Here is a 57,671-nt window from a genome sequence, read left to right as displayed (position 1 = left end):
TTGGCAGGGAGCTGTGGCTTGCGTCCTTCCAAGTGTTCGATCATGAATTGCTGCCAATAATGCATATGCTTCACCAACTGATAGATCGTATATGGCATGGCCTCGTGCGTACGAGCAGCAAGTGTGACATCGATATCGGGTAGAGCACGAGCAATACGAATATGTCCGCGTTCCCCAACCAGTGATTTTACCAAGGCTTGTGCAAATAAATGATTTGCGTCCGACATGTCGGGTCATCCTCTCTTATAAACCGGATTGAGTATTTTATCTCATGAACATAGTATACAATTAAATTTTGCAAAATGAAAATGACCTACTGGATACCCGTGTGAATTGTCTGGAACTTTACTTAAACTATGTGAAAGTAATCACGAAAAAATGATTTCTTTTACGTTATAGTGAGTGGTTAGAGGAGGGGGTATGTGGCTATGATCATATCGAATGAAGAATTGGTTTCTGGCATATATGTGATGAAGATAGAGGGTAATTACAAAGGTCGTATGGGGCAGTTCTACATGCTGCGTAGCGGGAGGAATTACCCCCTGTTGCCCAGACCGATTAGCATCTATGATATCGGAGACGGTGGAATCACCTTTTTGTATCGTGTTGTTGGGGAAGGCACACGTCAGTTATCCCTGCTACTGCCCGGTCAGGAGCTTCAACTGGAGGGGCCTTTTGGCAATGGTTTTCCGCAGATTGAAGGAAGTCTAGCACTCATTGGCGGTGGAATGGGAACAGCTCCATTGCTTCTGGCAGCCAAGCATTACCAGGAATCACATGTGTATCTGGGATTTGCCCAGCAAGCCTTCGGAGTTGAGGCATTTGAGGTCGTGGCTTCATCTGTGCAGGTCAAGGTAGGCGGAAGTATTGTGGAGCAGGTTGATCCGGCAGGTTACACGACTATATTTGCCTGCGGTCCGACTCCAATGCTGCAGGCTCTTGCGCTCAAAACGGCGTGCACGTCTGCTCGTTTATATATTTCCACAGAGCGGCATATGGCCTGTGGCATTGGCGCCTGTCTGGGCTGCACAATGCGTACCCACGCAGGCAATCGCAGAGTGTGTAAGGAAGGTCCTGTATTCCCGGTGGAGGAGGTGCAATTTGATGCTCTCCATGGCGTGTAATATTGCTGGTGTGTCTATGAAAAATCCGATCATCATGGCTTCAGGCACGTTTGGATTCGGACGTGAATATGCGGAATATTATGATCCTGCGATATTGGGCGGCATCGCTGGCAAAGGGCTCACTCTGCATCCGAGGGCTGGAAATACAGGCTCACGGATCGATGAGACAGCATCCGGGATGCTCAATAGTGTAGGGCTTGAGAATCCGGGGGTTGCCGCCTTTTTGCAGGAGGAACTGGATGAGATGACCAAGTGGGATACGGCGGTTATTGCTAATGTAGGCGGCTCCAATCTGGATGAATACGTTCAGGCAATCGCTTTAATTACGGAAAATGCACAGAAGCGGCGCACCATGCATTGCCGGGGCGTGGATATGATCGAGTTGAATATCTCCTGTCCCAATGTGAAGCAGGGCGGACTGCAATTCGGCATTCAGACGGAGACTGCTCGAGAGGTCGTGAGGCAGGTGCGGAATGTGACAACACTTCCGCTCGTCGTCAAGCTGTCTCCCAATGCAGAGAATATTACGCAGATGGCTTACATGTGTGAGGAGGAAGGCGCGGATGGCGTCTCGTTGGTTAATACCTTTTCGGCGATGAAAATTGATATTCGTCGCCGTCGCAGCGTTTTTGCGAATACGTATGCCGGTCTTTCCGGCCCAGCCATCAAGCCGATCGCTCTGCGCATGGTGCATCAGGTGGCACAGGCAGTATCGATTCCGGTGATTGGCATGGGAGGTATTTGTTCAGTGGAGGATATTGTGGAATTTATTATGGTTGGAGCATCGGCCGTCCAGGTAGGGACGTATAATTTTGTTCATTTGCGTGCAGGAGCTGAGTTGGTGGAAGGACTTGAACAATGGATGCAGCGGGAAAAGGTATATGCATTGGATGAGATCCGGGGAGTAATATAAGTACAGGGCATATTAAATACATGCAGGCCATATGCTGTTCTCGGTAGGTATACCGGGGACAGCTTCTTTAACGTTGTCTTGAAATGAATTCCTTCTGGCTTGCATGGTGAGTTAATACACGTTGAGGAGAGAGGTGACCCTGCGAGATCGAAACGAAAGGACCGTAACTTCCATGTTATAATTATAGAAATGTACTTTAAGACATTGGGGTTAAGGAGGAAGCTCCTGTGAAAGTGATATTGGTTGACGACGAACGTCTAGCTTTGATAGGCCTTCAAAAATCACTAGAGAAGGAAGTAAGTGGTATCGATATTATCGCTACATATATGAATCCAACAGAGGCTGTGGCAGGTATTGTGGAGCACCGTCCTGATGTTGTATTTCTGGATATTCATATGCCGGAGATGGATGGTATGGATCTGGGAAGACAGATTCAGGCAGTAACACCGGGCACCGAAATTATATTTGTGACCAGTTACGATCAGTATGCAGTGCATGCTTTCGAATTACAGGCTTTGGACTATGTGATGAAGCCCATCCAAAAAGATCGATTGAAGCAGACGATGAGCCGCGTAAGAGAGAAACTGAGCGTTAAACGTGAGCAGCGGTCGAAGGATACAAACGTACCTATAATTTGCTGTTTTAATCAGATTCAGTTTAAGCTTCCAGAAAAGGATATCCAGGTTGCCAAATGGCGTACAAGCAAGGCGCAGGAGCTGTTTGCATACTTGCTTCACCACCGGAACCAGGTCATTCATCGCAGTGTTCTGCTGGAGCTTCTGTGGCCGGGAATGGAAGAGGAGAAGACGGCACACCAACTCTACACTGCGATTTATCATGTCCGCCAAACCCTGAAAACTTGCAATATGGATATGATCACGATCCAGAGTGGACACTTGGAGGCAGGCTATCGACTCGAATTGGGTGAGGCTCAGTTGGATAGTGAGCAGTGGGAACGGGAAATCAGGCAATGGAAAGTCGTAGACGCAAGTACCGTTCATGCCTATGAGCAAGCGCTTCATCTATATAAAGGTACCTACCTTGGCAATTATGAATACATGTGGGCTGAACCTGAGCGGGAAAGACTACGCTATCTGTGGCTGTATCATATGAGACAACTAAGTCTGTATTACCAGCAGCATGGGCTTGCGGAGAAAGTGATTGAGAGTACACAACGTATCCAGCATATGCTTCCGGATGAAGAAGAAAGTTATTTTATGCTAATGAAGTTATATGATGAAATGCACAACGATCTCGGTGTGGAGGAGCAGTATCGTCTCTTAACCACCAGAATGGAGCAAGATTTGGAGATACCGATCAGTGAGGACATTACCGAATGGTATCAGGACTGGAAGCTCGGTTTAACCAAAGTCATGAAAAAATAATTAATGAAATTAATTCAAACGAAACGTATGGATCGTTACAAATATTTGTTCATTATAATAATCATTTTTGGAGTGTTAATTGGCATGCGCTCGGTATGGTCTGAGCTATTCCACACAGTAGATGAGCATCGCGCCGTTAACGGGGTGCTGGATTTAAGGGGCGTGGATCTGGAACAATCTCCAGTCATGTACTTGAATGGGGAATGGGAACTTTACTCGGATGAGTTGCTGACCCAGCGAGATATTGCGAAGAGGGGTGGCGGCGCGAAGACTGTTCAGGTTCCTGGGGACTGGAGGAGTGAACAGAGTCAGGAACAGGAGGATTCGTTCGGATACGGAACGTATCGATTGCGCATTTTGACAGATCCGCTTCAGACTCCTGTTACCTTCTGGTTCAAGGGAATTCGAAGTTCATCCGAGATTGAGATGAATGGAGTCGCCGACGGGGGGATGGGTGAGGTCTCCGCGGATAGCAGTACATATATACCCAGAAGTACTTCATATACAGCGACCTACGATCAGGAAGGAACGACCTCCATTGAATTAGTGGTCCGTGTAGCCAATTACGACAGCCCGTATATGGGCGGAATTAGCAAACCTGTTCGCTTTGGTTCACAGGCAGCTGTTGATTTCTCGCGTTGGTACTCCATTGGTTTTCAGATGCTCACCTTTCTGGTTATGCTCCTCCACGGCATGTATGCCTGTATTCTTTACGCATTTAATCGACAGGAACGTTCCTTGCTGGTTGGAGCTGCATTAACTTTATCTGTTGGTATCACGGTTACGATGGGTCATGACAATATATTGATGTTATGGCTTCCAATTAATTATACCTGGGGCATTAAAATTCGATTGATCTCATTGTTGCTGCAAAATGCTTGTATCCTTCTGTTATTCCAGAGATTAACGATGGTTCATGTACGAAGGGCATGGCTACAGTGGCATGTTGTCATGACCTTGATCTATACGGCCGTGATTGTGGCGGTGCCCATTCATGTTACATATGCCATGATCCATTACAACGTCATTAACGTATTCTTTCTTGTATCCATGATCTGGTTTCTATATATCGTCGGAACGATGATCTTCAGGAAACAGGCGGACCGGGATATTGTTTTTCTGCTGCTTACTGCAGGAGGCATTACATCCAACCTGTTATGGAGTGTAGCCGAGACAGCTAAAGATGTGACAACAGTCTATTACCCTATTGACATCATCTTTGCCATTACCGGCTTCTCCGCCTATTGGTTCAAGAAATACTTCAGGAATGCCAAAGAGAATATGAAGCTGAATACAGAACTGCAGAAGGGCGACAAAATTAAAGATCAGTTCTTGGCAAATACATCACATGAACTGCGGACCCCGCTGCACGGGATCATTAATATCGCTCACAACGTGATCACCCGAGAGAAAAACCGGTTGGATGAACGGAGCCTGGAGGATATGGAGTTGCTGATTACGATCGGTCGACGGATGTCGCATCTCCTTGGTGATCTACTGGATGTAGTCCGGCTGAAGGAGCACCGCATTGTGTTACGACAGGGACCTCTTTCCATACAGTCGGTTGTGCCTGGCATTATCGCCATGCTGCAATTCATGGCAGAGCGCAAACCGGTCCGACTTCATATGGAGATACCGGAATCATTCCCATTGGTCATGGCTGATGAAGAAAGGCTCGTTCAGATTTTGTACAATCTGCTCCATAATGCACTTAAACACACAGAGGAAGGGACAATATCTGTGAGTGCCGACATTCATGAAGGACATGCTCTGATTCATGTGACCGATACAGGCATAGGCATGGATGAGGACACACGGATGCGTATTTTCCTTCCTTATGAACAAGGGACGTATGGAATAAGTGATGGACAAGGCATCGGGCTTGGACTGAACATCTGCAAAGAGCTCGTAGAACTGCACGGCGGGACACTTACGGTTCGCTCGGAACTCGGAAAGGGCTCGGTGTTCAGTTTCGATCTGCCGCTCGCGAATGAAACCACCCATCAGGCTCATTCACAGATTCCCCTGATCTGGGAACAGGCCGCGGAGATGATGGAAGATGCACCTGGCGGATTCCTGTTACCTCGTCCAGGCATGGGGGACGCGGAAGCCCTGGCGACAGCAGAGATGGCTCCGTTGTTAAAAGAGGGGAGAGCTACCATTCTGGCTGTGGATGATGATCCGGTGAATCTGGATGTGTTGGTCAGCATTCTTTCGACGGAACCATATGATATAACTACAGCAGGTTCGGGACAGGAAGCGATGGAATTGCTCGGCACACGTCAGTGGGATCTGCTCATTACGGATGTGATGATGCCCAATATGTCCGGATATGAATTAACCCAGAAGGTGCGGGAACAATTCTCCATGTCAGAGCTTCCGGTGTTATTGTTGACGGCACGAAGTCAGCCGCCAGATATCTACACGGGGTTTGCATCGGGGGCAAATGATTATGTCACGAAGCCTGTAGATGCGGTGGAACTGAAATACCGAATTCGGGCATTAACCATGTTAAATCAGTCTATCCAAGAGAGCCTGCGCATGGAGGCCGCCTATTTACAGGCTCAGATTCAGCCCCATTTTCTGTTCAATACGCTGAATTCACTTATGGTTTTAAGTGATATTGATACAGAACATATGCGGAAGCTTGGTGAAGCTTTTTCATCCTATTTACGGATCAGCTTCAACTATCTCAATACAGGGGAACTGGTGAAATTATCACACGAGCTGGAACTCGTGGAAGCCTATCTTTTCATTGAAAAAACAAGATTCGAAGATCGATTGTCGGTGGTATTAAACGTAGAGCCGGATCTTCCGTTACTTCTCCCACCGTTATCGATTCAACCCTTGATCGAAAATGCCGTAAGACACGGGTTATTAAGCCGTAATGTGGGTGGGACCGTATGCCTGTCCATCACTCGCCATGAGGGTTATACCCGTATTGAGGTGAAGGATAATGGCAAAGGCATGGAACCGGAGAAGGTTGCAGAGCTGCTACATGCTACGCCAGGTGGAAAAGGTGGAATAGGCATTGTGAATACTAACCGCAGATTGTTGCAACGGTATGGTCAGGGATTATCAATTGTAAGTGAGCCGGGTGAGGGCACGATGGTATCATTTGATATTCCGGACGAGGTATAGGGAAAAGGCCGCAGAAGTGAAGACTTCCGGCCTTTTTGTGTTGCCTGGATGTTCATTCCCTAATTTTAATTATTTCTAATGCTTCTTTCATATGTTAGTATATTTAACATTAGAAGCGCGGGTTCCGGCATTGAGCGCTAAACGTTGTTAGAGTGGGTGAAGAGATCGATGCGCAATTGGGTCAAAAATGAGAATGTGCAGATGACGGCCATTGCCTTTGCCACTGCGGTAGGGGCGCAATTCAAGATAAATCCGTTCCGGGAAGATTACTTCCGAATCGGGCTGGGGGTTAGCATCCTTTTATTTCTGCTGATGATCATGCCACACTTGTCTTATGTGAAGACAGGAATTCTGACAGGCATCGCAAGTTTTCTGTTTCAGTCGGCAGATCTCATCAATCATGTACAGACCGTGTCCATTCTGGAAAGCATGCGGGACAACCTGGGGGCAGGCGTGTATTATGTGTTCTTTGCCTATGGGCTTAGCAAATTCAAGCATCGATTCCATGAGTTGCAACCCCTTCTGCTCGGCGGGTTAATTACATGTATCGATTTTTCCTCTAATCTTGTTGAGCTGCTGCTTCGCGGAATGTTAAGCGGGACCAATATCTTTTATATGAAGGAATGGTTGTATCTGCTTGTGGTAGGCGGTCTGCGAAGTTACTTTGTGATTGGGCTCTACAACAGCTTTGCCGTGAGGCAGATGCGGCTTTTGCATGCAGAGCAGGAGAAGCGGATGGAGCAGATGTTGAGTGTGAACTCAGGTCTGTATGGCGAGGTTTTTTACTTGAAGAAAGCAATGAATACAATCGAAGGTATTACGGCAGACAGCTATGATCTATATCGAGATCTCCGGGAGCAGGACATGAATCAATACAGTCAGCGCACGCTGGGCATCGCTCAGCAGATTCATGAAGTGAAGAAGGATTCACAACGCATTCTGGCGGGTCTGCTGAAGCTGTATGATAACGAAAAAGCGGTCAACATGAGCTTGTCCGAAGTGCTGAACTTTGCGAGCAAAGCAAACCGAAAATATAGTGAAATGCTGCATAAGCAGGTCGAGATTGACATCGAGCAACAGTATGATTGTGAGTCTCCGTATTACATCCCTCTTCTAACGGTAATGAATAACCTGATTGCCAATGCGGTAGAGGCGATTGAGCATGACGGGACGATCCGAATTCGTGTGTATGAGCAGGAAGATGACGTGCATTTGGTCGTGATGGATACTGGAAAAGGTGTACCTGAAGCCAAACGGGATGTTATCTTCGAACCGGGCTATACAACGAAGTTTAATGAAGTCGGCATTGCCGCGACGGGCATAGGACTGTCCCATGTACGTGATATCGTTCAGTCATTGGCGGGACAAATTAAGGTAGAGTCGGCGCCTCCAGGAGAGACAGGGACAATATTCGCTATAGCTATTCCAAAAATGAATCTAATCAAGGGGGCCGATGTCGATGACACTTTCTATCATGATCGTGGATGATGATGTGGTGAGCCGGAGTATGCTGCATGATATCATTGAATCCTGTGGAATCGGCGAGCTTGCGGGCATGGCTGATGGCGGCATAGAAGGAGCGCGGATGATCATGGATCTGCGTCCTGATGTGGTGCTGATTGATCTGCTGATGCCGGATCAGGACGGAATTGAGACGGTGGCCAAGCTGAGGCACAACGGTTATACCGGGAAATTCATTATGATCTCTCAAGTGGAGAACAAGGAGATGGTAGGAGCGGCCTACCAGAACGGAATTGAATTTTTCATTCATAAACCAATTAATCGGGTGGAAGTGGAGCATGTGCTCAGCAAAGTGAATGAACAGTGGAAGTATGAACGCTACGTCCTGGAGATCAAGCAGTCGATGGCTCGATTGAATCTGGTGGAAGCGCCAGCTGCCCTAGGTCGTACGGTGCGAGATGCAGCACGAAGCATTCTGATGGATCTGGGGATCATCGGAGAAAGTGGAAGCAAGGATATTGTGGCTCTTATGGAGTATGCGATTGACCAGAAGCGTGGCGGGGAGTGGCCACCGCTGAAGGAGTCGTATGAAGCGGTAGCTCAGACGTACAAGTCTACGCCCAAGGACGTGGAGAAAGAGAGCAAGGCGATGGAACAACGCATCCGTAGAACGGTAATTGCCGCGTTAACAAACATGGCCTCGATTGGACTCAACGACTATAGCAACCACAAGTTTGAACATTATGCTCCCCTCTACTTCGACTTCCAGGATGTTCGAATGAAGATGAGAGCGATGGAAGAAGATCAGGCAGGCGACAAAGGCAAGGTTAATATCAAAAAGTTTCTGCATGTGTTCTATATGGAGACGATCGAAAAGATGAATAACTGAATAACTGAGATATTGTATCTCTTAACCAAAAGCCGAATTCCCGGAAGCAACAGTTCATGGGTGTTCGGTTTTTTGTGTTTCCACACTATTATTTGTCATATAACCTTACATAAATTAATCGAAACGGATGTTTTATTAGCATTTCATGCCCTTTTATCGATCGAAAATCATTATATGTTAATTTAATTTTCATCAGTTGTAATTATTTTGTGTAGGATCATGTAAGTTTACGTAGGGAGCGAACTACAATACGTACATAAATACAAATGGTCGATTCGGTCGATCCCAATCTAATTCGGAAAAGGGGTTTTTCTATGAAAAAGGTAGCATCCATTGTAATGGCGTCCGTTCTTGCTCTAACACTTAGTGCCTGCGGTGCAGCGAAATCGGGTGAAGAGAATAGTGCCCAGTCGGCAAGTGGTTCAGCTGTTGAGAAATACACATTTGGTACCGATGCAACGTATCCCCCTTTTGAGTTCCAGAAGGACGGCAAATATGTAGGGATCGATATTGACCTCATGAACGCGATTGCGGAAGAAGAGGGCTTTGAAGTAGAGATCAAACCGATGGACTTCAAAGGCATCATTCCTGCCATTACAGCGAATCAGCTGGACGGAGCCATTGCAGGCATTAGCATTACAGACGAACGTAAAAAAGTTGTGGACTTCTCGGACCCGTATTATCAGGCCGGTCTGTCCTTGATTGTACATGAAGATAACGCGGACATCCAAAGTCCTCAAGATTTAAAAGGAAAAACGATTGCAATTAAAAAAGGAACCTCAGGTGCCAATCTTGCAGATGAATATGCAAAAACCTATGGGGCAACCGTGAAATATTTTGATGACAGCCCATCGATGTATCAGGAAGTCGCGAACAAAAACGCAGATGCTACGCTGGAGGATTTCCCGGTCATCTCCTATAAGATCGCCATCGACCCGAACGCCAAGCTCCAAATCGTTGGAGATCGATTGAACGGTGACTTCTATGGTATTGCTGTTGCCAAAGGTGATGCCGAGTTGCAGAAGAAGATTAATGATGGATTGAAGAAATTGCAGGGAAACGGAAAGTACGACGAGATTGTCAGCAAGTACCTGGGTGAAGCGGCTAAATAGAAGGGAATGTGGTACGGATGGACTCCTCCTTGCAAGTCATAATAGACGCACTGCCTCTTCTGTTAGAGGGAACAGCGGTTACGTTGAAACTAGTCGTGATCTCACTCATCATTGCGATGGTGATCGGATTGATCTCGGGTCTGATGAGTACTTCCTTGAATCGATTGTTGCGGCTGGTAGCTACCCTTTACGTGGATATCATCCGTGGTACACCCCTTCTGGTGCAGGTATATTTCATTTACTTCGGGCTGCCTGTGTTCCTGGATATGCGCATTCCGGCGATGACCGCGGGTATTATTGCAATTAGTCTGAATGCTGGAGCCTACATCTCGGAGATCTTCCGAGCGGGTATCAATTCGATTAGCAACGGGCAGCATGAAGCAGCGCGATCCCTGGGCTTAACTCGTTTTCAGACGATGCGACTGGTCGTGTTGCCTCAAGCAACCCGGCGCATGATCCCTACCTTTGTGAACCAGTTCATTATTACGATTAAGGATACATCGCTGTTGTCGGCGATCGGTATCGCAGAATTAACGCAGAGCGGGGAGATTATTATTTCCTCCAACTTCCGGGCATTCGAAATCTGGGGTGTGGTGGGCATATTCTATCTGATCATTATTGTGTTATTGTCCCGGGCTTCCCGGTTCATTGAGAGGAGGTATGCGATCCGATGATTATCGTAGAGAATCTGAAAAAGAAATTTGGTACCAATGAGGTATTGAAGGATATCTCCACAACGATTCAGGAGAAAGAAGTCGTATGTGTCATCGGACCTTCCGGGTCAGGTAAAAGTACGTTTTTACGCTGTCTCAATCTGCTGGAGGGTGTGACATCTGGCAAGGTGACGATCGGCGGTGTCGAGGTGACTTCGCCCAAGACGGATATCGATCAGCTGCGAACCAATGTGGGCATGGTGTTCCAGCAGTTCAACCTGTTCCCGCATCTGACTGTGTTGGAGAATATCATGCTCGCGCCGAAGCGTATCAAGAAACTGAATAAGGCCGAGAATGAGAAAAAGTCAATGGAACTGCTCGGTAAGGTCGGGCTGTCTCAGAAGAGGGATGCTTATCCCGAGCAGTTGTCAGGTGGCCAACAACAGCGTGTAGCCATCGCACGTGCACTCGCCATGAACCCCAGTGTGATGTTGTTCGATGAACCTACGTCTGCATTGGACCCGGAGATGGTTGGAGAAGTACTGCAAGTCATGAAGGACCTCGCTCATGAGGGGATTACGATGATTGTGGTTACGCATGAGATGGGCTTCGCCCGTGAAGTGGCGGACAGAGTGATCTTTATGGACGGCGGATATATTGTAGAAGAAGGCACGCCTGAAGAACTCTTTCAGAATACCCGGCATGAGCGGACCAAGGCGTTTCTGGGTAAGGTTTTATAACGTTGCAAAGACGAAATCCCTTACGGCAGACCGTGCATATAGGACATCGGTTATGATGGACTTATGTGTGGCTAGCCGTGGGGGATTTTTTTATATTTCTCAATGATTTTTGCGGTAGGTCCAACCTTCGATAATATGGAGGCGTCTTGATAAGCAGGAATGAAAGAAAAATTAGACAGAAATAATAATTTGATACAATTTTTTTGATATAATAATATGAGAACTGTCCCTATCTTTACTGATGATAGGGACAATTTTCATTATGTTAAACATTGACTAAAAGGGGAGTGGAATATTGAAGAATTTAATGTTTATTGCCTTATGTCTAACGCTGTCCATTTTATTTACTGCTTGTAGTGGTGATGACAAACTCACAACTAACGCCATTGCCAATTCAAAGGAAATTGAAATGAAGGCGAACAATAAAGAAATTACTCCTACTGTTATAATGAAAAAATTGAAGGAAACGGATTACGGAGATATGGATTCTTTCCAATCTATTATGGGAAATCCGGATTCAAATGTTCCCTATGTCAAAATAGGAGAGACCATTTCGGTAAAGTTTAATGATCAGGAATCCGCGCCAGATTCATATGAGTTGGTTGATTATGTTTTGTCAGAGGAAGGGACAATGAAATATAAGCAGTCAGATATAACGAAGATGAATATAGACTTCGATAATGAGACGGCCTCTTTTGTTCTTACAGAGAATGTGCTGACTTATGCGAGTTCCGACAGTAAGGATTACGAGTCAGGTGCTGTTTTGAGAGGAATGAGGTTGCTATGCAAGTGGAAAGATACTACTCAAGAAATGGCTTTTGTTATCAGAACGGATGCCACTCAAAATGAAGGATGAGCCGAATAAACTTCCTATCACGAAATATTAAATGCTCCTATTTAGTAGTAGGTCTTTTTGGTTAAGGTTTTATAACGTTGTAAGACGAAATCCCTTACGGCAGACCAGGCATATAGGACATCGGTAGGTCCACAAAGTATAGCCAACTTATATTCCGAATTATAATCTGAGCCAAACGTAGGAGGTTTGCATCGTGATAACTAATGAGAGTTTAAAGTTATATGGTCTGTCTGAGATCGACCATCTCAAAGTGCATGGCAGAACAACTGGAGAGCGATCGCCGTTGACGTTATTTTGGACGGGGAGTGCAGTCGAACTCAATGTACGGGGCTCCGAACTATGGGTTGAGGTAGAGTCCCAATATGATATCTATGAGTCATGGATCAGTATTCTGATCAATGATGTTCCGGTGAGCAGACAGATGTTAACGGCGGGAAGATACTGGGTCTGTGTATTTCGGGGGATGAACGCGGATGTGGTGAAGAATGTTCGGATCGTTAAGGATGTTCAAGCGATGAGTGGTGACGCGGGTTGCTCTTTGCAGATTCATGCGGTGAAATCGGATGGAGCGTTCATGCCTGTGCAGGAAAAACCGTACAAGATCGAGTTCATCGGTGACAGCATTACATCTGGTGAAGGTGCAATTGGGGCTAAAACGGAGGAAGATTGGATTCCGATGTGGTTCAGCGCCATACATAATTATACGTATATGACAGCAGAAACACTGAATGCAGAATACCGGGTCATCTCGCAAAGTGGCTGGGGTGTGCTGACAAGCTGGGATAACAATCCGAAAGGGAATATCCCCGATGTGTACGAACAGGTCTGCGGTCTGCTTGCCAGTGAACGTAACGAAGCGCTAGGCGCAGGAGATGAGCATGATTTTAGTTCGTGGCAGCCGGATGTGGTCGTTGTGAACCTGGGCAGCAATGATGGGGGTGCATTTCAGTCACCTGAGTGGAAAGATTCCGACACGGGCAAGGTGTACAAGCAGCGATTGAACGAAGATGGTACGTATCATGAAGAGGATTTGGCTGCTTTTGAGAAAGCGGTGGAGCAATTCCTGTTCAAACTTCGAAAAAACAATCCGGCGGCACATCTCATATGGGCGTATGGCATGCTTGGTTTTCCCATGATGCCTGCCATCTACCGTGCGGTTGATGCGTATACAAAGGGGACAGGAGATCGCAAGGTTACGATTATCCAGCTTCCCGATACAACCGAAGAGACGGTAGGGGCGCGCACCCATCCAGGTGAGTTATCTCACCGTAGGACGGCAGAGGTGTTGGCGGAATATGTACGAGGCATGCTAGGATAGCCTGAAATAGGGTCATGGAAAGAACACTCTTTTATGAACGGTACCCCAATGGTTAGATATGTGATGTGTCTCACTGTATGGGGGCAGTTCATCCTAAGAGTGGTCTGTTCCTTTTCCGCATGATCTAGATATTCAAGGGTGTGTCCTCTGTATCATTGTTCTGTACCTTATAACGAATCGAGATAATCTGTCCGAGCGTCTGAGTTCGGATCATTTTGAATTGACTTGGCACAGTGCCTGTTGGGAATAAGGGGATGCCTTCACCAAGAACTTTCGGAATGATGGCGACTTCAATCTCATCCAGTAATTTTTGGGCTAACACAGCTTCAACCAGTATGCCGCCACCCACAATCCACACATCTCCATCAGAATTCTGCTTTAATCGGGGGATGAGTGTATCTAACGTCTCGGTTGTAAATTGTACATGTGGAGCGGGCGGTTGTTCCGAGCGGGACAGCACATACGTTGGCCGATCCGCATAAAGGAACTCCTCAGAAAGTGTGAGCACCTCCTCATACGTATAACGTCCCATAACGACGCTACCAATCGTCTGATAAAAGTCAGCATACCCGTTATCTCCACCGTCACCCTCCACATCAAATAACCAATCCACCGAACCGTCCAGCCTAGCAATATATCCATCCAAACTCATTGCAATGTACAAAATGGTTTTGTTATTCTTCATGTTCATCGCTCCCTTCTACAATGTATGATACACTTTAACTATGACAAAAGTTGACGTAGTTAGGGTGTTGAATTCATGAATAATCGGAAGCTGGCGATCATGCGCCTGATGGATTCCAGACAGAAGTTCACCGCCCGGGAACTGGCAGAACGATTTGACGTATCGGTACGTACGATCCAGCGAGATCTGGATGCATTGCAGGCAATGGGTTTTCCCTTGTACACCGAAGTTGGTGTGAACGGGGGATATCGGGTGTTGCCCAATCGGATTCTGCCACCTCTTCAACTGACACAGCAGGAGGCATTAGGGCTATTTATGATGCTGGAATATCTACAGCAAGTCCCGGATTTTCCGTACGGTTCCATGCGTGAACATCTGGCTGAACAGTATTTCTCCACTTTGCCTTCGGATGTACAGGACCTGATTATGCGAATGAGAGAGCATATCACCTTTGTCCAGCACCCCGGTGAGCATGCCGAACCTTTAACAACCGAGATATTGGGTGCAGCGGTAGAAAAGAGAGAAATCCAGTTTGAGTATCATGCCCGTAGTGGTCGTAAAAAAGTCCGGGTGTTCCCATATGGCATTTACTATGAGCAGGGGCATTGGTACATGCCAGCACGGCATAAGGATCGCGTATTGTTGTACCGTGTGGATCGCATGCGGCGGTTGGTTGTTATGGATTCAACGGATGAATCTATTCCGAGTCTGAAGGCATGGCTAGATGCCAAAGAAGACAGAGAAAGCGTAGAAGCGGTGCTGCATTTCACGGAATTTGGAGCGAGGATTGCTGCGTCAGATGTGTTGTTCAAGTCGGTTCAAGGCCATGAGTGGCGCGGACTTGTTCCGCCGGAGGAGTTTTCTTTTACAGCGCGAAAATTACTCTCCTATGGTCCGGAAGTGAAAGTGATCTCGCCCCCTGAATTAATGCAACAGGTTAGAGAGTTGCTGGAACGGAGTTTAAGCCAATATATCGACGAGTAGAAGGATATACGGTTCTGGCATGGAAGATATAGGAGTACCATCTAAAGTAACCTGATCTTCATTACTGAATGGGGGGCTACCATGATTCGATCCATAAGAAGTTTCACGATCCGCTCTATGCAGAGTCCATGTGATGAACAACGGCGGTTGTTTGCATAGAGCCTGAAATCCACTTCCGCCTAACCATTATATCGAATATCCATGCGTTCATCGTACGACTCTGCTGCCTTAAAGATTTTAACTTTTAAGGAGTGGAGCCACATGAAATATATTAATGCGGATACAATCTTCCCGGAAGAATTGCTTCGAGAAATACAGCGTCATATCCCTGGTGGCTTAATCTATATTCCGAGGCCCAAGGATGCCCATAAGAAGTGGGGCGAGAACTCGGGTGGCAGAAGGCTTGTGCAGGAACGGAACAACGAGATTCGCCAGCTGTTCACCGCAGGTAGGACCATTGATCAGCTTGCAGAGCAATACTGTTTATCCATGGATAGCATCAAGAAAATTGTATATGGCAAAAAGGGATGAAACTATAAGCTGCGTTCGAGCAATCGAATGTGGCTTTTTCCTGTAAGAATAAAGAATGGTTATTAAAGGTTTTTTACATATTCGAGGTTGTTAACTACGCGTACAATTAAATTGACGGTATTAGGATGCGCGTTGAGAGTTGTTGAAATACGTCTTCAAATCATCTGGTGAGGTTGGTGTATATGCATATAGAAGTGAAATTAACGAATAAGGACGAGGCGTATGTGATTAAAAATATGTACCCGCTATATCTTCATGATCTATCCGGTCATTACGGTCTGGGTGGAGAGCATACCCCGAATGAACACGGCATTTTCGAACCAAGTCCTGATTATAAAACGTTACAGGATCAGTATGATGTGCAGAACATCTGGTGGGAACAACCAGAGTGTCTTTATCCATTACTGATGATTGTAGATGGCATTCCAGCTGGGTTTGCATTCGTAGCCACGCCACCTCATTGCTCACAAGGAATAGATTTCTTCGTACATGAATTCTTTCTGATGCAGCCGTTTCGAGGTGTAGGCGTGGCTGAACATGCGGCATCAACGATCTTCGGGATGTTTAGAGGAAACTGGGAGTTGTTCACCAATCCATCGGAGAACAATAAGATTGGCCAATCTTTTTGGCGGAAAACAGTGGCTAATTATACCGAAGGTAACTATCGGGAAATGTACGGGCATACGTTCGATGGCTATAAATTGATTTTCCAATTCTCCAATATATAAAGAGAGAGAGACTGTCTCCTTTTGAGGAAAATGATCTCTCCACTGCCTTCTATAGATTGCCGCTGAAATAGTGATACTCGGAATTCACTTCAAAACCAACACTGCGGTACAGATTCAAAGCACGTTCGTTCTCGGTAACAACGGATAGGCGAATATCTGTATAGTGCTGTTTTCTTAGGAGATTCACCAGGCTACTAAGTGTAGCTCGGCCCAGTTTCCGTCCCTGATAAGCAGGCAGGATGCAGAAATTATGAATAAATGCGGTTGTTGCATTGACGGCGTTAACTCGTACCATCCCGACAGGCTGTTGCTCCTGCCATGTAATATAGGTGACTCGGCTGGGTTCGTTCGTTTGCATGAAGTATTCCCGTGTCCAATCCTCTGACTCTCCAAAGGCCTGGGATGAACAAGTGATCATAAACTCCATATCCTTAATTTCTGCCACGGACAACGTTAGTTCGGGCAGTTCAACCATTGGAAGAACTTCATTCACAAGTTGCATGGAGTACTCCGCACGATCATAACTGGCTCCAAGGGAAACGGCAGTATGAACACCCGGAGATAAGCCCTGTGGAACGCGATAACTGAGCTGGTTAATCCCCTGTGGTTTCATGTCCAGGATGGCCCGTTTCAGTAGGCTGCGGAACACACCTTGGCGACGATAATGCGGATGTACGATGGCATTAATATTCCCGGTTACGCCGTCGGATGGATACCAACTGAGGAGTCCTGCCAAATCACCGTCGCGATAACAGAGGAGCGCATGGTCGCCGTCTTTTTTGCTAATATGATCAAGGTCTGCCTTCAGATGCACGGAATCGAGTTGTTTACATTGTTGTTCGAGTAAAATAATAGCTTCAATCTGTTCCTTGGAATCATAGATCATAGGAACGACTTGATATGTTGACATAGCTTTCACACCTTCATTGTTGAAGGAAACACGCAGTTATTGGACCCACAGGCGCTATCCTTCGAGATTCGGTCCACTTCCCGATGACTATAACATAATCTATTACGAAGATGACACCCATTGGATGTAATTCACTGTCTGTTCAGGTGCGCCCATAAACTGGACAGAGTTCAAGTCCATTCCGCTATCGGGCGATATCACCTTTTTGCAGGATAAGGGAGAATGGCGCATTCAGGATGATACGTACAACAGGGATCTTATCTCCAATTATTTTGCTTAGAAATTAGTCCGCCCAAAAGTGGCATCACCCTTCACTGTCACACTGCTGGCTGCGTTTACCGCATCCAACTGCAATACATAGTCATAATGGCGGATGTAATATCCGGGCTGACTATACGATTGAAGGGATACTTTGGTACTGTCCGCCCAACCGGGGCTACTTAGGAACGTGGCATCTCCCTTGTAGACGGAAGTGTTTGCATAGGCTTCTAATACAATTTTGTTGCTGGCATTACGTTTCAGGAAGTAACCCGGGAAATTGATGGACTCCAAGGATATGCCTGTGGAACTCGCTAGACCCGGTACAACGCGGAACTGGGAGTCCAGAGCAGGAGAGACATTGGAATCAATGCGTGCGATGTAGTTGGCATGACGGATGAATCGATCCGGAACGTTGTGTGAACTGAAACGGCTGTAACCTGTGGCTTCCGGTGTGGCAGGACCCAACATTTTGATCTCATGCAGGGTTGGGGTGTACCAGTTCCCCGGATTATTCCACAAGACGGCGTTCACCATATTGATCCGTACATAACGGGCAGTGAAATGCACGGCATCCGTGGTGAAACCATAGGTGAGATTGTTGGTACGATCCAACGTGGAGTAATTGACACCATCGTTGCTAATCTCGATTTTGTATTTGTAATAGCCCTCAGAACCTTTATACATAAACCAGGACGTGTCGATCTCGGTGATGGTCTTTGGTGCACCGAAGTCCACTTGCCACCACGCGGGCCAACTATTGGATGAAGCCACCCACGACGACTGGTAGTTGCCATCATTGACGTTGGATGCAGACGAGCCAGAGGCTGTGGAGCTGGCGATGGCTGTTTTGCCCTGTGCATGGTTGACGAGAGCAGGAGGTGTTACCGTACCTGTTACTGCATCGATATTCCACGTGGTATGCCACTCCAGTGATGCTGTTCCGTTCGAATCATTCAAGGTTAGCGGCAGCCAGATATGTTTATGCTCTCCAATGCTCATCGGATTCCAGCGATCCCCCATGTAGATGTAGGATGTGGTGTTGCTGCCTGTAATCGTGGCAATATCATGAATTTGCGAACCGAAGGCAGATGGATTGCCATATGGCGTAAGCGCAGTCCATGGGCCCGTCATGGAAGTTGCTGTAGCGTATGCACCCTGATTCGGATACCAGCCAGCGGCTTGGGAGGTGAAGAGGTAGTAGCGGTTTCCTTTTTTCACAACCGCAGGTGCCTCACGATAGGCGTTCTCGAACAGCCAGCCCTCGAAGGATTGTACTCCGGTGTAACTTGCATTCATTTTGAAAATAGCCATCGTATCATTGGCGCCGCCATTCTTGCGTGAAGCAGTAACCAGATAACCGGTGCCATCTGTATCAACAAAGACAGTCATGTCACGGGATTCATAATTCATTGGGCGGAAGCTGCCCTCATAGGTGAATTTGCCATTCGGGGTATTGCTTGTTGCAACCGCTACACGGCCGAGGTTGTAGTCCGTACCGTTCTCATAGTGTGCCCAGAGCACATACTGGTTGGTTGATGCATTAAAGATGACTTTGGGGCGTTCGATCTTGCTGGAGGCCAGCTCGGTTGCGGAATCTTTCGTCAGGATGGCGTTGCTGAAAGTCCAGTTCTTCAGATCGGTGGAGGTGTAGACGTTCACACTGTCGAACTTGCCGCCCACCGTATGTTCACCGTACAGATAATACGTTGAGCCGACCTGCAGAATGTTGCCGCTGTTCGCATGGATGGGATTGCCCGCGGTGTCGAGCCAGTCGGTGCCATTGGTTATCGTGACACTTGCTGCGCTTGTTCGTTCAGAATGAAGTCCAAACAGGGTGAACGTGAGTGCAAAGACCAGAAACCAGACGGCTTTCCTGTTACCCATTACATACACCTCCACAGAGAATAGAAATATAATAGCGATTTCATTTTTATTGTAGTTGATTTACAATCTTTCGCAAGTGAACATTTCAATGAGAGATGAAATTAGCAGCAGGTAGAGGACAAGAGCAGCAAGAGCGAGGGCACAAATGCAGAATGAAAATGAAACTGCCTAGTGTCATTAGGAGGTCCAGCCAACGAACCTGCTGGAGCTTCGGCCCGACTCGGAGGGTATACGGATATGATCTTTATCGCTGAACGGAGTGTCCGTGCCGGAATAGGAGAGCAATATTTTGTATGTCGTCTCGTGATATAACTGTCATGTGCCCGTGACGGGTGCTACTTATTCAGTAGGGGGATAACGTTATGAACGAGATATGCAGAAGACTTGAAGGGCAGATGGCCTTGGTAACAGGAGCAAGCAGAGGCATCGGTCTCAGTATTGCTATGCGTCTAGCACAGGAGGGTGCATATGTGCTTGTGCACTTCGGGAAACGACAAGACGAAGCGGAGCAGGTTGTGCGGCATATTACAGAACATGGTGGACGGGCGCAATCCATTGGAGCGGATTTGCGCACGCTGGATGGAATTCATGCATTATTTGCACAGGTCGATGATGCTGTTCGGAAGCATGGACGAGATGGCAGGCTGGATATTTTGGTAAATAATGCAGGCATCGGGCAGATTCTTGGTCTGGAGGAGACGACAGAAGCTTCCTTCGACGAAGTGATGAACATAAATGTCAAAGCCCCCCTGTTTGTAAGCCAGCAGGCCGTTCCGCGTCTGCGGGATGGCGGGCGAATCATTAATATTTCTTCTTTTGTTACACGAGTGGCTTCCCCGGGCGTGTTCGCCTATAGCATGACGAAGGGGGCGGTGGATACCTTCACCAAGCTACTGGCGAAAGAGCTGGGAAGTCGCCAGATTACGGTCAACGCGATCCAGCCGGGCATTATTAATACCGAGATGAATGCAGGCACACTCACGAACCCGCAAGGACAGGCATATGCAGCAGGTTTGTCTGTTCTTAATCGATGGGGAGAGCCGGAGGATGTCGCAGATGTAGCTGCATTTCTTGCGTCAGCAGACAGCCGCTGGGTTACCGGACAATGTCTCGATGCCAGTGGGGGATCGCATCTATAACATGTGAAGTGTATACAAGGATTGGGGAAGAACGGATTTATGAATCACTTTGTAATCGAGGGGAATGCTCAGATGTTCTTCTGGAGGAGGGGGGGATTCAGCATAGTCAGCTCAATGAATGTGCTTGATTATGGGTATGACGGGTGCAGACGCTAAGTTAGGTGCGCTAGGTGCGAATGCCCTGTTCCAACGTTGTTCGTGGCTGTTGATCCGCCAGAGCTTGCAGTGTGATGGGCTCCATGTAACGCTGCTCCATATAATGTATCACTTGAACTGACAGGATCAGGGATAATAATTCTCAACGTAAAGAGCAAACAAGGGATAACGACCTGCTATTGGCCTGTTATCCCTTGTTTTGTAACCGGATGAGGTAGATCTGTTGCCTGGTATGATTTTTCTATCTTTTTGTTGCGTTTGCGTAGTTCTCTTTGAATGGTAGCTGCACGGTCCAGCTACCATTGAATCGAATTTTCGATGTGATCCTGCTATTTATGACCTTTGCGAACCTTGAGCTGCATCTTTTTGATCGTTGTGTTTTGCATGAGCTCCAGTACGAGTGGGCCTTTGCCGTTCAGGATCTCCACATCGGTCACATTGTCCTGAATGGTAATGATCCCGATGTCATCAGCCGTAACGCCTTCAAGCTTGGCGATGGTACCGACAAAGTCTACGGCACGAAGTTTCTTCTTCTTGCCTCCGTTGAAGTTCAGCTTCATGATCTGTTGGTTCAGCTGTTCACGTTTGTCCTTTTTACGTTCAGGCACGATCTTCAATCGCTTCTCGAAATCTTCTCTGCGGCGATCCACAGCTTCTTCGGAAGGTGCTTTAACGACAGGGATTTCGAATCCAATATAGGATTCAATCTCCGCCAGACGTCTGCCATCTTTCGGTGTAATCAACGTAATGGCTTTACCTGTTTTGCCTGCGCGCCCCGTACGGCCTGTGCGGTGCACATATCCCTCTTTTTCCAAAGGAATATCGTAGTTGATGACATGAGTAATATTGGTGATATCGATACCACGTGCAGCTACATCCGTCGCGATCAGATAACGGAATTGTCCCCGTCGGAATGCGTTCATTACTTCGATCCGCTCATCCTGCTCCATACCACCATGGATACGATCTGCTGGATAGTCAAGGTCAGCCATGACCCGGAACAGCTTATCTACATTCTCTTGCGTACGGCAGAACACGATACAACTGTCTGGATTCTCTACAATGAACAGGTCCTGAAGCAACGCGGTTTTGTTCACCTCTGGCACGTGAATCACAGCATGTTCGATGGTGGCAGTTGTCAGTCCACTGGCCTTGATCTCGATCTCTACCGGGTTGTTCATGTATTTGCGTGACAGCTTGGCTACATCTTCAGGGAACGTAGCGGAGAACAACATCGTTACTCGCTCCTGCGGCAGCTTCTGAATGATGGACTGTACCGTCTCGATAAAGCCCATATTCAACATCTCATCGGCCTCGTCAATAACGAGATAGGCGATCCGTTCGAGTGGCAGCGTGCCACGTTCGATATGATCCAGTACCCGACCAGGTGTACCTACAGCGACATGTGTTCTTTGTTTTAACTCTGCTTTTTGGATATGAAAAGGGGACTGTCCGTATAGTGCGGTTGCTTTAATACGCTTAAAGCGACCGATATTCGTAATATCTTCGTTAACCTGCAAAGCCAGTTCCCGGGTTGGGGTAAGAATCAAAGCCTGCGGCTTATTCTCATTCCAATCCACCAGCTCGCAGAGCGGAATGCCGTATGCGGCGGTTTTACCACTGCCAGTCTGTGATTTGACCACCAGATCCTGATTCTCCAGTGCTACCGGAATAACTTTGGTTTGAACCTCGGTTGGTGTCTCATAGCCCAGACTATCCAGTGCTTTTACGATCTCTTCACCAAGTCCATAATCTTTAAATTGTTGCTCGCTCATCATTTACCTCTTTTGCGTTAGTTTTGAATACTCTACATACAAGCATTGCACCGTACATTTTTCGTATACCTCTTCATTATACTCTATATGCAGGCAGGCTAACGGAGTAAATGCTTCAAGTGTGTAAATTGTTTTCATGATTTCTGATTTGAGGGAGCAACCACCCGTTGCTGCTCGGAGGGGAATGTGTATCATAACGTTCCACGTGAAACGAAATGTATCGGCGTATTTTGCTTGGTGTTAATGAATGATCATCTTCACAGCCTTGGTTTGGGGAGGGTAAGATTGAGCGATTATTCCATTGATCCACACTTCTGCACTTCGACCAACGAGTGTCTCATCCAAAGAGACGGTGACAATCTCTTCTTCGATGATGAGTTTGGCGTTAAGAATCAAAATCATTCGATTCAGTCTGGCACTGAAATTTGGAATATGTTAGCATATGGGTAACTTACTGAACGGAGGGATACGTGTGCAAAATTTTTCCCGATTGAGATAGTGTGGCGAAAAACGTCTGTTTACGCTTGCTGTTTACTGCCTGTGTGCAGTTCATCGGGATCGGTTTGCCATTTTACACGTATGCCGCTAGTCGTCGTGAAAGAATCACTCTTTGGAGTGGTTCTTTGATGTACTACTATTTTTTGTGAGCATTCAGGTATGCCAACATCCGAAATGAACTGCACAGGCGAACATGTCTGTGTTTTTTATTTTATTCAGGAAAAGGGGAATACCTGATATGACAAAACCGAACTTGAATGAGAGTTTGGCAATTCATAAGGAACTATTATCTTTAGCAAAACAGAACGGACTTCTTATTGTTGAGAAATCCTTGGAGATCAACGAGTCGGGTATGGATTTTCGAGTAGCATTTGCCACGGATGAAGAAGGCCGCAGATGGGTTTTGCGCCAGCCGCGACGGAAAGACGTGTGGGAGCGAGCCGAGAATGAGCGCAAGGTGCTGGATGTGGTCCGAGGAAATATACCCGCACAAGTACCGGATTGGAGGATCTTCATGCCAGAGTTGATAGCTTATCCTTTACTTGATGGTGATCCGATCGCAGTTGTGGATCCCGCAGGGGGAGGGTATGTATGGCGATTCCCTCAGGAGAGCTTATCGGATACATTCCTGGATTCACTGGCTACGACTCTCGCCACGCTGCATAACATCGATCCCGACAAGGCGAAGAAAGGTGGAGTGCGGATCAAGACGCCAATGGAAGCTCGCAAAGAATTTGCAGCCAATATAGAGGAGGTTAAGCAGAACTTTACGGTGCCAACCAAGCTAGTTGAACGGTGGACGGTATGGCTTTCTGTAGGTAGTTATTGGCCTCAGCACTCGGCGTTCATCCATGGTGATCTGCATCCCCCGCATATTATTGTCGATGATGCCCAGCGAGTAACTGGACTTATTGATTGGACGGAAGCGGAGATTGCAGATCCGGGTAAGGACTTTGTCATCTACTATGCACTCTTTCAGGAGGATGGGCTGCGTGAGCTTTTGAGTCGTTATGAGAAGGCAGGGGGAAGAACATGGCCCCAGATGCTGGAGCATATTCGGGAGCAGTGGGCAGCCTATCCTGCAATTGTTGCCAAGTTTGCACTAATTACGGGGAAGGAGTCCGACATGGAGATGGCGAGAGGCATGCTTGCGAACTGGGATGTAAAGAGAGGTTGAGCTTAACATAACAAAGGGCGATTCTCACCATGAGTTTCATGGGAGAGTCGCCCTTCCTTTTCGTTAAGGGTGGTGCGTCACGATTGTGCTTATTTCAAAATACTCACATATTTCCCGTATACAAATGCTACACGTCCATCCAGCTTCACTTTTACCCAGCCGTACTTGTCTGTACTGATCACCTCAAGCAGGGTGCCTTTTGGTACGGCAGCAACAACCTTGGCTTTGGATGAAGCGCCAGCGCGTACGTTCAGGTAAGACGCTGTAACCTTGGCTTGGTTGCCTTTGTTGACGGTACCCGGTTTACCAGTGCTTGGTGTTGATGGTTTACCAGGTTTCGACGTGCCTGATGTTGGTTTTGGTACTGTTGGTGTCGTAGGCTTCTCAGGTGTAGGACTAGTTGCTCCCTCGCCACTGCCTGCCGCTTTGCGAGCTTTGTTCAGCTGTTGATAGAATGCTCCTTTGGTTTTCACGCCTGCGAATTGTGCCGTACTCACATTTGCTTTGGCAGATAGTGAATCAATCTCTTCTTGAGTCACCGCATCCAAAATGTTAATGGAGGCAATGTTGGTGTACTTGCCATCCTCCGTTGTTGGCACAGACATAATGCCATCGTTAATTAACTCCACTACATCTGCACGCTCCGGTGCAGTCAGGTCTACGCCGGTGATTTTCCAGTTGTGCTGAATCTTCGGTTCGTAGACACCTTTCATGACATCTTTCAGATAGGCGATGGACAGGTTGCGAATTGTGCCTTGAATCTCCCCAAATGCCGAAGCATCCTTGGAGGACCAGAGCTGTTTGAACTTACGTCCTTCCATGGCGCCGCCTTTGGCAATCAGCGCTTCCATCCGGTAGGCATTCATGCCAAGCTTCAGCGAATCGTCTTCTTTGACGACCGATCCATTGCTGTACTTGAGGTTCGTAATCCGACTGCCGTATGGCTTGGTCAGGTCAATCTCATACGTTACGCCGCCAAAGAAATCATCGGTGCTGTATTTGGAAGCACGTCGTTTTGGATCAAAACTGATCGTCACATCACCCTGGCGTGTGGAGTTGAAGTACCCCGCAGACCACTCCATATAATCCATCAGATCACGTCCGGTTACTTCATATACGCTCACTTCACCAAAGGTGTATTGGTAGTTGAATGCAATATCCTTTTTCTTGATCGGGCCTACATCCAGCTTGGCCTTGTCGTTATCAATCTGGTGCGCGACCACATCGGCTTCACTGTAATGCAACATCACTTCGGTGAAAAAGTCAGACAAAGGGGTTTCCTGGATCTGAACCGCAGGAATGCCTTTAATTTCGTCTGCTGGTACCAGGTTCGTTCCTTTCAGTTCAGCCACTTCAATATTGGCATCTGCACGAGCGAACTCGTGGAATGGATGCAATGTCTCTTCCAGCGCAGGATCGGAGACTTCATATGTTCCGTCTGCTGCTTTCACAGCGAGAGCTTGAGCTTCCTTGCTTTTCAGCACAACTTTGTCGCCGTCTTTTTCAAATGTCAGATCAATTCGTGAAATATGCGAGCCATATTTATTCGGTTCGGAGATTAATACACCGTTAACCGTTTGGGATTCAATTAGTGTATGCATGTGTCCGGCAAAAATGGCAGCCAGCTCCGGGTTGGCATTGGCGATATCCGTAACCCCGGTTCCCGGGTTGCCGTTCTCGTTATCCAATCCCATATGCATGAGTCCAACCATGACATCAACTTTGCCTTTCAGCTCGGCAATGGCCTTCTTGGTCTCTTCCACAGGATCTTTAACGATGATGCCATCCAGGTGATCCGTCCCTTTCTCAAACTCGGTAATCATGGGTGTGTTCATTCCGATAACACCTACTTTGATTCCGTCTTTCTCGATAATCGTATAGGCAGGCATGTAGCGGTCGCCGTTTTCCTTGAAAATGTTACCCACGAGAGGCTGTCCATTGAATTGGGAAGATATCTTCTTCAGTACGTCCAGCCCAAAGTTAAACTCATGGTTACCCATAACCCATGCGTCATACTTCATTTCATTCATTGCAACCATCATGGGAGATTGAGGTTGATCATTGAACAACTCAGCCGAGTTATCCTGAATCATGTCTCCTGCATCCAGCAGGATCGTATTCGGATTCTCCGCACGGACTTTTTTCACAATGGTGTAGAGCTGTGTCATGCTACCGGTTGGGTTTGGACCGTCCAGTGCATAGTCCCAAGGCATGAATCGACCATGAATATCCGATGTACCCAGCAACGTGATCTTGGTTTCCTTGTCTGCCTCAGCAGCCTGAACTGGAGTAGAAGCAAAAGGGGCAAACAAAATGGAGGCACATAAGAGGAATGATAAGGGCCATCCGGCGAAACGTTTCGTTGAAATTTTGCGCATGTTGTAATCTCCCTTGTTATCTAGTGTATGTAAAGATATGTATCATTTCATACTAGATAAACATGTGATGAATGTAAACTCCAATGTAAGAGTTATGTTGGATTTAAGAGAGTGAATCTATAAATAGCTTCAGAAAAATCACTAAATTCTATTTTTTTACAATAAAATACTATAATTTGACAGGTGTTAAAAACCAAAATTATCCAGTAAAATGATGTTTGTAAGCGCTTAACAAAAAATGAATACTAAGGAGGAAAATCATTGATTAAGTCTAAGTGGTTCAAAACAGTCGGCTCATTGGCATTGGTAGGGATTCTCGCTGCTTCTGTTGCGGTTGGTAGTGTGAGTGCTGGTTTGGCGAAAGGTAGCAAATTTCTGGGCAATATTATTGCCAACCAGGTTCCTTCGAATTTTAGCCCATATTGGAATCAGGTAACTCCGGAGAACTCAACCAAGTGGGATGCTATCGAAGGTACACGCAACGTAATGAATTGGGGCCAGGCGGACATGGCGTACAACTATGCTAACAACAATGGATTTCCGTTCAAATTCCATACGCTCGTATGGGGAAATCAACAGCCGAATTGGATTAACAGTCTCTCAGCCGCAGATCAGAAGGCTGAAGTGACCCAATGGATTAAAGCCGCAGGACAGCGGTATTCGAAGTCTGCCTTCGTTGATGTGGTGAATGAACCTCTGCATGCAAAACCATCCTACCGCAATGCCATTGGTGGAGATGGCGCAACGGGTTGGGACTGGGTCATCTGGTCATTCCAACAGGCGAGACAAGCCTTCCCTAACTCCAAATTGTTAATCAACGAATATGGAATTATCGGTGATCCGGCCAAAGCGGACCAATATATCCAGATTATCAACCTTCTGAAGAACAGAGGTCTAGTCGATGGTATTGGAATTCAAGCGCATTACTTCAATATGGACAATGTCTCTGTAAGTACGATGAACACGGTATTGAACAAGCTTGCAGCGACTGGATTGCCAATCTATGTATCCGAGCTGGATATGACAGGTGATGACAATACGCAGTTGCAACGTTATCAGCAGAAATTCCCTGTGCTGTGGAAACACTCTGCGGTTAAAGGTGTGACGCTGTGGGGTTACAACCAGAATCAAACCTGGCAGGCTGGCTCGCACTTGGTCAACAGCAATGGAACAGAACGTCCGGCTATGCAATGGCTGAGAAATTACTTGGCGAACAATCCTTAAGCACGCGTTTGGACGAGTCTGTGCTTCCATGTAAATCGGTTGACTATATAACACAATAGCGCCTGTTCCACATGTTAAGCATGGGAACAAGGCGCTATTTGTGTTAATGCTTTGACTCAACAGTGTTCGGCAATTCATGGTGCAGGAAAGCATTTAATTCGTTTTTAACGATGTGTTGGATTAGTTATTTCGGTTGAATAACCATGCTGTTGAATGAATCGGCTTCCAGCTCCATGTGCAGGGTCTGTCCTTCTTCAATAGTTAGATACAGGTCCCGACGGTCCTGGAATGGATTGTTGATGACAATGACGAGACTGTTATCGGGGTTGCGGAAAGCGACGGATTTACCGCTCCACGTGCCAGACAGGCCGACTCTTCTAGCACCAGGGACAATATGATGTGCGAAATGTTTCATCACATAATACTCGGGGTTCCGAGTAACTACTCTCGTGTCTGGATCTAACGTGATCATGGAGTTCTGTTCCCAGCCCCATGTGCTGCGGCCTTTGGGTTCCAGAACCATGTTCCAGTAGATGTAGGCGTTCACGCCGTTGCTGAAGTAATGCTGGTAGAGATTATATACATATTTGGCATAGTTCCATGAGTTGTTGCCGTCACCGCATTCGTTCTCAGTCTGCATATACCGAAGCTCCGGATAACTTGCCGCGGTACGTTGAATGGCATTTTTGCCAGCCCATTGATACCCAACACCCTTGATATAGGAATAGGCCTTCGGGTCACTCAGGACAAGCCCCGCGTATTCGTCAAAGTCATTTGTTTTTTTCTTAGTCAATTCTTCCCATGGATCAGGAGCGTTGATTGTCCCCAGCCAGATTTCCGTATCCAGACCATGCTTATCAAAAGCCGGGCCCAGATAATCGGCGATAAACTCACGAAGCTGCTCGCCTGTCCACAGGCAAGAAGGGAATTTCTGGTCCGCAATCACTTCGTTCTGCACATGCACCTGATGAATCGTAATGCCTGCTTCGCGATAAGCCTGTACAAATTTTACGAAATACAGGGCGTAAGCCTCCAGAATATCTTTCTCCCAACGAAGCGTGCCATAGTTATAGGCTTTGGGTGATTTCATCCACGTTGGCGGACTCCAAGGGGAGGCGAAGAATTGCAGGTTCGGGTTATACGTCAGAGCTTCCTTGATGTAAGGAATCAGATATTTGAAATCACGTTCGATCGAAAAATGTTCCATGGCCACGTCACCGTCCACCTCGTTGTGGCTGTACCACTGCTCTGCATAATCACTTGCGCCGATCGGCAGGCGGCAGATGTTAAATTTGTGCTCACCCTCCGGATGGAAGAGAGAGTGCAATACCTCATGGCGCTGCTCCTCATTCAAGTGGGACAGAGCCATATAACCAAGCTCGTTGAAACATCCGCCAAACCCTTCGACAAGTTGGTGCTGTTCACCCGTGAGTTTTAAGTTAGCGTTTTCATTAGTCGGCGCAAAAGCTAGCTCTTTCCACGGGCTGTCTTGGGTTGTGGAATAACCAGTGAACGTGAATGTCATGTGAATTTCCTCCTCGCTTGAACTTTAGCTGTCATATATTAGGTTCAGTATAACAACTCCCGCGGCAAAAGAAGATGTACTAAACCATGTGAAATTTACCCTAATCCAAGATGGGGCATCACGAGTTTGTTTTCGCACAAATAGATCGTATACGGTATTTGCTTTTGATCGGTGTTATCCATATACCATTATCCTATGTTATAACACAGCTGTGATAACACAACAAAATCCCCGCTGATTGTTCAGACGGGGACTTTAGCCGTGTTTCTCCTATGGCTGAAAATGAACGTGAGACACAACTTAAGGCTTCACACTCTCACCAAGCTGTTTATTTTCAAAAATCAGAATCGTTTTACTGCTCCCGATGTAACCAACAGAGGTATTGAATTGCTCTGAAATGAAGCGTACCGGTACAAAAGCTTTACCATTTTTCATCAGAAGAGGAGCATCATTGATCGCAAGGGCATCATTCACGATAACTTGTTTGTTGCCCACGCTCCAACGGATGGTCTTGTCATTCTGTGTGATCAAGGCTTCCCGCGTATCGCTGTTCCAGTTCACACTGGCGTTCAAATGCTCCGAGACAAAACGCAGAGGCACATAGGTCCGCCCTTCATCGATAAAAGGTGCAGCATCCAGTGCGTAAGCACGATCCCCGACATAGGCAGTGGTGGACCCTTCAATTAGACGCTGGAAACTACCCTGCGGCGTTCGTTTCTGCTCCCGCACATTCATCCGGTTCAGAAGCTGCATCGTATGACTGCCACTTGCAACATCCAGATAGTTGTTCTGCACCGTGAGTCCAGCAGGCTCAACCTCTGAGACAGAAGTCTGGATACCGGAGGATAACGAGGTGGACGCCGAGATATCTTGTATAGCATTTGTCGCTGACTGATCACGGGTAAACGTAAAACCTGCGATTGGTGTCAGATCCCACACCCGGTTGTTGGATAATTTTAACACGTCCAGGCTGGAAAGCTGCCGTAAAGGTTCCAGATCATAGATCTGATTGGATTCTGTATTCAGTTCCTTCAGCCCAGTCAGTCCCTCAAGCCCCTTGAGGTGTTGTACTTGGTTATTAGAGATATCGAGTGTCCGAAGGCGTGTCATGTGCTCCAGTGGCGTCAGATCTGCAATTTGGTTGCCTGCTACATTCAGATTTCGCAGTGTATTTGGCAGTTCAGCGAGTACGTCCAGCGTCTGAATCTTGTTGTTTGCTACATTGAGTTGTTGAAGCCGGGTTTTACCCATGAGCGGAGTCAGATCGCTAATGGTATTGTTAGAAATCTCAAGCCACTTCAGTGCATCCGCATCCGAGAGGGCTGCAAGACTGTCAATCTGGTTACCGCTGGCGTGGAACGTATGTAATCGGTTGAACCCACGTACAACCTCTATGGATGAAATGGAATTGTTGCTGATATACAGCCGTCCCAAGTCTTTCAATTCAGCAAGTGCGTCTAAGGATGTAATGTAATTATTGCGAACATCGATCTCGCGAAGCCGGGTTAGGTGCTCCAGCGATGTGAGATCCTCAATTTCATTTCCATATAATCGGAGGTGTGTCAGGTTGGTTGCATATTCGAGACCGGACAGGCTGTGAATACCTGCATTGCTTAGATCTACCACCTCAAGCTGCTCCAGATCAGATGAAGTTAGTGGAACATCCAGAGGTTTGTTTAGGATTAGCTTCAGTCCGTCCTCCAAAGCGGGATCTTCAATGATTCCTTCGCCCAAGTCCGTAGTTGTGTAAGCCATGGCTTGCCCCGATGCTCCGAAACTCAGGATGAATACTAGAAATAGTAGCGTCATTCTTCTCATTACATGTATTCCCTCCGATTTTTAGAATTATAAAATAATCCGAACAGATTGAGTTATATAAGTATAGTATTTACACGATACCAGCGATCGGAAGGTTGTTCTACCCACGGCGTGTTCAGTGTGAATTGAAAAGTTTATCATATCCAGTTTCGGCTAAAAGCACATCTATAGTTATTAACCCGTCAACAGGGAAAAGGAACAAGAAATTTCGTAAGGGTATTCCTATACTTCTATTCTATATGAAACAAACCCTGCTCTGCACTCTTCAGAGACAAGTTTATCAAAAATAATTAAACATCTCCCACAGATCCTATTCAACCCGCCCTTGAAACGGGTATAGATGAAGTAAAGATGCCAATTTGGAGGGGAAGATGTGAGTATGCGCCAAGCCATGATCATTAGCAATCCGTCGTCAGGTAAGGAAGAGGCAGAGCAGTATGTGTCCCAAGTCAGAGAAATTCTGGAGTCACAGCAGTATGAGGTGGCGGTTAACGAAACGGCCGGGGAAGGTGATGCGACGGACTATTGTCTGAACGCCTGCAAGGACGGCTGTGATCTGGTCATTTCCATCGGAGGCGACGGGACACTGCATGAGACGATTAATGGCATGATGGATCAGAAACATCGTCCCCGATTGGGCGTTGTACCGCTTGGTACGGTGAATGATTTCGCGCGTGCGATGAATATCTCGCTTGACCCGGAGGAGGCCATTCGGCAGTTACGTTCGGATCAGACCCATATCGTGGATATCGGGAGAATCAATGATCGCCTGTTTGCCAACGTTGTGGCTGCAGGTTCTTTGGCAGAAGCTCTGTTCTCCGTATCCTCGGAAGAGAAGTCGAAGTTGGGATCATTCGCATATCTGAAGGAGGGCTTGAAAGACCTGGTGAATACACCAGTCAATCATCTAACCATCGAGTATGACGGACAGATCTGGGAGGGGGAATCGCCACTTTTTCTGGCGGCGCTGACTAACTCGGTAGGAGGATTCGAGAGGTTGTCCCCGGATGCAGAGGTGGACGATGGTCTGATACATTGTTTTGTTGTTCGTAATATCAGTGTGTTCAACAGTCTGACCTTGGGCACTTCCCTGTTATTTGGCAATCTGAAGGACCATAAGGATGTGGACTATTTTACAGCCAAAGAAGTTCATGTTCGCTCAGAAGAAGCCATTCGCACGAACGTGGATGGTGAGGAAGGTCCTGCCTTGCCTATTAACATCCGTGTCCTGCCAAGGCATATTGAGGTTATCGTACCGGAAGAAGTATAACTTCTTCTTTTGATAATAAGTATAGGCTGGAATCAAGAACCTATCATTTCTCCATATGAATGTAGGATAAATCTATTGAAACCGATTGCAGATGTGTGTCACAATCAAAGGTAAGATACACGATAATATTCGAATATGGAGGGAAAACATCTTGAGAACCATTAAATTGGGCAGCAGCACACTGGAAGTACCCGTAGTCGCTGTCGGTTGCATGCGGATTAATTCACTGGACGGTAAGGAAGCTGAACATTTTGTTCGTTCTGCAATGGAGGTCGGCGCAAATTTCTTTGACCATGCCGATATTTATGGTACAGGAACATGTGAGGAGATCTTTGTCGAAGCAGTACAGATGAATCCCCAAGTTCGTGAAAATATGATTCTTCAATCCAAATGTGGTATCCGCAAAGGCATGTTTGATTTCTCCAAAGAGCACATCCTGAATTCAGTCGATGGCATCCTGCAACGTCTGAAAACGGAATATCTTGACGTTCTGCTGCTGCACCGTCCGGATGCATTGGTTGAGCCGGAGGAAGTGGCTGAAGCCTTTGATCAACTGGAGCGCGAAGGTAAAGTGCGTCACTTCGGGGTATCCAACCAGAATCCGAACCAGATCGAATTGTTGAAAAAGTACGTGAAACAGCCACTGGTAGCCAACCAGTTGCAGATGAGTATTACCAATACGACGATGATTGACAGTGGCATCAATGTGAACATGGAGAACGACGCTGCGGTTAACCGTGACGGCAGTATCTTGGATTATTGTCGTCTGCATGATATCACCATTCAGCCGTGGTCCCCGTTCCAGTATGGATTCTTCGAAGGCGTATTCCTGGGTAGCGACAAGTTCCCGGAATTGAATGCTAAGATCGACGAGATTGCTGCGAAGTATGACGTGAGCAATACAACGATTGCAATCGCATGGTTGCTTCGTCACCCTGCACAGATGCAACCCGTGACAGGCACGATGAATATTGAACGTCTGCAAGACTGTGTAAAAGCAGGAGATGTTCATCTCACTCGTCCAGAGTGGTATGAAATTTATCGTGCGGCAGGTAATATACTGCCTTAAATCCAAGTTATAGTGAGCATACTGACTGCTGAGTCAGTTGAGAGCGCGAGCCGATAGATGGCTCGTGTTTTTTGTCTATTTTCAGGTTTGATGCCAGGCGCCTTTCCGATATAAAATAAGGATAGGATTGTCCGTTTTAAAAAAAAGGATTAAAATGGTTTTAATACAAATTAGTTGAAATTATTATATTGACCGATACTTTTTAATTACATATAATTACTTTTGCATACCGATAATCCTGTTTATGTTTTTTATTTTGGAGGGTGGTGTTCGTTTGGAGTCGACAACCACGATACGCGATCACTTGGAAAGTTATCTGAAGCGTGAACAGATGTCCATTAGTCATTTTTCGGAAACGTCAGGGATTAATTCGGGTACGCTCAGCAATATTTTGAATAAAAATCGGCCTATTGCCATGCAGCAGTTGGATCGCATTACTTCCGCCATGAGGCTGGAAGAAGGTTACTTCTATGAGTTATACATAGATGAGTGTTTTGTACACGCGACCCCGGACTGGCGAAGACTGGGACCCTTCCTTCATCGCTGTGCCGAGTTGGACAAGTTGGACTGTATTGAAGAGGTTATTCGTCTGATGATGGATAATCTATCCTATATTCCTTTGTTATTTGATGTGGCTGAAGAATTCTACCAAGGGGGTAAATTCAAACCGGCCATCCTTCTATATGAGAACATTGCTGAAAGCGAGAAAATGCAACATTCCGAGCGGCTTGCACTCTGTCAGTATCGACTATTCCGGTTGGGACTGACCAATGATCAGCAGCGGAATCTGATTATCGCAGCCCGGTTCGAATACTATGTGGATCGGCTGGATGAGCGCTATCAATTGGATGCGCTTAACGAACTAATTAATGCATTTGCATCACTTCACAGATGGAGCAAAGTTCAGGAACTATCTGAAAAGCTGAAGGTGAAAGCAGCCATCCATTATGAGATGAATGGCCGAAGGAAACAAGAAGAGACCAAACGACCTATCGTTTTTTATATTATGTATGCGTATTTAGCCTGTGGAAGTGCCCACTTCCACTTGAACAACTATGAAATGGCATTGAAGTATGTTGCATTATACTCCGATTACAGTTGGGTGAAAGAGCCTGAACCTGAAGAAAAAGTGGTTATTCATCAGTTTCAGGAATGGGCTGAGGGTAATCGTTATATATATCAATTAATGGCTGGGCAGTTTGAAGTATTACCTGACTACCTCGCGTATATCTCAACGAAGGAAAATGAGATATTTCCAGCGCTTTGTGATATTGTAACGGCTGCGAACCGTTATGATATGAACATAGATCATGTACTCAATCAATATGAGTCATACTTCACTTATCATGAACAGAGAAATCGGATAGGGAAAGTAAGTAAGCAGGTAACCGATGATCGCTACGTTCGTCTTTTAGCTGGATTAGGCACATATTGTCTTAAAAAAGACAGGTTTGCGGAAGGATTAGATTTTGTACTGAACAGCTTGAGATTTTCTATTGAAATTAGAGATGGACGAGGTATGCTTAGAGGTGTCGGACTGTTTGAGCAATACAGGGAATATGCGTCTGACACAGCTATACAGCAGTACAAAATCTTGATTGGTGAGGTGCAGAAACTCAATGAAGAGAAAGCTGGCTTTGCTGATAGTTACATGTAGTATAATGGTGAGCATTGTAGCTCCTGTTACTGGACCTGTCCCGACTGTGGAGAATCCAGACCCTTCAATTTACCGAACAAATGATCACGGTTTAGGGACATAAGCCTGAGCCAATGGACGCTTCTGAATTCATTTCAGGAGCGTTCTTTTTTTTGTGTATCAAAGTGGAAAAATAAGTATGTCGTATCTCACATGCGCTTATGATTGGCATAATACACTAAAATATGACAAAAAGGAGGGATACTATGGATCGGCTGGATTTGATATCACGGATCGAAGATGCAAGACAGTTGTTATATCGCATGCATATGGAATACGGCAGTCTGCTTCATCCGGAAGTGATCCAGCAATCCGTAGTCCTGGACGGTCTTATTAATCAATACAACAGAGCCAAGGTAGGAAAAGCGATGAATTAAGTTCGCCTATTTACATTTGCGTTTTTGTATAATATAGTTAGTTACATGAGTAACTAACCGACTAACTGACTAATGAATACGTATGAAAGTTGGAAGCACATGAAATCGACTTTGGATGAATCTCAGCCTATTTTTCATCAGATTGCCACGATGATTATGGACGATATTGTGGAGGGCAGATTGAAGGTGGAAGAACAGGTTCCCTCAACCAATGAACTGTCACGCTTCTACAATATCAATCCGGCTACAGCCCGCAAAGGATTGCAGGAACTCGTGGACAAGGGGATTATATACAAACAGCGAGGTGTTGGAATGTTTGTTGCAAAGGGAGCAAGAGAAGCATTGCTCGTTGAACGGAAGCAAGATTTTTATGAAGAATACATCAAGCCTTTACTTGAAGAAGCCAGACGGATTCACATGAATGAAGACATGATCATTGATCTGATTCGCGGCAAGAAGGATAAGGAGAGTGAGTTATGATTCATATGGAGCAGGTCAACTACAGCTACCAGAAGACACCCGTTCTGAATCAGGTTACACTGCATGAGAGTGAGCCAATCATTAGTGCAATCTGGGGAAGAAATGGAGCGGGTAAAACAACCATGATGAGTTTACTGGCAGGTCATAACCGCCCCGACAGTGGAACCGTTCAGATCATGGGTCAAGACCCCTATAATAATCTGACTGCCCAAGAGCATCTGTGCTACATCCAGGAGAATCATCCCCTGGGTAAAAACTGGACGGTTAGTGACATGGTTCAAATGGGGCAATATTTTCATCCGCATTGGAATCAGGATTTGGCGGAACGTTTAATCAATGTGTTCGAACTACCGACGAAGAAGAAGATCATTAAATTTTCGAAAGGCATGAAGACTGCCACTCAGATTATATTAGGTCTCGCCAGTAATGCAAAGATAACCATTCTGGATGAACCCACCAATGGGCTCGATGCTGAGAAGCGTAAGTTCTTCTACAATGCGCTACTGGAAAGTTATGAAGATAACCCGCGTCTGATTCTGATATCCAGCCATCATATTGAGGAGATTCAGCCTTTATGTGAGTCCCTTATCGTTTTGCAAGCCGGAGAGGTGTTATTGAATCAGCCTATGGAAGAGATGCGCGAAAAAGGAGTTCTTCTAACAGGGAGAATTGAAGATGTTAATCGAGTCATAGCAGATGTTAAAGTTATAGAGTCTTCCCAGATGGGATCGACTGTGAAAGTGATGATTGATGAGCCCTACTCGAAAATGTGGAAGGACATCGCTCATGTGCAGGGTCTTTCCATAGAGAAAGCGACATTACAGGATTATTTGGTGAACAGGACCCGTAATCAAGAGGGGGTTAAACCATGAACGCAGTAAAAGGTACGAACCGACTGATTCGCGATGATATGCGTTTGTATCTGAGCATATTTTCATCCATCGCTCTAATGCTCACCGTCGTATATCTGGCCATTGGCTTCATATTTGATGTCTCGTATGCTACGCAACTGTTTGGTCCCATGTACGGAGGGATATGTACGTTTGCAATCGGGGGAATTATTACACTGTTTCCGGTTGCGATCGGTATGGGTAGTACACGAATTCAATTCATGAAATCCTTCTATATGAACTCGATATGGATGGTTGCAGGCACCATGATCATTCTGCATGTGGCGTATTTCCTCATACACCTGCTTCAGGAAAAAGGAGTTTTTGACGTAACCCTTTATCAACCAGGCATGTTGTATTCAAGTGAATATCACTTCTTATCCTACCTGTGGATCGATCTGATGTGCGGCTTTCTCGTACTGGGAATCTCTGTCTTCCCAACGGTTTGTTGGATGCGTTTGGGGATGCGTAACTTCTTCATTATGTTCTTTGGGGTAGGTCTAATTATCACCCTGATCGTTGTCTTTGCAGATTTTGGGGAGTGGATGAAGTGGTTTGCGAGTGTGAATATGATGACATTGTTCACCGTTCTGGGGTGCATTGGTGGTGCACTACTTCTGTCCACGTACCCGATGATGAAGAATGCGCCGCTTACCATAAAATCCAAAAAAGACTGACAGGAAACGGCTATATAAAGGAACTGTACAAGGAAGCTAAGCGAAACTTCCTGTAACCAAAAAACACGAGTGCGAACACGCCTCGTGTTTTTGCTATCATCCTAAATCACTGAATATACCTAATCTTACTCAACAATCTTTCTGCAATCCAAAATGAATCTGTTTGCGCTAAGCCTGAGCCTGCGGTTTGAATCCTTCGTCTTTGAGGTACTCGCCGGCTTCACTACGCGTTTCAAAAGCCATATCCAGATTAACACCGGAATACACATACCACATGTCATCTTCGTATTTTAAAGTCAGCGTATGTCCATCTTCATCGATCCATGTTCCACCACCCGTAGAGGTTGTAGACAAGGCAGGAGCAACAGCTTTTACTTGTTCTGGTTCTTTCGATTCAACTGCGTTGGGATTGTGAGACATCGCTTGGATCGTTTGATCTAACAAGGTGCGCAGATCTGCTTCGGAGTAATCGCGAATATTGACGAATCCTTTAGCATCGGTCTCATAGTTAGGCAGTAGTCCTGCATAGATATAACCGTTACCGTTAGGGTGAATATGGAGAGCAATAATTTTTTTATCATACGCACTATCCTCGTAGTGGAAATTAACACGACCGAGAGAAACATCTTTGCGTTGCAGTTGGGGATACGATTGTAGCACTTCAAGCTTTTGGTCCACGTTAAGCATAATTGCCTCCTAGATATTGTTGGGTAGGGGTGATTATACCATAGGTGTTCGCTTATGACGATTCGGAACTACTCATCAAAATGCTTCGCCCCAGTTCTTTCAGGTGTTCCATAACTTGCAGATAGGGATAAGGTCCATAGCTTACACGTGCTACACCCAGTGCGGCAAGCTGTTTGGGTGAAGGCTCAGGAGATGTAACCATAACGTTAATTGGCAGCGGTGAACGCTCACACAATTCCTGAATCAGTTGGTGATCCTGCAAACCGGGTACAAACAGACCACTTTTGCTTCACTTCTGACACAGACCTCCCATACCCTCCCTCTATATCGATCGTTACAGGCAGGTCTACGCTCGCTGTAATCCGTGCGAGATTGGCAAGCACCAGATGGAAAGGCATGGCTTCACCATCTTGCTCACCATGGGCCGCAGCAACGGACCAGCTTCCGGTTGCAATGGCCGCTGCTCCAGCGGAGTGCATGGCTTGTGCGCTTCCGGCATCCCATACATTAACGAGAACAAGTGGTTTTCCTTTCACATGGTATTGTTGGAATAACGCTGCTTTTTCCTCTAAGGTACTCATATTATGTTGACTCTCCTTTGTTATATCCATGCATTCATTGAACATTTCTTGTGCAATTTAATTCTGATTTTCAGCTACCCTGTTTTTGTTTCTCGTGAGTCAAAAGCCAATTTTTGCGAGTTAATCCTCCGCCGTATCCGCCCAGCTCACCACTGGCATTGATTACACGGTGACATGGAATCACAATTGCAAGCTGATTGGCCCCATTTGCCTGTGCCACAGCTCGGCAAGCTGTCGGTTTTCCCAGTGCATTTGCGATATCCTGATATGACCTCGTTTCACCAGCCGGAATGGCTATGAGCACATCCCATACCTGTTTTTGAAATGGTGTTCCTAAACAGAACAACGGTGTGTCGAATGCTGTCCGAATACCTTGAAAGTACTCGTTTAGTTCACGCTCAATGGACTGGATGGGAGCTGTAGTGCCGGGTACAATCGCTGATTTGGTTCGTTTGCGCAGGCGCTCAACCTCGCGTTCCAGACCTCTACGGTCCACAAATTCCAGTAAATATAGCGACACCTCATCTGCAATGGCCATCATCGGGCCGAGGCGGGTGTCAATCCAGGACGCTTTTAGGATATGACCTTCATCGACTTGTGTAGGGGCGGCACCCATGATCCGTGAAAAGGCATCGCGGAAGCCGCTGCTTGATTCATATCCCGTAGATAATTGGCTATCAATCACGGTGCGGCCCGAGCGAATATTTTTCAGGGCAAGTCCCATGCGTCGGGCGCGGGCATATTCGACAAAGGTCATGCCGAACCGCTTCTTGAACTGACGGCGCGCCGTGGATTCGTCGATGGATAGGGCCTTGAAATCTTGTCCTTTCCAGCGTTTCTCCGGATTTTTCTCCACAGCCTCCACTAATATGCGAACGACATCGGATACTTGGTTGGGGTGAGAGAGCGGGCGACATCGCTGGCAAGGACGATAAGAGGCCAGAAGTGCCTGCTGAGCCGTCTCATAGAATTCGCAGTTTTCGAATTTGGGTTTTCGGGCAGGGCATGTTGGACGACAGAACACACCTGTGGTTCGGACTCCAACATAGAATAAACCCTCGTATTCCGAATCCTTGGCCACAAGCGCCTCGTAATATTGTTCCTTCAGATCAGCAGAAATCATGGGGGCACGTCCTTACTCATTAGAATCTTTATCTATAACCTATTATAGAAAAACGTTGCAGCAAGCATCGCCGAAAATCAGGCATGAATATTGGATAGAATAAATTGGATTGGAGATGGAATCCGTTTATACCAAAACGTTCGAGTCTCGCACCATGTATGTTAAAAAGCTATTCTTACAGCGTGTGAAGACGCCAACCTGGCTATTGAAGATCGTCACCATAACTCTAATTATAATCATAGGGTGTAGTCGTGTATTCACTGCATTTGCCGGGGATGAAGCAGTCTCATACTGAATTTATTAATCATTTACATATAATGGAGCTTCATGAGGGACGATATGGTGTAGTGATTAATAAGTGGTGTGCTATATAAGTTGAACTAAAGAATATTTACACTGACACTACGATGACAGAATAATCTTCCAATCGCTGTTATCCCCGGATTTTCCCTTTTCTTAAAGGGAAAATCCGGGGATAGCGTAGCTTCCGATGCAGCTTTCTTTCAGAGAGCTTTTAGGCGAAGTGTATGCTTTCGAAGTAGCTTTCTTGCAGAAAGCTTGTAGCTTCGCTTTTTCAGGTTTTTTCTGTCCTCTCCGTTATCGTGTAAATGATTAGTTCAACTGATATAGATATATGTGCTGTAGATAGATGAAGGGAGAATGAGATGATGAAAATAAATATAAAGAAATCTGCACTTTGCATGTCTGTGCTATGTATTTCGTTATTAGTCACTGCCTGTGGCACTAGTGGAGAATCCGTTCAGGAGCATGCCTATCCGCAATCGAAGCAACCCGTAGAGGAAGCTGGAGAAAACTCTGTTCCGAATGCGGATGCGAAGAATAACAATAGCCAAGGCAGTGCCAGTGGTGATGAGGGCAAGCCTACGGCTCAATCGGAATCAACGGAACTGTCTGAGCAGATTGATATCGTCATTGACCAGTCGGAGAAACCGAGCGAGGTTAACAGCTTTGATTTTGGAATTAAACAGGTTCCGAAAGGGTATACACTTACGGAGATGCGATGGACATCTAACACGGTGACGATTGTAAATTCGCTACAGGAAGCCATTGAACATGGTGCCAATGGTGATGAGGGGTTTTACTTTAGCGGCAATGGACAATTCTCTGGCTTTATCTATTCGGATGAGATGAAGGGTGAGCGCGGTAAAGCTACGTTTGTGTTCACGAATGATGAGGGGAACGAAATCATGTCCGAGAAAGAAATTACGTTGAAGTAGCAGGCATATCATGAAGGCTCCGTCTGGAGCCTGTTGAACAGGAAAAGCAGCCACTGGGGCTGCTTTTTTTGACATACCTAATTACAAAATCGCCGATCTATCTGTTGCGACATCTATAAAGATTGAACTGAAGATTTACACGAGAACGTAGAGGGCAGAAATAACCAGAAGAAGCAAAGCGTTCGCCTTTATACCCTGATTTTCACCTTTATAAAATTAATTAAAAAATCGGGGGATAACAGCGATCTGAAGGTTGTTCTGTCATCGGAGTGGCAAGTGTAAAAATTACTTTTTAGTTCAATTTATATAGTTGCTACATAAAGTCAAAGAAATAACGGACCACGTGGAACATTACCGGAGAGGTGTAGGTCAGGCTGTCGACCCGGCTCAGGTAGCTTTTTTTGAGCGAATCCAACTTGTTGTCATCCCCAATTAACAGATCACGCTTCAGTACAGACACCGTCAGACTGCCGAAGAATCCGGCCAAACTGATCAGCGCTCCGATGAATAGCGAGAATTTCCAATCAAATGGTGTCAGGTAGGGATGGATGAAATAAGATGTTGCTGTCGTTACAATAAATGCACAGGCGAACCCTTCCCAGGTGACAAACGGATTGGCGGTAGGCACCACTTTTCGTCTGCCCAGATAGAGAGAGACGAGATAGTGCACCACATCGTTAAGCTGTGTTAACACAACCAGGAACAGTACCAGCTTGGACCCGTACTCCGGTGTAGCGAACGGGAAATAGGCCAGGTGGCTCAGTCCGAACACCATCAGCATCAGTCCCCATTGTGTGGAGCTGACACTGCGCAGGAAACCGACCGTACCTTTGTTGATCAGGCGTGGCAAGGGCAGCACCAGGAACACATATAGTGGAATAAACACGATAAACATGCCATACCATCCAATGTAGATCCAGTAGAACTGAACCGGAATCGCCAGATACGCCCATAGGAACAGCCTGCGGTCGGCTTTGCGTGTGCTGCGAATCATGGAGAAGTATTCTTTGAGTGAGAAGAATGCAAGCACCATGAGAGAAATCAGCGATACAATGGGGTTGAATAAGGTAGCGAGGCAGAAAATCACGAACATGCCCCACCAGGTTTTGATTTTTTGGCCGATGCCTGAATAGTCTTTGCTTGGCTGAAGCTTTGCTATAATTTTGTACACGATATGTATCACCAGTAAAGCTGTGAAGATTAACGTTAGTGTAAAGAGTGAACTGCTCACGAACCGATCACCTGCTTATTCAAAGTAAGATTCCATTATAGGGCACCTATGTTATTATGAAGGAATAGTGACAACTTGATAAGGGGAAATTTTGCTATGACGGATGAACGCTCCATTTATATTCTGCTTACAAATACAGGAACGTTGTTTACCAAGGTTATTCAGAGTTATACCCGAGCGCCATATAATCACGCATCGATCTCATTTGACCGGGAGTTAACCGAGCTGTACAGCTTCGGCCGCAAGCATCCGAGTAATCCGCTGAATGGCGGGTTTGTGAAGGAAGATATTCAGACAGGTACATACAGCAAGTATCCCAATACCACATGTGTCATATACGAGCTTCAGGTGACGGATCGTGAAGTGGAAAAGATGAAACGCGTGCTGCACATCTTCATCCGCAGCCGCCAGAAATATATGTACAATCTGCTCGGCGTGATTGGCATTACACTCAAGGAACCGGTGGAGTTCAGCAACTCCTACTTCTGCTCCCAATTTGTAGCTGAGATTCTACAGCGTTCGGGAATCAAATTGTGGAATAAGCTGCCTGCGCTGGTGACACCGGATGATTTTCGCCAGAGTGAACGATTGCAATTGGTCTATGAAGGAAAGTTAAGCGAGTATACGCTGGGGAATGCAGAGCAAGAGTAGGTGCGTGTGCTGATGCTTGCCAAGGAAGTCCAATCATGAAATAGCCTGCTGCCACGGATGACGAGGCAACAGGCTGTTTGTGTACTTCATATGGATAATGGTGAGGATGAGGATCGGTCGAAATCAACCTCTTCCAGGAATTCGATCACTTCACCATTTGGACTGTGGACAAGCGCATTTCTAACCCGAAGAGCAGGTTCGCCAAGCGATATCCAATCCGGTTCAACATAGGCCTTCAAATACCTTAATACAGGTGTGCTGATCGGGAGAGATCAGCATACATGCGCGATAGTCTGATAGTAGGTCTTAGATGACATGTTTAACGAAAAGAATGTTGAATTATGACGAAAAAAAAATGAAATAAACCCCCATTTTTCATATACATTATGGAAATAAGACCTTTTATTTCCTTCAATGTTCAGAATCCGTTCAGAGTTGTGCACTACAATAGGCCTATCTTTTGAAAGCGAGATTAGGGGGATAAGAAATATGCAGTACAGAAAAATAGTGAAGATATTGCTCATTTTGCTATTGGTAGCACCATGGTTGGCACCAGTAGGAAAGGTTAGCGCAGAAGTATCGTATCCGGTACCGGGGAAAGATGGTCTAATTACAGTAAAGAACATCGGTGATGACTCGGTTGAACTAAGTTGGGAGTATGCCAAGTCAGTTACAACGTCTTCACCTGATCTGAATTATCAAGTATTCGTCTCCCAGGCACCTAATATCAAAGATATGGAGGAAATCAGCGGATTTCCACAATACGCCTATGGTAATTGGGTTGGTGGTAGCGATTCCGAAACAGGTACATTCACCAAAGTGATCACGGATTTAGTCGAAGGGGAAACGTACTATTTTAATGTAATCGTTCAGGATAGAAATAATATGGAAATTGCATACCAGATGCAATCCATAACATTTACATCGAATACCTTGCTAAGCGAATTCAACAATGTTATTGGGGCAAATTTTGATGCCTCAAGAATAAGTGAGCTACTTCAAAATACGAGCTTCATCACCATGGTTCCAGCATTTGAATCCCTCCCTTCTGATGAACAGAATGCACTCATATCGTTAGTGGGACATTCCCATCTACCAGATGGTAAGTATCTGAACACGGATCAAATTCAATTTACGGTTGATCTGGCATTCCAAGGTCTATTAGTTATGCGTGAACATCAATTGCCTGTTATGCAAGCTAAGCTAACCTCTTATTTTGAGAAACTAGCTAGTGCGAACAATGTGTTCAGCCCAGCGTATTTAAGTGCGATTCAGCCACAACTGTATCAGTATCTATTGGGGCCCGATCTGGATAAAAACATATTATCATATTCAGTTAATCTAGATAGAATTGGAAATGATTTATCACTAGAACAGTCTGTGACAAATCTCAACATGATGCTTAGTCAAAGTTTCTATTTCACCAAAGCATCCACGACTAACGAAATGAATGAAGCTTTAACAGGGCTATATAAAATTCAACAAAAAGCGGAGCAATATAAGGGAACTCCTAAGGAGAGCCTCATAGGGATATTCCCGCTTGATTTCCATAAAATGCAGATTATTTCTTCTAATGTTGCGGAAATGGAACGGTTGTCAAAGTGGATGTTGGATAGAAAGCCAAATGGGGGTTACACCAATTACAGTGAGATACAAATAGCTTTCAATAACTTCTTCTTCCCGATGATTCCACCACTACCGACATTCCCACCATTCCCACCAATTCAGCCAATACCGGTAGCACCAGCAGTAAGCGTAGATGACAATGCAAATGTCATTGTTGATGCCGATGAGACTATGGAATACACTCAGAACAATGGCGAAAATTGGTTTGATTACAGCTCCACGAACCCACCCCAATTTGAAGGGAATACAACGGTATGGGTTCGTGTTAAGGCAAACGGAAGTAATACTGCAAGCCTCTATAAGATCTTGGTCTTTACTTCGGATCCTTTGAGAGTTATCAACGAAGCGAGAGCTACGAAGAATACTGATGCTGTCCTGGGAGCCATTACTCAACCGGAATGGTTGGATCTTCCGGCTGGCTTTGACACTCTCCAACCTGAGGAGAAGAAAGCCATAGCTAATGTGGTAATGACCTTTTTACCGAGTGACTATGCCTATAATCTTAAGAAACAAGTAGAATATGCTGTGGAAATCGGATATAAAGGCATCCAAACGATCAAACAAACAGACAGGATTCTTTTCCAACAGCATTTGAATGAGTTCTATTCCCTTTTTGTTGAGTCAACAGAGTACTTTGAATATCCAGGGATGGAAATGTTTAAAGAGTTAGGTCAAAAATATTTAAATGCATCCAATGTGGATAAAGAGTTGCTTGCTTATACCGCGAAACGTCTGTTTCAGGGTTCGGATCTTTCAATTGAACAGGTTTACGGTGCTTCTTTAATGTTAGTCATGAATTATTCCTACATTAATGATGCTCTGGACGTTAGCGAGATGCAGAATGCCATGCTAATGCTATACAGCTTACAGCAATCTACTGAGGCGATGGAACCTTACGAACCTTTCCTGCTTAAGTTGAATGCTATGAAGGATCTAGTAGAAGATGAGAATCGAATGGGAAAACTGGCTAAATGGATGCTGGACCGTAAGCCTGCTAACGGATACAGCAGTATTAGCGAAGTGCAGATAGCATTTGATCGTTTCTTCGATCAGGTCATTATTATTAATCCAACACCAACACCAACACCAACACCAACACCAACACCAACACCAACACCAACACCAACACCAACACCAACACCAATACCATCAACTGGCGGTGGAAGTGGAGGAGGATCTTCACCTGTAACGTCTACACCTGCACCAACAACGAAACAAGAACAGATCGTGGTAGATGTCAACGGGACTAACGGCACTAATCTGACCAAAACACCGATCACACGTACAACCGAAACCAACGGCACGATTAAAGATCAGGTGAAAATGACCGAACCGATTGCCAAGGAATCGGTGGAAAAAGCGAAGCAATTGAACATGAACACCGCACGCATTGTCATCCCAGATACCAAAGATTCCGTGTCCGAGACACGTATTGAACTGCCTAAAGCAGCGGTAAAAGAACTGAATGATGGTTCACTCAAGCTGGAGATTTCCACTGGAAATGTAGTGATTTCCGTTCCAACGAATTCCATCGCTGGATTTGATCAAGACTTGTACTTCCGCGTTGTACCTTTGAAAAAGGAATCGGAGCGCAAAGAAGTCGAAGAACGTGCGAAGAAAGAGCAATTGATCCAACAGGTTGCTCCAAACACGAATGTGCGCGTATTGGCTCGTCCGGTAGAGATCGACACGAATATGCAGAGCCGCGAAGTGACACTTACGTTGCCACTGCGTGACAGTCTGCCAACTGATCCGGCTGCTCGTCAGCAAGTATTGGACAACTTGGCAATCTACATCGAACACAGTGACGGCACAAAAGAATTGATTCAAGGCAAATTGGTGCAACTCGCGAATAACAGCGAAGGCATTGAGTTTACTGTAACAAAATTCAGTACGTTCACCCTCGTTGTTGTGGATGGACTGAAAGCTTCACAAAGTACAAATCAACCGTACATCCAAGGTTTTGGTGAAGATTTCCGCCCAGATGCATTCGTAACACGTGCACAGATGGCAGCCATGCTGGCTCGAAATCTTTCAATTGAAGCAGCAAGTTCCGCGAATAGCGTGAGCTACAAGGATGTATCTGCGATACACTGGGCAACAAATGAAATTCAAAAAGCACAATCCGTAGGTATCATGAACGGCATGAGCAACACTCAATTTGCACCGGAAAGTTCGATCACCCGTGCACAGATGGCGACGATTGCGTATCGCTGGATGCAGCAACAAGCGAGTGCAACAACCGTGAATGGAACAGCAGTTTCCTTCACAGACGTATCCGCAGACCTGTGGGCAGCAGAAGCCATTGCTTACGTGCAATCTGCGGGCCTGATGGTCGGATATAATGATGGTACATTCAAACCAGACAGCAAGCTGACGCGTGCTGAAGCGGTGAAAGTGTTGAACGTACTGTTCAACCGCACACCACTAACTGGCGCAGGTACGTCAACGTTCAGTGATGTACCAGCAACACATTGGGCATATGCAGATATTGAAGCTGCAGCGCAAAAGTAATATTTTCAAAAGAAAAAAAGGGGTCATTAACGCAGTAGCATATGGAAAAGAGAACCCCTAATGACGGATAGGATATGACAATACAATAGATAGAATAGAAAAAGGAGCTGTTCCAAAAGCCATACATTGGCTAGGAACAGCTCCTTTTTGCGGTTTAGTGTGACTCAACAATCGTACGTCAGATCGTCTAGATTCATTAGCGTGTGGGTCACCCATTAGTTATTCTGTTTACACAGTTGTACTACTCTTTATCGGGCGTGTGTGCAGCATTCTCGTAAAATTTACCGTCCCGCAATTGATTCACGAATCCTTGGAGCCACACATAATACTGCTCTGCGTGTTGGAGTTTGTGCAGATCACGCAGTGCATCATCCCGATCTTCGGAAGAGGTATGCTCCGAAAGAATCATTGCGGACAGGTCCGGAATGACCTCACGAATGCCTTCTAACATGACATCCACTTCCCGTTGGAGCTTCGACCCAAAGAAATTTTGAAATGTACGATAGAAGTCGGTCTCAGCCAGATACTGATCCTGACGGTCCTTCTTCTCCTCCAGTTTATAGATCATCTGTGACTCCGTAAGTGACCGAACCGCATAGCTCATGTTGCTCTTGCTCATATTCATCGAGTTTTTCATTTCTTCAAGTGTCATCGGTCGATCCTCAAAATACATGATGCCGTATAATTTGCCAAACGTATGATTAACTCCATACAGATCCATCGTATTGGCGATGGCCTCAATGACTCTCTCCCTCAGCGCATGCCGATCAGGTAACGAAGAATGATTCGGGTTCCCGGCAAGTTCTTTTCCCACAATGTCACCTCTGGTTTATGATAGCGTTCCCACTAGCTGCCTCATATTTTACATGACTTGCTTCAATTTTAACATAAGCCGGAATTAGAATTTTCAATACAAGTGTACAATTAATTTTGTACAGAAGAAATATAAAGCTGATTATACTCAAAAATTCCCAATCATTAAAGAAAAATTGGACAGTAAGGAGTGGGGGATTTGCGTTTAAAACTATGGAGGGAGTCTGAGGCGGTCCTATTCACGCTGCCAGCTCTAATCCCATTGCTGATCTTCTGGCTGGGACCTCTGGGATATATCGTTTATCTCAGTTTCACCGATTGGGATTTCATGAGCCCGGACAAGCTGTTCGTTGGGTTGGACAATTACAGTTATCTGCTGACAAACTCTGAATTCTATCGATCACTGAAAGTAACCTTGTTATTCGGACTGGGCAGTGTAATCCCAACCATTGTGGGCGGATTGGCGCTTGCGATGCTCATGAATAGCAAAATCAAATCATCCGGCATCTTCCGGACATTACTCTTCTCACCTTGGGTTACCCCAACAGTTGCGGTGTCCATTGCGTGGTCCTGGATCTTCGAGCCCGAAGTGGGGCTGGCTAATCTCATGCTGGGCTGGGTAGGCGTATCTCCCATCGGTTGGTTGCGTGACGCGGACTGGGCACTGGTTGCCGTTCTGATCGTCACCCTTTGGAAGTCGATTGGATGGGCGATGGTATTTTATCTCGTTGCGCTACGAAATCTACCGTCCGATCTGCTCGAAGCAGCTTCAATCGATGGAGCCAACGGTTGGGACAAGTTCAGAAGTATCACATTGCCGCTGATCTCACCAACAACATTCTTTCTATCGATTATTCTTACCATCCAGTCCTTGCAAGCCTATGACCAGATTAACGTCATGACGCAGGGTGGACCGGCGGGATCAACGAGAACGTTGCTGTACATGTATTACCAGTCTGCATTCGAATCCTTTAATGTAGGTGAGGCTTCGTCCATCGCCGTTGTGATTATTCTGATCTGCGTGTTGCTGTCGGGAGTATCGTTCCTGCTTGGCAGACGTCTGGTGCACTACTAATGACAATGACATTGCCCAACAAAAAGTCTAAACGGATGAAGCGCAAGGAGTTGCAGAACGTGTCACAACCGAATTTTAAAATAACTAAAATGATCCGCTACCTCCTGTTAGCCGTTATCGCGCTGGGTACAGCCTTTCCCTTCTATTGGATGGTCATTAGCGGATTCAAAACCAATGATGAGATCTGGCAGTTTCCGCCGACCTTCTGGCCGGAGACGTTCCTGTGGAGCAACTATGTGGATGCCTGGAATGCGGCACCATTTGCCCGTTACATCCTGAACAGTACTGGGGTTGCCTTAGCCATCTGTCTATTTCAGATCGTCAACTCCAGTATGATGGCGTACGCCCTGACACATATGAAATTCCGTCTCAAAGGTGTACTGACATCCCTGATTCTCGTGGGTTATATGATACCGAGTACGGCCGTGTATCTGCCTAGTTACCTGGTACTTAGCGAACTTAACCTGCTGGATTCCTACACAGGCTTGATTGTATCCAACTGTGTCAGCGTGTTCTCGATCTTCCTGATCCGGCAGGCGTTCATGCAGGTATCTCATGAATTGGTGGAAGCCGGACAGCTGGACGGTGCATCTCACTTCCGGATTCTCTGGACGATTATCACGCCGCTTGTTCGCTCAAGCTTCGCTGTGATGGTTCTAATTACGTTTATTGAACAGTACAACAACTATTTCTGGCCTATGCTCATCACCAAAGACCCTGATTTACAGCTGGTATCGGCTGGTCTGCGCAGCTTCTTTGTAGAAGGCGGAGCATATGGACTGGCTTGGCCACAGATTATGGCTGCGAGTGCCTTCACCATCGCACCCCTACTTATTCTCTTCCTGTTCACCCAGAAGACGATCATGCAGAGCGTGAATATTACGGCTGGTGTGAACAAGAACTGAGATTAACTACCTTACTATATAAATTGAAATAAACATTTACACAAAACGGAGAGGACAGAAATAATCTGAAGAAGCGAAGCGCTCGCCTTTATCCCCGGATTTTACCTTTATAAAAAGGAATCAAAAAAATCTGGGGATAACAGCGATCAGAAGGTTGTTCTGTCATTGGAGTGGCTAGTGTAAATATTGTTTAGTTCAATTTATGCAAACTACCATTTCACCTAAAACGGGAGGAACAACAATGAATTGGAGTCAGGCAAGCATGACATGGAAAAAGAGATTGAGGTTGAACTGGAAGGGGGGCATGTCGCTGGTACTCGCGACCAGCTTTGCACTGCTAACCGCTTGTGGAACACAAGCACCCGTAGAATCAGGCACGACGGCTACTGCCAGTGGAACCGAAACTCAGGCGAAAGATCCGGTGGAGATTGAGTTCTGGTATGGTCTGGGTGGTAATCTGGGCGATAACATGAAAAAGACGATTGATGCGTTCAACGCCTCCCAGAACGAAGTCGTTGTAAAAGGGATTGTACAAGCAGATTACACGGAAACGGAACAGAAGCTGCAAGCAGCAATTGCTTCCAAGAAGGTTCCAGCCGCTGTACTCAGCTCCAATATAGACTGGGCACGCAAAGGATATTACGCACCCATGGATGAGATGATTGCCGCTGATCCGAATTTTAACAAAGACGATTTCATTCAAACATTCCTGAACCAGGGACAGGTGGATGGAAAGCAATACTTTTTGCCAATGTACGGTACAACCCAGATCATGTATTACCGCATGGATACGTTCAAGGAGAACGGAATCGACCCAGCGAGTCTGACGACATGGGAGAAGCTGGCTGAGGCAGCTGCGAAGATGAGCAAGCAAGAGAATGGCAAGACCACCTTCTACGGTTGGGAACCGATGTGGGGTAGAGACAATATGATTGATGCCGTGCTGGGTAAGGGCGGACAGATTCTTAGCGACGATGGCAAAACCGTCATGATCGATTCCCCGGAATGGATCGAGACATGGGACATGTTCCGTAAATGGATCAACGAAGACAAGATTATGGGCATTCACTATGGAGGTCAGGGCTGGGAGTACTGGTACAAAACGATTGATGATGTGATGAAAAATAAAGCAGCGGGTTACACCGGATCTAGTGGTGACCAAGGTGACTTGGACTTTAGCGTAGTCGCTGCGATGCAACAACCAGGCTGGGAAGGTATTGGTGAAGGAAAACCGGTAGCAAGTGCCATTTCAGCAGGTATTCCGTCAGCAGCGAGTCCAGAGCAACAACAGGCAGCTTACAAGTGGCTTACGTTTTTCTCCGAAACTTCGAACACAGCTTCATGGTCCATGAACACCGGATATATCGCAGTTCGTCAATCAGCTCAACAAGATCCAGAGTTCATGAAATTCAGTGAGGAAAATCCACAGATCACCGTACCACTGCAACAGGCAGCTCACGCTTCGGCTCCATTCCAGGATCCAACGGGTGGCAAGATCAATGATGCATTGAAGGATGCAGCTGATCAGGTACAGATCAATAATATGCCAGCAGAACAAGCGCTGAAGGAAGCAAAAGAGAAAGCGCAGAAGGAACTGGATCGTGTAACAAAATAATAAACTTATTCAGGCACGTGAATGAAGCGAGTAGGGGCGGTACATGCTGTACCGTCCCTTCCGTTCATACAAGATTGCAGACAAGGAGTTTAACCAATGCAAGATGAAACGCATGTAGACGGATTACCGAATCCGATTGAAGCTGTTTTGTTTGACAAGGACGGGACATTACTTGATTTTACAGGCATGTGGGGGTTCTGGACCGATTGTGTGTTAAACGACTTCAGAGAACAGTTAGCGACTAGAGGACTCCGTATCAACACAGATGAACTTCCACAGATCTGGGGGACTTTCCACGATGACCAAGGCCGTATGAATGGGTATGATGTGCGGGGGCCGCTTGCCATGGGCACGATGGATGAAGTGTATGCCGTGCTGACGTGGCATGGATATCGTGCGGGTCTCAGCTGGGCGGAAGCTAAGATCATGGTTCGGGAATGTTTGGCGCGGGCGGAGGAAGAGATGGAACAGCATCGTCCGGCACGTCCCTTACCGGGAGTTCAAGAATTCCTTGAACAGTGCCGTAGCGAAGGTGTCGTTATGGGCGTCGTGACGGCAGATGATACACCAAGTGCGATTAAACATTTGCAGTGGATGGGGCTGGATTCCTTTTTTGACGTGGTGATTGGTACCGATCTGGTGGAGCGGGGGAAACCATATCCCGATATGCTTCTGCTTGCCTGTGAAAGGTTGGGAGTATCTGTACAGCATACTGTGGTTATTGGAGATACGGACGGAGACATGGAGATGGCACGAGCCGCTGGTGCGGGGTACCGGATTGGCATTGGAGAACCGGGAACAATCCGTTTGGCGGACAGAACGATTCAATCTTTCCATGAATTGCTGAATGGTGGGCTGAATCGATGACGAATAGTCATGCTTACTTGGGCTGGGTCCTGTTGGCACTGGCCATTGGGCTGGAGCTTAGTGCTACCATTTTGCTAAAAGTATCAGATGGATTCTCGCGGTTATGGCCGTCGGTGTTGATGTTTGTTTGTTATGGCGCAAGCTTTACCTTTCTCAACTTTGCAGTGAAGTATATGCCGCTGGCTGTAGCCTATGCGATATGGTCTGGCGTGGGGATTACGCTTATTGGCGTTGCAGGGCATTACTTTTTTGGTGAACGTCTGCGGCTCACGTCGATGGTATGGATCGGTTTTATCCTGATTGGCATTATTGGACTGAAATGGAGTGATTCTTGATGAAAAATGAACATATACCGGAGCAACCTATTGCCAGTTTCCAGGTCATTACGGACACACATGTGCGAGATGAGGCAGACCATATTCATAACCGGCATCTGGACCAAGCATTAGCCGACATAGCTACATTCAGTCAGGGGAGCAGCGGGATTATGCATGTGGGTGATGTGACGGATCGGGGGCTGCCAAGCGAATATCGTGAGTTGCAACGCATATGGAAGCAACATGCGAACAACTTGCCGGATATCCGGTACACGGTAGGTAATCATGATATTGGCGCCGTGGTATGGCAAGATCCGCCGATCGTTTTGCTTGAGATGAAAGAGGATGAAATAGCCGAGTTGTTGGAGCAAGAGGCAGATATGGGGCTGGTCACAAAACAAACTGCTGCTGAATCAGCTGCACTCATTGAGCAACTATCCGGCGGGACCTATACGTTGTCTGCTGTAACTTCTGAGCAAGAGGGCCAAGACGGGGCAACTATCTCGCCATTAGTCGACCCTATTACAGTTGCCGGGTTGTGGCAGCGACGATTGCGTGATTTTGAAGGGACAACAGGTATGAAGGGCGCGTACCATGATCATTGGATCGATGGCTATCATTATATTTTCCTGGGCACGGAGCAACCTCATCCGAAGGATTGTGATATGTCGGCTGAACAATTGGCATGGCTGAAGGCAAAATTGTCTGAGCGTGCAACGCCAGAACATCCCATCTTCATTTTCTTACACCAGCCGCTGATGGATACGGTGGCAGGATCGATGAAGGAACAGGGTTGGTATGGTGTGAATCAGGATGCGGAACTTAAAGAGGTTCTGGCCAACTATCCGCAAGCGATCCTTTTCTCGGGACATACCCATTGGCAACTGGAAGCAAAGCATACGATGTACGATGGTGCGGGGCACATGCCAACCATGTTTAATGCGTCCTCTGTAGGTTATCTCTGGACAGATGAGGATGAGCATCTGGAGGGCAGTGAGGGGCTTCATGTGGAGATTTATAAGGATCGAGTCGTTGTGAAGGGACGGGACTTTGTCGCGGGCAAATGGATCGAGGGTGCTGAGTTTACGGTGCGTTATCCAGTAGAAGAGTAGTGTTATTTGGTTGGGGCTGGGGAATCAAAGGGAAGGGTCACTCTAAAGAGCCATGTCATTAAGATAAGCACAAACTTGATGAAAGGGCTCTAAGAGTGATCCTTTTGGTGTTCATCTTTCGATGTGTATCAAATCACGAAAGGGATGGTTGAATCGTTATCCAGCCCATAAAGTTCCACGTGAAACGTAGTAGGAGTACATAGGCTTGGGTAAAGTTGTAAATGGGTGTTCGTACAAACTATACTCAAATAAGTACACATGCTATGCACGTACTCGTTAATTCAACCTATATATGGAGAGGAAGTAGAAGCGGCATGAGAGAACTTCAAGTTCAAACGAAATATGGTACTGTTCAAGGCGAGCTTTTGCACGGTGCAAGCGTATGGAAAGGTATTCCCTATGCGAAACCCCCGGTAGGTGAGTTGCGGTTCAAGGCTCCGGTACAACCCGAGTCATGGGACGGAATCAGACAGGCTACACAATTTGGGCCTGAGAATATACAACCTCGAAATCATCAACCAGAAGGCCTGACAGAAATTCCGAATGAGTCAGAAGATAGTCTATATCTGAACATCTGGGCACCTAAGGAAAAAGGAGCAACACCACTGCCGGTCATGGTATGGATTCACGGCGGTTCCTTCGTATCCGGTTCGGGTAGCCAGCCGATGTATGATGGTACACAGTTGGCGGTTCGGGGGGGCGTCATCGTTGTGACGATCAACTACCGACTAGGACCTTTGGGTTTCCTTCATATGGCTCCATTAGGTGATTCATATGTATCCAATGCAGGTCTGCTGGATCAGGTTGCGGCATTACAGTGGGTGAAGGATAATATCTTTGCTTTTGGTGGTAATCCGGACCAGGTTACCGTGTTCGGCGAATCTGCAGGCAGTATGAGTATTGCTGCTTTAATGGCGATGCCTGCTGCGAAGGGGTTATTCCAACGTGCCATTATGGAGAGTGGTGCTTCCCAGTTGATGCCGGCAGAGCAAGCCTCAGCGTTGCGGGAAGGGATGTTAAAGATCCTTGGGGTGGATCGGGACAACCTGCAGAAGCTAAGTACAATCCCTGTAGAGCAGATTATTGAGGCTGGTGAAAAGGTAAAACAGCAGAGCGGGGCAGGATTGGCATTACTGTTCCAACCTGTATTGGATGGGCATACACTACCACAGGTGCCGCTTCAGGCAGTGAGCGAAGGCTCAGCGCAGGATATTCCCGTGCTGATTGGTACGACATTGCACGAGGGTGCGCTGTTCATCCAGCCGCATGTCCCTTTTTCAAAAGAGATCGATATGGTTCAGGGCGTAGACTTTATGACGCCAGATCTGGAGAACCGGGTAGCCATTGCGGATAGTTATCCAAAAACGGCAGATGGACAAGCCCAAGTCATGACGGATATGTTCTTCTGGCGGTCATCGCTGCAATATGCTGCTGCACAGCAGAAATATGCCCCGGTGTGGATGTATCGATTTGATTGGGTGATGCCGGAACATCCTCTGTTACAAAGAGCGATTCACAGCATCGAAATGTTCTTTGTGTTTAATACCCTTCATGTCCTCAAATTCATGAATGCGGAGCCGGACGAAGCTGCGGCGGCACTTGCCCTTAAGGTACAGGATGCGTGGATTTCCTTTGCCAAGAATGGCAAACCTGAGGTTGCAGGTGTGAACTGGCCTGAATATGAGCAGAATCGTGCAACATTGATCTTCAACCATGAGATTGAGGTTGTGCATGATCCGGATGCGGCCAAGCGAGAGCTGTTGGGTTTATAATTCAGGTTATTATTTAGATGGATACTTTGAATAGCTACTAGAGTCCAAACCAAAGAGGACGTTCATTTTCAGAATGAGCGTCCTCTTTTATTAATCCGGCTGAAGAGTAAGCAGAACGTAAGGTATACTCCAAATATTATTTACGAGAGGCACGCGTGCGGGACACCTCATCGAAGTAGAAGGAACGTTTTCCACGGGAGAAGAGTACGATCAAGACATGAACACAAAGCACGGCGTAGACTAACATATAGATACCGAATGTCCCCAAGGAGATCCACATTTGATAAGGCTGAAGCATAACATCCTGATGACCTGAAAAGGCATATTCGTTGACCAAGCGAATGATCGTAACTAGCAGCCATGGAACATAGAGTGCGGCAAATCTTTTGAATAATGATTCACTGGTAGGTGTGCCGGTCTGACGATCCACATAGCGGAATCGCAAGATAGCCGAGCCTGGAGTTACCCCATTTCGCACCCAAGGTATGAAGAACAGCACAATGACCATAGCAATGGATGTACTTAGCGCATCACTGATCACATCAGACGCTGTAAAGATGGAGATTAGATTCGAAAGGAAGACAACAACGATTCCATCAATAATTAACGCGAGCAATTGAGGCATAGCATACACGCGATTTTGTTCCACGATCTGCTCACTTTTCGCCTGAATGCTTGCACGTGATGGGAATAAAGCAAGCAGGATGGGCGCTGTGAAGAATCCAATGACTGCTCCCGAAGTATTCAATAACAGATCATCTACATCGAACAGGCGGTAAGGACAATTATAATACCCGTAAAATCCGGTGATTTGAGTGATCTCGAAGAATAAGGAAAGTCCCAATCCACCAACCAGGGCGTACTTCCAGAATGATCTCTTTTGAAAAAAATAACGGATATATACACCCAGCGGCATGAGAAGCAGGACGTTAAATAGAACTTGCAGAAAAGCTCTGCCCTGAATCATGCTGAGATAGCTGGAAGGCTGAGACCATACAATGGGTGTTTCCTTCATAATGTCTTTGACAAAAGTGAATGCAACCAGATTGTAGTAGATCGTGTCAGAGGCTTGCTGTGCACAGGTATCTCGCGTAGTCGGAAACGGGAGAATGACGAGGCAATAGGCGGCCAGAATATAAAAGATAAACGAAAAGCTGATGCCAAACCGTGACCAGCTGAAGAAACCGTCTTTACGATATCCGTAGATCAACCATGGCACCAGCAAGAACATGGCGGCAACGACAAAGATAAAAAAAGCCGTTTGCACAGGGAAAACATATGAGGACATGAGCAGGAACTCCTTTGGTTTTAAATATAATAACAATTCATAGAGACATTAAAATTCATGTATGTGTAGTGCGTATCTATTAGTTACATCATAAGCAGTTACCCTTAAAGTGAGGGAGGCATGAACCTTAAATTTGGTTTAAATCCATCCATGCAGTGACCTAGCGTATGGAATATACCGTCGATATCCCGTATACTTGCGGGAAAGCCAATCGTAGAATGGAGAGTTTAATACATATGTCTAATTTGCCTAACTGCCCGAAATGTAATTCGGAGTACACGTACGAGGATGGTAACCTGTTGGTTTGCCCGGAGTGTGCGCATGAATGGTCTTTGGAAGCAGACAATGAGAATGCAGAGGATGCAAAAGTAATCCGTGATGCCAACGGAAATGTGTTAAGTGATGGCGATACCGTTACCGTCATTAAAGATCTGAAGGTAAAAGGTAGCTCACTCGTGGTTAAACAGGGCACGAAGGTGAAGAATATTCGCATAATTGATGGGGATCATGATATTGATTGTAAAATCGATAG

The 57,671-nt window shown here is 46.3% G+C and carries 51 protein-coding genes and 1 pseudogene (2 of these 52 cut by a window edge); 35 read left to right on the top strand and 17 right to left on the bottom strand.

Going from position 1 to position 57,671, the window contains the following annotated elements:
• Window positions 1-227, bottom strand: partial view of a DinB family protein gene (locus ABTV53_RS28445; protein WP_433749053.1) — the beginning only. The gene continues 271 nt to the left of window position 1, outside the view; the window shows 227 of its 498 coding nt (coding positions 1-227); the start codon lies at window positions 225-227; its stop codon lies off the left edge, out of view.
• Between the two features lie 195 nt (window positions 228-422).
• Between ABTV53_RS28445 and ABTV53_RS28440 the strand changes: the two genes are divergently transcribed.
• The 11 genes from ABTV53_RS28440 (at window position 423) to ABTV53_RS28390 (ending at window position 13,592) form a co-directional block, all read left to right on the top strand.
• Window positions 423-1,124: a dihydroorotate dehydrogenase electron transfer subunit gene (locus ABTV53_RS28440; RefSeq protein ID WP_433749050.1), complete on the top strand. Its 702-nt coding sequence runs from the start codon at window positions 423-425 to the stop codon at window positions 1,122-1,124.
• The gene (locus ABTV53_RS28435) at window positions 1,105-2,037 is read left to right on the top strand and encodes a dihydroorotate dehydrogenase (RefSeq protein WP_433749047.1); all 933 of its coding nucleotides are present in this window, start codon (window positions 1,105-1,107) and stop codon (window positions 2,035-2,037) included. Before ABTV53_RS28440 ends, ABTV53_RS28435 begins: the two co-directional genes overlap by 20 nt.
• 227 nt (window positions 2,038-2,264) lie before the next feature.
• Complete coding sequence (locus tag ABTV53_RS28430; RefSeq protein ID WP_433749044.1) at window positions 2,265-3,422, top strand: response regulator; 1,158 nt, start codon at window positions 2,265-2,267, stop codon at window positions 3,420-3,422.
• Between the two features lie 84 nt (window positions 3,423-3,506).
• Window positions 3,507-6,563 (top strand): hybrid sensor histidine kinase/response regulator, encoded by a 3,057-nt coding sequence (locus ABTV53_RS28425; RefSeq protein WP_433749041.1) that lies wholly within the window; start codon window positions 3,507-3,509, stop codon window positions 6,561-6,563.
• 168 nt (window positions 6,564-6,731) lie between these two features.
• Window positions 6,732-8,051: an ATP-binding protein gene (locus ABTV53_RS28420; protein ID WP_433749038.1), complete on the top strand. Its 1,320-nt coding sequence runs from the start codon at window positions 6,732-6,734 to the stop codon at window positions 8,049-8,051.
• Window positions 8,023-8,913: a response regulator gene (locus ABTV53_RS28415; protein WP_433749036.1), complete on the top strand. Its 891-nt coding sequence runs from the start codon at window positions 8,023-8,025 to the stop codon at window positions 8,911-8,913. Before ABTV53_RS28420 ends, ABTV53_RS28415 begins: the two co-directional genes overlap by 29 nt.
• A gap of 314 nt (window positions 8,914-9,227) precedes the next feature.
• Window positions 9,228-10,025 carry a transporter substrate-binding domain-containing protein gene (locus ABTV53_RS28410; RefSeq protein ID WP_433749033.1) on the top strand — a complete coding sequence of 266 codons (798 nt, stop codon included), beginning with the start codon at window positions 9,228-9,230 and terminating at the stop codon, window positions 10,023-10,025.
• Between the two features lie 17 nt (window positions 10,026-10,042).
• The gene (locus ABTV53_RS28405; protein ID WP_433749030.1) at window positions 10,043-10,699 is read left to right on the top strand and encodes an amino acid ABC transporter permease; all 657 of its coding nucleotides are present in this window, start codon (window positions 10,043-10,045) and stop codon (window positions 10,697-10,699) included.
• Window positions 10,696-11,418, top strand: coding sequence for an amino acid ABC transporter ATP-binding protein (locus ABTV53_RS28400; protein ID WP_433749027.1), 723 nt, complete (start codon window positions 10,696-10,698; stop codon window positions 11,416-11,418). Before ABTV53_RS28405 ends, ABTV53_RS28400 begins: the two co-directional genes overlap by 4 nt.
• A gap of 295 nt (window positions 11,419-11,713) precedes the next feature.
• A complete protein-coding gene (locus ABTV53_RS28395; RefSeq protein WP_433749024.1) occupies window positions 11,714-12,274 on the top strand; it encodes a hypothetical protein in 561 nt (186 codons plus the stop codon).
• A gap of 193 nt (window positions 12,275-12,467) precedes the next feature.
• Window positions 12,468-13,592: an SGNH/GDSL hydrolase family protein gene (locus ABTV53_RS28390; protein WP_433749021.1), complete on the top strand. Its 1,125-nt coding sequence runs from the start codon at window positions 12,468-12,470 to the stop codon at window positions 13,590-13,592.
• 124 nt (window positions 13,593-13,716) lie between these two features.
• On the opposite strand, the gene ABTV53_RS28385 is transcribed toward ABTV53_RS28390, so the two are convergent.
• Window positions 13,717-14,283 (bottom strand): dihydrofolate reductase family protein, encoded by a 567-nt coding sequence (locus ABTV53_RS28385; RefSeq protein WP_433749018.1) that lies wholly within the window; start codon window positions 14,281-14,283, stop codon window positions 13,717-13,719.
• 69 nt (window positions 14,284-14,352) lie between these two features.
• Between ABTV53_RS28385 and ABTV53_RS28380 the strand changes: the two genes are divergently transcribed.
• The 3 genes from ABTV53_RS28380 (at window position 14,353) to ABTV53_RS28370 (ending at window position 16,520) form a co-directional block, all read left to right on the top strand.
• Window positions 14,353-15,261 (top strand): helix-turn-helix transcriptional regulator, encoded by a 909-nt coding sequence (locus ABTV53_RS28380; protein ID WP_433749015.1) that lies wholly within the window; start codon window positions 14,353-14,355, stop codon window positions 15,259-15,261.
• Between the two features lie 261 nt (window positions 15,262-15,522).
• Complete coding sequence (locus tag ABTV53_RS28375; protein ID WP_433749012.1) at window positions 15,523-15,792, top strand: CD3324 family protein; 270 nt, start codon at window positions 15,523-15,525, stop codon at window positions 15,790-15,792.
• Window positions 15,793-15,974: 182 nt separating this feature from the next.
• Entirely contained in the window at window positions 15,975-16,520 is a 546-nt protein-coding gene (locus tag ABTV53_RS28370; protein WP_433749009.1) for a hypothetical protein, read from the top strand.
• A gap of 49 nt (window positions 16,521-16,569) precedes the next feature.
• On the opposite strand, the gene ABTV53_RS28365 is transcribed toward ABTV53_RS28370, so the two are convergent.
• Window positions 16,570-17,430, bottom strand: a complete 861-nt coding sequence (locus ABTV53_RS28365) for a GNAT family N-acetyltransferase (RefSeq protein WP_433749006.1) — start codon at window positions 17,428-17,430, stop codon at window positions 16,570-16,572.
• Between the two features lie 276 nt (window positions 17,431-17,706).
• Complete coding sequence (locus tag ABTV53_RS28360) at window positions 17,707-19,575, bottom strand: AbfB domain-containing protein (RefSeq protein WP_433749004.1); 1,869 nt, start codon at window positions 19,573-19,575, stop codon at window positions 17,707-17,709.
• Between the two features lie 362 nt (window positions 19,576-19,937).
• On the opposite strand from ABTV53_RS28360, the gene ABTV53_RS28355 reads away from it, so the two are divergent.
• Window positions 19,938-20,714: an SDR family oxidoreductase gene (locus tag ABTV53_RS28355; RefSeq protein WP_433749001.1), complete on the top strand. Its 777-nt coding sequence runs from the start codon at window positions 19,938-19,940 to the stop codon at window positions 20,712-20,714.
• Between the two features lie 485 nt (window positions 20,715-21,199).
• Here ABTV53_RS28355 and ABTV53_RS28350 read toward each other — a convergent pair whose 3' ends face one another.
• A complete protein-coding gene (locus ABTV53_RS28350; RefSeq protein WP_433754366.1) occupies window positions 21,200-22,645 on the bottom strand; it encodes a DEAD/DEAH box helicase in 1,446 nt (481 codons plus the stop codon).
• 240 nt (window positions 22,646-22,885) lie between these two features.
• Window positions 22,886-23,047 carry a hypothetical protein gene (locus ABTV53_RS28345; RefSeq protein WP_433748998.1) on the bottom strand — a complete coding sequence of 54 codons (162 nt, stop codon included), beginning with the start codon at window positions 23,045-23,047 and terminating at the stop codon, window positions 22,886-22,888.
• Window positions 23,048-23,381: 334 nt separating this feature from the next.
• Between ABTV53_RS28345 and ABTV53_RS28340 the strand changes: the two genes are divergently transcribed.
• Window positions 23,382-24,320, top strand: coding sequence for a macrolide 2'-phosphotransferase (locus ABTV53_RS28340; protein WP_433748995.1), 939 nt, complete (start codon window positions 23,382-23,384; stop codon window positions 24,318-24,320).
• Window positions 24,321-24,409: 89 nt separating this feature from the next.
• On the opposite strand, the gene ABTV53_RS28335 is transcribed toward ABTV53_RS28340, so the two are convergent.
• Window positions 24,410-26,533, bottom strand: a complete 2,124-nt coding sequence (locus tag ABTV53_RS28335) for a 5'-nucleotidase C-terminal domain-containing protein (RefSeq protein ID WP_433754365.1) — start codon at window positions 26,531-26,533, stop codon at window positions 24,410-24,412.
• A 426-nt stretch (window positions 26,534-26,959) separates the two neighbouring features.
• On the opposite strand from ABTV53_RS28335, the gene ABTV53_RS28330 reads away from it, so the two are divergent.
• Window positions 26,960-27,922 (top strand): endo-1,4-beta-xylanase, encoded by a 963-nt coding sequence (locus ABTV53_RS28330; RefSeq protein WP_091012361.1) that lies wholly within the window; start codon window positions 26,960-26,962, stop codon window positions 27,920-27,922.
• A gap of 184 nt (window positions 27,923-28,106) precedes the next feature.
• Here the strand turns inward: ABTV53_RS28330 and ABTV53_RS28325 are convergent, their stop codons facing one another.
• Window positions 28,107-29,447 carry a glycoside hydrolase family 30 protein gene (locus ABTV53_RS28325; RefSeq protein ID WP_433748992.1) on the bottom strand — a complete coding sequence of 447 codons (1,341 nt, stop codon included), beginning with the start codon at window positions 29,445-29,447 and terminating at the stop codon, window positions 28,107-28,109.
• Window positions 29,448-29,747: 300 nt separating this feature from the next.
• Window positions 29,748-31,265 (bottom strand): leucine-rich repeat domain-containing protein, encoded by a 1,518-nt coding sequence (locus ABTV53_RS28320; protein WP_433748989.1) that lies wholly within the window; start codon window positions 31,263-31,265, stop codon window positions 29,748-29,750.
• Window positions 31,266-31,644: 379 nt separating this feature from the next.
• Between ABTV53_RS28320 and ABTV53_RS28315 the strand changes: the two genes are divergently transcribed.
• The 7 genes from ABTV53_RS28315 to ABTV53_RS28285 all read left to right on the top strand — a co-directional run bounded on the left by ABTV53_RS28315 (window position 31,645) and on the right by ABTV53_RS28285 (window position 37,724).
• Window positions 31,645-32,535 carry a diacylglycerol/lipid kinase family protein gene (locus ABTV53_RS28315; RefSeq protein ID WP_433754364.1) on the top strand — a complete coding sequence of 297 codons (891 nt, stop codon included), beginning with the start codon at window positions 31,645-31,647 and terminating at the stop codon, window positions 32,533-32,535.
• 151 nt (window positions 32,536-32,686) lie between these two features.
• Entirely contained in the window at window positions 32,687-33,604 is a 918-nt protein-coding gene (locus ABTV53_RS28310; protein WP_433748987.1) for an aldo/keto reductase, read from the top strand.
• A gap of 274 nt (window positions 33,605-33,878) precedes the next feature.
• A complete protein-coding gene (locus ABTV53_RS28305; protein WP_433748985.1) occupies window positions 33,879-35,261 on the top strand; it encodes a transcriptional regulator in 1,383 nt (460 codons plus the stop codon).
• Window positions 35,262-35,506: 245 nt separating this feature from the next.
• Window positions 35,507-35,677, top strand: coding sequence for an aspartyl-phosphate phosphatase Spo0E family protein (locus ABTV53_RS28300; protein ID WP_017691550.1), 171 nt, complete (start codon window positions 35,507-35,509; stop codon window positions 35,675-35,677).
• Between the two features lie 99 nt (window positions 35,678-35,776).
• Window positions 35,777-36,157 (top strand): GntR family transcriptional regulator, encoded by a 381-nt coding sequence (locus tag ABTV53_RS28295; protein WP_036611682.1) that lies wholly within the window; start codon window positions 35,777-35,779, stop codon window positions 36,155-36,157.
• A complete protein-coding gene (locus tag ABTV53_RS28290) occupies window positions 36,154-37,029 on the top strand; it encodes an ATP-binding cassette domain-containing protein (protein WP_433748981.1) in 876 nt (291 codons plus the stop codon). Before ABTV53_RS28295 ends, ABTV53_RS28290 begins: the two co-directional genes overlap by 4 nt.
• Window positions 37,026-37,724, top strand: a complete 699-nt coding sequence (locus ABTV53_RS28285) for a hypothetical protein (protein WP_433748979.1) — start codon at window positions 37,026-37,028, stop codon at window positions 37,722-37,724. Before ABTV53_RS28290 ends, ABTV53_RS28285 begins: the two co-directional genes overlap by 4 nt.
• A gap of 168 nt (window positions 37,725-37,892) precedes the next feature.
• Here the strand turns inward: ABTV53_RS28285 and ABTV53_RS28280 are convergent, their stop codons facing one another.
• From ABTV53_RS28280 to ABTV53_RS28265, 4 genes are all read right to left on the bottom strand, one after another.
• A complete protein-coding gene (locus ABTV53_RS28280; RefSeq protein ID WP_433748976.1) occupies window positions 37,893-38,411 on the bottom strand; it encodes a hypothetical protein in 519 nt (172 codons plus the stop codon).
• Window positions 38,412-38,463: 52 nt separating this feature from the next.
• Complete coding sequence (locus tag ABTV53_RS28275) at window positions 38,464-38,646, bottom strand: isocitrate lyase/phosphoenolpyruvate mutase family protein (protein WP_433754363.1); 183 nt, start codon at window positions 38,644-38,646, stop codon at window positions 38,464-38,466.
• Window positions 38,639-38,992: an isocitrate lyase/phosphoenolpyruvate mutase family protein gene (locus tag ABTV53_RS28270; protein ID WP_433748973.1), complete on the bottom strand. Its 354-nt coding sequence runs from the start codon at window positions 38,990-38,992 to the stop codon at window positions 38,639-38,641. The genes ABTV53_RS28275 and ABTV53_RS28270 overlap by 8 nt, the downstream gene beginning before the upstream one ends.
• Window positions 38,993-39,062: 70 nt before the next feature.
• Window positions 39,063-40,115 carry a bifunctional transcriptional activator/DNA repair enzyme AdaA gene (locus ABTV53_RS28265; RefSeq protein WP_433748971.1) on the bottom strand — a complete coding sequence of 351 codons (1,053 nt, stop codon included), beginning with the start codon at window positions 40,113-40,115 and terminating at the stop codon, window positions 39,063-39,065.
• Between the two features lie 665 nt (window positions 40,116-40,780).
• On the opposite strand from ABTV53_RS28265, the gene ABTV53_RS28260 reads away from it, so the two are divergent.
• Window positions 40,781-41,353: a hypothetical protein gene (locus ABTV53_RS28260; protein ID WP_433748968.1), complete on the top strand. Its 573-nt coding sequence runs from the start codon at window positions 40,781-40,783 to the stop codon at window positions 41,351-41,353.
• A 313-nt stretch (window positions 41,354-41,666) separates the two neighbouring features.
• On the opposite strand, the gene ABTV53_RS28255 is transcribed toward ABTV53_RS28260, so the two are convergent.
• The gene (locus ABTV53_RS28255) at window positions 41,667-42,584 is read right to left on the bottom strand and encodes a phosphatidate cytidylyltransferase (protein ID WP_433748965.1); all 918 of its coding nucleotides are present in this window, start codon (window positions 42,582-42,584) and stop codon (window positions 41,667-41,669) included.
• Window positions 42,585-42,680: 96 nt separating this feature from the next.
• Between ABTV53_RS28255 and ABTV53_RS28250 the strand changes: the two genes are divergently transcribed.
• On the top strand, window positions 42,681-43,235 hold the full coding sequence (locus tag ABTV53_RS28250) for a hypothetical protein (RefSeq protein WP_062836632.1): 555 nt from the start codon (window positions 42,681-42,683) through the stop codon (window positions 43,233-43,235).
• An 86-nt stretch (window positions 43,236-43,321) separates the two neighbouring features.
• On the opposite strand, the pseudogene ABTV53_RS28245 reads toward ABTV53_RS28250, so the two are convergent.
• Window positions 43,322-43,471: pseudogene (locus ABTV53_RS28245) on the bottom strand (VOC family protein); the annotation flags it as partial.
• Window positions 43,472-43,724: 253 nt separating this feature from the next.
• Between ABTV53_RS28245 and ABTV53_RS28240 the strand changes: the two are divergent.
• Window positions 43,725-47,375 (top strand): DUF4073 domain-containing protein, encoded by a 3,651-nt coding sequence (locus tag ABTV53_RS28240; RefSeq protein WP_433748962.1) that lies wholly within the window; start codon window positions 43,725-43,727, stop codon window positions 47,373-47,375.
• Between the two features lie 241 nt (window positions 47,376-47,616).
• On the opposite strand, the gene ABTV53_RS28235 is transcribed toward ABTV53_RS28240, so the two are convergent.
• Window positions 47,617-48,189: a GbsR/MarR family transcriptional regulator gene (locus ABTV53_RS28235; RefSeq protein ID WP_433748959.1), complete on the bottom strand. Its 573-nt coding sequence runs from the start codon at window positions 48,187-48,189 to the stop codon at window positions 47,617-47,619.
• 198 nt (window positions 48,190-48,387) lie between these two features.
• On the opposite strand from ABTV53_RS28235, the gene ABTV53_RS28230 reads away from it, so the two are divergent.
• From ABTV53_RS28230 to ABTV53_RS28200, 7 genes are all read left to right on the top strand, one after another.
• Window positions 48,388-49,263: a carbohydrate ABC transporter permease gene (locus ABTV53_RS28230; protein WP_036671737.1), complete on the top strand. Its 876-nt coding sequence runs from the start codon at window positions 48,388-48,390 to the stop codon at window positions 49,261-49,263.
• A gap of 35 nt (window positions 49,264-49,298) precedes the next feature.
• The gene (locus tag ABTV53_RS28225) at window positions 49,299-50,168 is read left to right on the top strand and encodes a carbohydrate ABC transporter permease (protein WP_433754362.1); all 870 of its coding nucleotides are present in this window, start codon (window positions 49,299-49,301) and stop codon (window positions 50,166-50,168) included.
• A gap of 241 nt (window positions 50,169-50,409) precedes the next feature.
• Complete coding sequence (locus ABTV53_RS28220; RefSeq protein WP_433748956.1) at window positions 50,410-51,783, top strand: ABC transporter substrate-binding protein; 1,374 nt, start codon at window positions 50,410-50,412, stop codon at window positions 51,781-51,783.
• Between the two features lie 96 nt (window positions 51,784-51,879).
• Window positions 51,880-52,650: an HAD family hydrolase gene (locus ABTV53_RS28215; RefSeq protein ID WP_433748953.1), complete on the top strand. Its 771-nt coding sequence runs from the start codon at window positions 51,880-51,882 to the stop codon at window positions 52,648-52,650.
• The gene (locus ABTV53_RS28210) at window positions 52,647-52,985 is read left to right on the top strand and encodes a DMT family transporter (protein ID WP_433748950.1); all 339 of its coding nucleotides are present in this window, start codon (window positions 52,647-52,649) and stop codon (window positions 52,983-52,985) included. Before ABTV53_RS28215 ends, ABTV53_RS28210 begins: the two co-directional genes overlap by 4 nt.
• The gene (locus tag ABTV53_RS28205) at window positions 52,985-54,079 is read left to right on the top strand and encodes a metallophosphoesterase family protein (RefSeq protein WP_433748947.1); all 1,095 of its coding nucleotides are present in this window, start codon (window positions 52,985-52,987) and stop codon (window positions 54,077-54,079) included. Before ABTV53_RS28210 ends, ABTV53_RS28205 begins: the two co-directional genes overlap by 1 nt.
• A gap of 314 nt (window positions 54,080-54,393) precedes the next feature.
• A complete protein-coding gene (locus ABTV53_RS28200) occupies window positions 54,394-55,851 on the top strand; it encodes a carboxylesterase/lipase family protein (RefSeq protein ID WP_433748944.1) in 1,458 nt (485 codons plus the stop codon).
• A 136-nt stretch (window positions 55,852-55,987) separates the two neighbouring features.
• Here the strand turns inward: ABTV53_RS28200 and ABTV53_RS28195 are convergent, their stop codons facing one another.
• Window positions 55,988-57,139, bottom strand: coding sequence for a VanZ family protein (locus ABTV53_RS28195; protein ID WP_433748941.1), 1,152 nt, complete (start codon window positions 57,137-57,139; stop codon window positions 55,988-55,990).
• A gap of 236 nt (window positions 57,140-57,375) precedes the next feature.
• On the opposite strand from ABTV53_RS28195, the gene ABTV53_RS28190 reads away from it, so the two are divergent.
• Window positions 57,376-57,671: the 5' portion of a zinc ribbon domain-containing protein YjdM gene (locus tag ABTV53_RS28190; protein WP_433748938.1), read on the top strand. 46 nt of this gene lie beyond the right edge of the window; only the first 296 of its 342 coding nucleotides appear in the window; its start codon is at window positions 57,376-57,378; its stop codon lies beyond the right edge, outside the window.

The organism is Paenibacillus amylolyticus, from assembly GCF_050990605.1.
Lineage (GTDB): Bacteria > Bacillota > Bacilli > Paenibacillales > Paenibacillaceae > Paenibacillus > Paenibacillus amylolyticus_H.
Note: the sequence above shows the minus strand (reverse complement) of the source record. Positions and strands in the feature narration are given on the sequence as shown.

Coding starts and splice junctions, on each gene's coding strand:
- ABTV53_RS28435 (WP_433749047.1), top strand. CDS start 1,105: ATGCTCTCCATGGCGTGTAATATTGCTGGTGTGTCTATGAAAAATCCG.
- ABTV53_RS28425 (WP_433749041.1), top strand. CDS start 3,507: ATGCGCTCGGTATGGTCTGAGCTATTCCACACAGTAGATGAGCATCGC.
- ABTV53_RS28420 (WP_433749038.1), top strand. CDS start 6,732: ATGCGCAATTGGGTCAAAAATGAGAATGTGCAGATGACGGCCATTGCC.
- ABTV53_RS28415 (WP_433749036.1), top strand. CDS start 8,023: ATGACACTTTCTATCATGATCGTGGATGATGATGTGGTGAGCCGGAGT.
- ABTV53_RS28410 (WP_433749033.1), top strand. CDS start 9,228: ATGAAAAAGGTAGCATCCATTGTAATGGCGTCCGTTCTTGCTCTAACA.
- ABTV53_RS28405 (WP_433749030.1), top strand. CDS start 10,043: ATGGACTCCTCCTTGCAAGTCATAATAGACGCACTGCCTCTTCTGTTA.
- ABTV53_RS28400 (WP_433749027.1), top strand. CDS start 10,696: ATGATTATCGTAGAGAATCTGAAAAAGAAATTTGGTACCAATGAGGTA.
- ABTV53_RS28385 (WP_433749018.1), bottom strand. CDS start 14,283: ATGAACATGAAGAATAACAAAACCATTTTGTACATTGCAATGAGTTTG.
- ABTV53_RS28380 (WP_433749015.1), top strand. CDS start 14,353: ATGAATAATCGGAAGCTGGCGATCATGCGCCTGATGGATTCCAGACAG.
- ABTV53_RS28375 (WP_433749012.1), top strand. CDS start 15,523: ATGAAATATATTAATGCGGATACAATCTTCCCGGAAGAATTGCTTCGA.
- ABTV53_RS28370 (WP_433749009.1), top strand. CDS start 15,975: ATGCATATAGAAGTGAAATTAACGAATAAGGACGAGGCGTATGTGATT.
- ABTV53_RS28365 (WP_433749006.1), bottom strand. CDS start 17,430: ATGTCAACATATCAAGTCGTTCCTATGATCTATGATTCCAAGGAACAG.
- ABTV53_RS28360 (WP_433749004.1), bottom strand. CDS start 19,575: ATGGGTAACAGGAAAGCCGTCTGGTTTCTGGTCTTTGCACTCACGTTC.
- ABTV53_RS28355 (WP_433749001.1), top strand. CDS start 19,938: ATGAACGAGATATGCAGAAGACTTGAAGGGCAGATGGCCTTGGTAACA.
- ABTV53_RS28350 (WP_433754366.1), bottom strand. CDS start 22,645: ATGAGCGAGCAACAATTTAAAGATTATGGACTTGGTGAAGAGATCGTA.
- ABTV53_RS28345 (WP_433748998.1), bottom strand. CDS start 23,047: ATGATTTTGATTCTTAACGCCAAACTCATCATCGAAGAAGAGATTGTC.
- ABTV53_RS28340 (WP_433748995.1), top strand. CDS start 23,382: ATGACAAAACCGAACTTGAATGAGAGTTTGGCAATTCATAAGGAACTA.
- ABTV53_RS28335 (WP_433754365.1), bottom strand. CDS start 26,533: ATGCCTTGGGACTATGCACTGGACGGTCCAAACCCAACCGGTAGCATG.
- ABTV53_RS28325 (WP_433748992.1), bottom strand. CDS start 29,447: ATGACATTCACGTTCACTGGTTATTCCACAACCCAAGACAGCCCGTGG.
- ABTV53_RS28320 (WP_433748989.1), bottom strand. CDS start 31,265: ATGAGAAGAATGACGCTACTATTTCTAGTATTCATCCTGAGTTTCGGA.
- ABTV53_RS28315 (WP_433754364.1), top strand. CDS start 31,645: ATGCGCCAAGCCATGATCATTAGCAATCCGTCGTCAGGTAAGGAAGAG.
- ABTV53_RS28300 (WP_017691550.1), top strand. CDS start 35,507: ATGGATCGGCTGGATTTGATATCACGGATCGAAGATGCAAGACAGTTG.
- ABTV53_RS28295 (WP_036611682.1), top strand. CDS start 35,777: ATGAAATCGACTTTGGATGAATCTCAGCCTATTTTTCATCAGATTGCC.
- ABTV53_RS28290 (WP_433748981.1), top strand. CDS start 36,154: ATGATTCATATGGAGCAGGTCAACTACAGCTACCAGAAGACACCCGTT.
- ABTV53_RS28285 (WP_433748979.1), top strand. CDS start 37,026: ATGAACGCAGTAAAAGGTACGAACCGACTGATTCGCGATGATATGCGT.
- ABTV53_RS28280 (WP_433748976.1), bottom strand. CDS start 38,411: ATGCTTAACGTGGACCAAAAGCTTGAAGTGCTACAATCGTATCCCCAA.
- ABTV53_RS28270 (WP_433748973.1), bottom strand. CDS start 38,992: ATGAGTACCTTAGAGGAAAAAGCAGCGTTATTCCAACAATACCATGTG.
- ABTV53_RS28265 (WP_433748971.1), bottom strand. CDS start 40,115: ATGATTTCTGCTGATCTGAAGGAACAATATTACGAGGCGCTTGTGGCC.
- ABTV53_RS28260 (WP_433748968.1), top strand. CDS start 40,781: ATGATGAAAATAAATATAAAGAAATCTGCACTTTGCATGTCTGTGCTA.
- ABTV53_RS28250 (WP_062836632.1), top strand. CDS start 42,681: ATGACGGATGAACGCTCCATTTATATTCTGCTTACAAATACAGGAACG.
- ABTV53_RS28240 (WP_433748962.1), top strand. CDS start 43,725: ATGCAGTACAGAAAAATAGTGAAGATATTGCTCATTTTGCTATTGGTA.
- ABTV53_RS28225 (WP_433754362.1), top strand. CDS start 49,299: ATGAAGCGCAAGGAGTTGCAGAACGTGTCACAACCGAATTTTAAAATA.
- ABTV53_RS28220 (WP_433748956.1), top strand. CDS start 50,410: ATGAATTGGAGTCAGGCAAGCATGACATGGAAAAAGAGATTGAGGTTG.
- ABTV53_RS28215 (WP_433748953.1), top strand. CDS start 51,880: ATGCAAGATGAAACGCATGTAGACGGATTACCGAATCCGATTGAAGCT.
- ABTV53_RS28210 (WP_433748950.1), top strand. CDS start 52,647: ATGACGAATAGTCATGCTTACTTGGGCTGGGTCCTGTTGGCACTGGCC.
- ABTV53_RS28205 (WP_433748947.1), top strand. CDS start 52,985: ATGAAAAATGAACATATACCGGAGCAACCTATTGCCAGTTTCCAGGTC.
- ABTV53_RS28200 (WP_433748944.1), top strand. CDS start 54,394: ATGAGAGAACTTCAAGTTCAAACGAAATATGGTACTGTTCAAGGCGAG.
- ABTV53_RS28195 (WP_433748941.1), bottom strand. CDS start 57,139: ATGTCCTCATATGTTTTCCCTGTGCAAACGGCTTTTTTTATCTTTGTC.